General features: G+C 67.8%; 53 protein-coding genes and 2 tRNA genes (2 of these 55 only partly in view). 32 read left to right on the top strand and 23 right to left on the bottom strand.

The window, feature by feature from the left end:
• The 5 genes from FHW78_RS01200 to FHW78_RS01180 all read right to left on the bottom strand — a co-directional run.
• A protein-coding gene (locus tag FHW78_RS01200) for an ATP-binding protein (protein ID WP_183636674.1) crosses the window boundary here: on the bottom strand, positions 1-196 show its beginning. Its footprint begins 860 nt before the window's first position; only the first 196 of its 1056 coding nucleotides appear in the window; the start codon lies at positions 194-196; its stop codon lies off the left edge, out of view.
• 91 nt (positions 197-287) lie between these two features.
• Complete coding sequence (locus FHW78_RS01195; protein ID WP_183636671.1) at positions 288-1025, bottom strand: MgtC/SapB family protein; 738 nt, start codon at positions 1023-1025, stop codon at positions 288-290.
• A gap of 34 nt (positions 1026-1059) precedes the next feature.
• Positions 1060-3819 (bottom strand): magnesium-translocating P-type ATPase, encoded by a 2760-nt coding sequence (gene mgtA / locus FHW78_RS01190; protein WP_183636668.1) that lies wholly within the window; start codon positions 3817-3819, stop codon positions 1060-1062.
• A gap of 57 nt (positions 3820-3876) precedes the next feature.
• On the bottom strand, positions 3877-4179 hold the full coding sequence (locus FHW78_RS01185; RefSeq protein WP_183636665.1) for a hypothetical protein: 303 nt from the start codon (positions 4177-4179) through the stop codon (positions 3877-3879).
• Positions 4176-4472 (bottom strand): hypothetical protein, encoded by a 297-nt coding sequence (locus FHW78_RS01180; RefSeq protein WP_183636662.1) that lies wholly within the window; start codon positions 4470-4472, stop codon positions 4176-4178. The genes FHW78_RS01185 and FHW78_RS01180 overlap by 4 nt, the downstream gene beginning before the upstream one ends.
• Before the next feature lie 390 nt (positions 4473-4862).
• Here FHW78_RS01180 and tadA point away from each other — a divergent pair, with 390 nt between their 5' ends.
• The gene (gene tadA, locus FHW78_RS01175; protein WP_183636658.1) at positions 4863-5342 is read left to right on the top strand and encodes a tRNA adenosine(34) deaminase TadA; all 480 of its coding nucleotides are present in this window, start codon (positions 4863-4865) and stop codon (positions 5340-5342) included.
• A gap of 75 nt (positions 5343-5417) precedes the next feature.
• Here tadA and FHW78_RS01170 read toward each other — a convergent pair whose 3' ends face one another.
• Positions 5418-5870: a DUF2721 domain-containing protein gene (locus FHW78_RS01170; RefSeq protein ID WP_183636655.1), complete on the bottom strand. Its 453-nt coding sequence runs from the start codon at positions 5868-5870 to the stop codon at positions 5418-5420.
• A gap of 95 nt (positions 5871-5965) precedes the next feature.
• On the opposite strand from FHW78_RS01170, the gene orn reads away from it, so the two are divergent.
• Positions 5966-6526, top strand: coding sequence for an oligoribonuclease (orn, locus tag FHW78_RS01165; RefSeq protein ID WP_183636651.1), 561 nt, complete (start codon positions 5966-5968; stop codon positions 6524-6526).
• Positions 6527-6965: 439 nt separating this feature from the next.
• Here orn and FHW78_RS01160 read toward each other — a convergent pair whose 3' ends face one another.
• Both FHW78_RS01160 and ppsA read right to left on the bottom strand, forming a co-directional pair.
• Positions 6966-7913: a mechanosensitive ion channel domain-containing protein gene (locus tag FHW78_RS01160; protein WP_183636648.1), complete on the bottom strand. Its 948-nt coding sequence runs from the start codon at positions 7911-7913 to the stop codon at positions 6966-6968.
• A 10-nt stretch (positions 7914-7923) separates the two neighbouring features.
• A complete protein-coding gene (gene ppsA / locus FHW78_RS01155) occupies positions 7924-10314 on the bottom strand; it encodes a phosphoenolpyruvate synthase (RefSeq protein WP_183636645.1) in 2391 nt (796 codons plus the stop codon).
• 150 nt (positions 10315-10464) lie between these two features.
• Here ppsA and FHW78_RS01150 point away from each other — a divergent pair, with 150 nt between their 5' ends.
• The gene (locus FHW78_RS01150) at positions 10465-11283 is read left to right on the top strand and encodes a pyruvate, water dikinase regulatory protein (protein WP_183641052.1); all 819 of its coding nucleotides are present in this window, start codon (positions 10465-10467) and stop codon (positions 11281-11283) included.
• 130 nt (positions 11284-11413) lie between these two features.
• Positions 11414-11902, top strand: a complete 489-nt coding sequence (locus tag FHW78_RS01145) for a DUF1249 domain-containing protein (RefSeq protein ID WP_141452711.1) — start codon at positions 11414-11416, stop codon at positions 11900-11902.
• Between the two features lie 244 nt (positions 11903-12146).
• Here FHW78_RS01145 and FHW78_RS01140 read toward each other — a convergent pair.
• Positions 12147-12222, bottom strand: a tRNA-Glu gene (locus FHW78_RS01140).
• Between the two features lie 58 nt (positions 12223-12280).
• A tRNA-Ala gene (locus tag FHW78_RS01135) sits at positions 12281-12356 on the bottom strand.
• A gap of 138 nt (positions 12357-12494) precedes the next feature.
• Between FHW78_RS01135 and FHW78_RS01130 the strand changes: the two genes are divergently transcribed.
• From FHW78_RS01130 to FHW78_RS01040, 20 genes are all read left to right on the top strand, one after another.
• A complete protein-coding gene (locus FHW78_RS01130; protein WP_343205522.1) occupies positions 12495-13241 on the top strand; it encodes a beta-ketoacyl synthase chain length factor in 747 nt (248 codons plus the stop codon).
• On the top strand, positions 13207-14022 hold the full coding sequence (locus FHW78_RS01125; protein ID WP_183636643.1) for a lysophospholipid acyltransferase family protein: 816 nt from the start codon (positions 13207-13209) through the stop codon (positions 14020-14022). Before FHW78_RS01130 ends, FHW78_RS01125 begins: the two co-directional genes overlap by 35 nt.
• A complete protein-coding gene (locus FHW78_RS01120) occupies positions 14009-14269 on the top strand; it encodes a phosphopantetheine-binding protein (RefSeq protein WP_141452712.1) in 261 nt (86 codons plus the stop codon). Before FHW78_RS01125 ends, FHW78_RS01120 begins: the two co-directional genes overlap by 14 nt.
• Positions 14270-14291: 22 nt before the next feature.
• A complete protein-coding gene (locus FHW78_RS01115) occupies positions 14292-14546 on the top strand; it encodes an acyl carrier protein (protein ID WP_141452713.1) in 255 nt (84 codons plus the stop codon).
• An 18-nt stretch (positions 14547-14564) separates the two neighbouring features.
• On the top strand, positions 14565-15119 hold the full coding sequence (locus FHW78_RS01110; protein ID WP_183636640.1) for a hypothetical protein: 555 nt from the start codon (positions 14565-14567) through the stop codon (positions 15117-15119).
• A complete protein-coding gene (locus tag FHW78_RS01105) occupies positions 15112-16785 on the top strand; it encodes an AMP-binding protein (RefSeq protein ID WP_183636637.1) in 1674 nt (557 codons plus the stop codon). The genes FHW78_RS01110 and FHW78_RS01105 overlap by 8 nt, the downstream gene beginning before the upstream one ends.
• A 3-nt stretch (positions 16786-16788) precedes the next feature.
• Positions 16789-17541 (top strand): glycosyltransferase family 2 protein, encoded by a 753-nt coding sequence (locus FHW78_RS01100; RefSeq protein ID WP_183636634.1) that lies wholly within the window; start codon positions 16789-16791, stop codon positions 17539-17541.
• A complete protein-coding gene (locus tag FHW78_RS01095; RefSeq protein ID WP_183636631.1) occupies positions 17538-18491 on the top strand; it encodes an acyltransferase in 954 nt (317 codons plus the stop codon). The genes FHW78_RS01100 and FHW78_RS01095 overlap by 4 nt, the downstream gene beginning before the upstream one ends.
• The gene (locus tag FHW78_RS01090) at positions 18469-20028 is read left to right on the top strand and encodes an aromatic amino acid ammonia-lyase (RefSeq protein WP_183636628.1); all 1560 of its coding nucleotides are present in this window, start codon (positions 18469-18471) and stop codon (positions 20026-20028) included. The genes FHW78_RS01095 and FHW78_RS01090 overlap by 23 nt, the downstream gene beginning before the upstream one ends.
• Complete coding sequence (locus tag FHW78_RS01085; RefSeq protein ID WP_183636625.1) at positions 20015-20437, top strand: acyl-CoA thioesterase; 423 nt, start codon at positions 20015-20017, stop codon at positions 20435-20437. Before FHW78_RS01090 ends, FHW78_RS01085 begins: the two co-directional genes overlap by 14 nt.
• On the top strand, positions 20434-21066 hold the full coding sequence (locus FHW78_RS01080) for an outer membrane lipoprotein carrier protein LolA (RefSeq protein WP_183636622.1): 633 nt from the start codon (positions 20434-20436) through the stop codon (positions 21064-21066). Before FHW78_RS01085 ends, FHW78_RS01080 begins: the two co-directional genes overlap by 4 nt.
• Positions 21059-23419 carry a hypothetical protein gene (locus FHW78_RS01075; RefSeq protein WP_183636620.1) on the top strand — a complete coding sequence of 787 codons (2361 nt, stop codon included), beginning with the start codon at positions 21059-21061 and terminating at the stop codon, positions 23417-23419. The genes FHW78_RS01080 and FHW78_RS01075 overlap by 8 nt, the downstream gene beginning before the upstream one ends.
• Positions 23420-23425: 6 nt before the next feature.
• Positions 23426-24658: an NAD(P)/FAD-dependent oxidoreductase gene (locus tag FHW78_RS01070; protein ID WP_183636616.1), complete on the top strand. Its 1233-nt coding sequence runs from the start codon at positions 23426-23428 to the stop codon at positions 24656-24658.
• Entirely contained in the window at positions 24646-25191 is a 546-nt protein-coding gene (locus FHW78_RS19795; protein WP_192198680.1) for a DUF3261 domain-containing protein, read from the top strand. The genes FHW78_RS01070 and FHW78_RS19795 overlap by 13 nt, the downstream gene beginning before the upstream one ends.
• Positions 25188-26378 carry a beta-ketoacyl-[acyl-carrier-protein] synthase family protein gene (locus FHW78_RS01065; protein WP_192198679.1) on the top strand — a complete coding sequence of 397 codons (1191 nt, stop codon included), beginning with the start codon at positions 25188-25190 and terminating at the stop codon, positions 26376-26378. The genes FHW78_RS19795 and FHW78_RS01065 overlap by 4 nt, the downstream gene beginning before the upstream one ends.
• Positions 26378-26875: a hotdog family protein gene (locus tag FHW78_RS01060; protein WP_183636610.1), complete on the top strand. Its 498-nt coding sequence runs from the start codon at positions 26378-26380 to the stop codon at positions 26873-26875. Before FHW78_RS01065 ends, FHW78_RS01060 begins: the two co-directional genes overlap by 1 nt.
• A complete protein-coding gene (locus tag FHW78_RS01055) occupies positions 26872-27606 on the top strand; it encodes a 3-ketoacyl-ACP reductase FabG2 (RefSeq protein ID WP_183636608.1) in 735 nt (244 codons plus the stop codon). The genes FHW78_RS01060 and FHW78_RS01055 overlap by 4 nt, the downstream gene beginning before the upstream one ends.
• Positions 27603-28847, top strand: coding sequence for a beta-ketoacyl-ACP synthase (locus FHW78_RS01050; protein ID WP_183636605.1), 1245 nt, complete (start codon positions 27603-27605; stop codon positions 28845-28847). Before FHW78_RS01055 ends, FHW78_RS01050 begins: the two co-directional genes overlap by 4 nt.
• A 31-nt stretch (positions 28848-28878) precedes the next feature.
• Complete coding sequence (locus tag FHW78_RS01045) at positions 28879-29319, top strand: excinuclease ATPase subunit (RefSeq protein ID WP_183636602.1); 441 nt, start codon at positions 28879-28881, stop codon at positions 29317-29319.
• A gap of 317 nt (positions 29320-29636) precedes the next feature.
• Positions 29637-30122 (top strand): hypothetical protein, encoded by a 486-nt coding sequence (locus tag FHW78_RS01040; protein WP_183636599.1) that lies wholly within the window; start codon positions 29637-29639, stop codon positions 30120-30122.
• Between the two features lie 86 nt (positions 30123-30208).
• On the opposite strand, the gene FHW78_RS01035 is transcribed toward FHW78_RS01040, so the two are convergent.
• From FHW78_RS01035 to hutC, 8 genes are all read right to left on the bottom strand, one after another.
• The gene (locus FHW78_RS01035) at positions 30209-30466 is read right to left on the bottom strand and encodes a hypothetical protein (RefSeq protein ID WP_141452729.1); all 258 of its coding nucleotides are present in this window, start codon (positions 30464-30466) and stop codon (positions 30209-30211) included.
• A 1049-nt stretch (positions 30467-31515) separates the two neighbouring features.
• Positions 31516-32895, bottom strand: a complete 1380-nt coding sequence (locus tag FHW78_RS01030) for a cation:proton antiporter (RefSeq protein ID WP_183636596.1) — start codon at positions 32893-32895, stop codon at positions 31516-31518.
• A 72-nt stretch (positions 32896-32967) separates the two neighbouring features.
• Positions 32968-35682 (bottom strand): heavy metal translocating P-type ATPase, encoded by a 2715-nt coding sequence (locus tag FHW78_RS01025; protein ID WP_221188908.1) that lies wholly within the window; start codon positions 35680-35682, stop codon positions 32968-32970.
• Entirely contained in the window at positions 35679-36074 is a 396-nt protein-coding gene (locus FHW78_RS01020) for a heavy metal-responsive transcriptional regulator (RefSeq protein WP_183636593.1), read from the bottom strand. Before FHW78_RS01020 ends, FHW78_RS01025 begins: the two co-directional genes overlap by 4 nt.
• An 80-nt stretch (positions 36075-36154) precedes the next feature.
• Positions 36155-37084, bottom strand: coding sequence for a formimidoylglutamase (hutG, locus tag FHW78_RS01015; protein WP_218533744.1), 930 nt, complete (start codon positions 37082-37084; stop codon positions 36155-36157).
• A complete protein-coding gene (gene hutH, locus FHW78_RS01010; protein WP_183636589.1) occupies positions 37081-38607 on the bottom strand; it encodes a histidine ammonia-lyase in 1527 nt (508 codons plus the stop codon). The genes hutG and hutH overlap by 4 nt, the downstream gene beginning before the upstream one ends.
• Positions 38608-38613: 6 nt before the next feature.
• Entirely contained in the window at positions 38614-40308 is a 1695-nt protein-coding gene (hutU, locus tag FHW78_RS01005; RefSeq protein ID WP_183636586.1) for a urocanate hydratase, read from the bottom strand.
• A gap of 2 nt (positions 40309-40310) precedes the next feature.
• Complete coding sequence (hutC, locus tag FHW78_RS01000) at positions 40311-41042, bottom strand: histidine utilization repressor (RefSeq protein ID WP_183636583.1); 732 nt, start codon at positions 41040-41042, stop codon at positions 40311-40313.
• Positions 41043-41170: 128 nt separating this feature from the next.
• On the opposite strand from hutC, the gene FHW78_RS00995 reads away from it, so the two are divergent.
• The 4 genes from FHW78_RS00995 (at position 41171) to FHW78_RS00980 (ending at position 47028) form a co-directional block, all read left to right on the top strand.
• Positions 41171-41593, top strand: coding sequence for a CopL family metal-binding regulatory protein (locus tag FHW78_RS00995; RefSeq protein ID WP_183636580.1), 423 nt, complete (start codon positions 41171-41173; stop codon positions 41591-41593).
• A gap of 98 nt (positions 41594-41691) precedes the next feature.
• A complete protein-coding gene (locus tag FHW78_RS00990; RefSeq protein ID WP_183636578.1) occupies positions 41692-44436 on the top strand; it encodes a TonB-dependent receptor in 2745 nt (914 codons plus the stop codon).
• A gap of 73 nt (positions 44437-44509) precedes the next feature.
• The gene (locus FHW78_RS00985) at positions 44510-45202 is read left to right on the top strand and encodes a PepSY domain-containing protein (protein ID WP_183636575.1); all 693 of its coding nucleotides are present in this window, start codon (positions 44510-44512) and stop codon (positions 45200-45202) included.
• Positions 45199-47028 (top strand): 2Fe-2S iron-sulfur cluster-binding protein, encoded by a 1830-nt coding sequence (locus FHW78_RS00980; protein WP_183636572.1) that lies wholly within the window; start codon positions 45199-45201, stop codon positions 47026-47028. Before FHW78_RS00985 ends, FHW78_RS00980 begins: the two co-directional genes overlap by 4 nt.
• Positions 47029-47083: 55 nt before the next feature.
• Here the strand turns inward: FHW78_RS00980 and FHW78_RS20120 are convergent, their stop codons facing one another.
• The 5 genes from FHW78_RS20120 to FHW78_RS00955 form a co-directional block, all read right to left on the bottom strand.
• Positions 47084-47677, bottom strand: coding sequence for a DUF411 domain-containing protein (locus FHW78_RS20120; RefSeq protein ID WP_183636569.1), 594 nt, complete (start codon positions 47675-47677; stop codon positions 47084-47086).
• A gap of 55 nt (positions 47678-47732) precedes the next feature.
• Positions 47733-48041 carry a hypothetical protein gene (locus FHW78_RS00970; protein WP_183636567.1) on the bottom strand — a complete coding sequence of 103 codons (309 nt, stop codon included), beginning with the start codon at positions 48039-48041 and terminating at the stop codon, positions 47733-47735.
• A 59-nt stretch (positions 48042-48100) separates the two neighbouring features.
• Positions 48101-48955, bottom strand: coding sequence for a copper resistance protein B (locus FHW78_RS00965; RefSeq protein ID WP_255443224.1), 855 nt, complete (start codon positions 48953-48955; stop codon positions 48101-48103).
• Positions 48956-49155: 200 nt separating this feature from the next.
• A complete protein-coding gene (locus tag FHW78_RS00960; RefSeq protein ID WP_183636561.1) occupies positions 49156-50988 on the bottom strand; it encodes a copper resistance system multicopper oxidase in 1833 nt (610 codons plus the stop codon).
• A gap of 112 nt (positions 50989-51100) precedes the next feature.
• Positions 51101-51520, bottom strand: a complete 420-nt coding sequence (locus FHW78_RS00955; RefSeq protein ID WP_183636558.1) for a CopL family metal-binding regulatory protein — start codon at positions 51518-51520, stop codon at positions 51101-51103.
• A gap of 295 nt (positions 51521-51815) precedes the next feature.
• On the opposite strand from FHW78_RS00955, the gene FHW78_RS00950 reads away from it, so the two are divergent.
• The 4 genes from FHW78_RS00950 to FHW78_RS00935 form a co-directional block, all read left to right on the top strand.
• On the top strand, positions 51816-52805 hold the full coding sequence (locus tag FHW78_RS00950; protein WP_183636555.1) for a glucokinase: 990 nt from the start codon (positions 51816-51818) through the stop codon (positions 52803-52805).
• A gap of 42 nt (positions 52806-52847) precedes the next feature.
• On the top strand, positions 52848-53852 hold the full coding sequence (locus tag FHW78_RS00945; RefSeq protein ID WP_183636551.1) for a N(4)-(beta-N-acetylglucosaminyl)-L-asparaginase: 1005 nt from the start codon (positions 52848-52850) through the stop codon (positions 53850-53852).
• Positions 53849-54592 carry a copper homeostasis protein CutC gene (locus FHW78_RS00940; RefSeq protein ID WP_183636548.1) on the top strand — a complete coding sequence of 248 codons (744 nt, stop codon included), beginning with the start codon at positions 53849-53851 and terminating at the stop codon, positions 54590-54592. The genes FHW78_RS00945 and FHW78_RS00940 overlap by 4 nt, the downstream gene beginning before the upstream one ends.
• Positions 54593-55005: 413 nt before the next feature.
• A protein-coding gene (locus tag FHW78_RS00935) for a TonB-dependent receptor (protein ID WP_183641044.1) crosses the window boundary here: on the top strand, positions 55006-56544 show its 5' portion. Its footprint extends 1323 nt past the window's final position; the window shows 1539 of its 2862 coding nt (coding positions 1-1539); it begins with the start codon at positions 55006-55008; the stop codon falls past the right edge of the window.

The following is a 56544-nucleotide window of genomic DNA, read 5'->3' as shown; positions in this document are numbered from 1 at the left end:
TCAGCAGGATGCAGGCGCAGGCCAGGATCGTCAGCTGGCGCGCCGACAGCCGTCGCGCGGCCGCCAGGATCACCACCGTATAGAAACCCGCCGCCGCGACCGCATAGTCGGTGGAGGTATCGGCGACGAAGATGGCGGCCATGACCGCCAGCGCGACGGCGACGCCCAGGCCCAGGCGGGAAGAGTTGACGCGCATGATCCCGGTGTCCGTGTCCCCGTGGCGATGCTCAGGCCGGCGCAGGATAGCATCGGCGCCTTTGCCGGGACGGGCGCATCGCTTCGCCCGGTCATTCCTCGGCGCTGGCGTTCCAGAACGCCTGCGTCACGCCCGGCAGGCGCGAGATGGCCGTCATCACCGCGTCCAATTCATCGGCATCGACGGCCGTCGCATACAGGACCGCTTCGAGCTCGATTTCCTCGCTGCCGAAGGGCTGCTGCTCGATTGAACGGATCGGATAGTGCGCGGCCTCCAGCAGGTCGGTGGTCCGCTGCAGCACGCCGATCTGGGCGGCGCGCCGGCAGACCACGCGCACGACGTAGGTCGCCTCGCTGAACTCCTCCTGCACCGGCTGGCGATTGATGCGATTGACGACCGGGCGCAGGACGGTGTTCGCGGTGAGCACGAACAGCGCCGCCATCGCCGCCTCCGGCAACAGTTTGGCGCCGGCGCAGGCGCCGACCGCGGCCGAGCCCCACAGCGTCGCCGCCGTGTTCAGGCCGGAGACCTGCGCGCCTTCCTTCATGATCGCGCCGGCACCGAGGAAGCCGATGCCGGAGATGACGTAGGCCACCACCTGCAAGGGTGTGGGTGTGCCCCCGTGCAGGGCGTGGAAACGCACCGCCAGATCGACGAACACGGCCGCGCCCACCGCGACCAGGGTATTGGTGCGCAGGCCCGCCGTGCGCTGGCGGACCTGCCGTTCGAAGCCGATCAGCGAGCCGAGCAGGAAGGCCGTGCCCAGGCTGATCAGCGAACTCAGGGTCGCTCCCGCGTCGAACGGGGGCAGATGGGGATCCAGGTTCATGTCGTACTCGCTCGCGGACGGCGTGGCCGCCCGCTCATTGCCAGCCGAAGCGGCGGATGTAGAAACGCTTCAGCAACGTGGTCAGGACCGCGTAGCCCAGCAGGATGGCCACCAGGAACGGCCAATAACCGATCGGCAGGGCCTGCAATCCGAAATAGCCGGCCAACGGACTCATGGGCAGCAGCACGCCGATGAGCATGATCACGCCGGTCATCGCCAGCAGCGCGGGTGCGGCCAGGCTCTGCACGAACGGCAGCCGCGGCGTGCGGATCATGTGCACGATCAGGGTCTGGGTGAGCAGGCCGACCACGAACCAGCCGGACTGGAACAGGCCCTGTTCGGCCACGGTGTCGGCGGCGAACACATGCCACATCACCACGAAGCAGGTGATGTCGAAGATTGAGCTGATCGGGCCGAAGAACACCATGAAGCGGCCGATGTCACCTGGATTCCACTTCAGCGGCCGGCGCACCAGTTCCTCGTCCACGTGGTCGAACGGGATGGCGATCTGCGACACGTCGTACAGCAGGTTCTGCACCAGCAGTTGCAGCGGCAGCATCGGCAGGAACGGCAGGAACGCCGACGCCACCAGTACCGAGAACACGTTGCCGAAGTTGGAACTGGCGGTCATGCGGATGTACTTGAGCATGTTGCAGAAGGTGCGGCGGCCCTGGATCACGCCTTCCTCCAGCACCATCAGGCTCTTTTCCAGCAGGATGATGTCGGCGGCCTCCTTGGCGATGTCCACCGCGCCGTCCACGCTGATGCCGATGTCGGCCGCGCGCAGCGCCGGCGCGTCGTTGATGCCGTCGCCGAGGAAGCCGACCACCTTGCCCTGGCCACGCAGGGCGCGCACCAGGCGCTCCTTGTGCAGCGGGGTGAGCCGGGCGAACACGCGGTAGCGCTGGACCGCGGCGATCAGGGCGGCGTCGTTCATCCGATCCAGTTGCGGACCGGTGATCACCGCGTCGCCTTCCAGGCCGACCTGCGAGCACACCCGGGCGGCGACCAGTTCGTTGTCACCGGTCAGCACCTTCACCTCCACGCCATGGTCGGCCAGGGCGCGCAGAGCGGGTGCCGCCGATTCCTTGGGCGGGTCGAGAAAGGCCACGTAGCCCACCAGGATCAGATCGTGCTCGTCGGCGACGGAGTAGGCATCGCGGGCGGGCGGGGTTTCCTTCATCGCCACCGCGACTACCCGCAGGCCTTCCTCGTTGAGCTCCTGGGTGACCCGCCGGACCCGCGCGAGCATCCGGGAGTCCAGCGGCACCACGGTGCCGCCGTCGCGGACCTGCGTGCAGACCGCCAGCATTTCCTCGACCGCGCCCTTGCAGATCAGTTCATGGTGATCCTCGCGTTCGGACACCACCACCGACATCCGGCGGCGTTCGAAGTCGAACGGGATTTCGTCGACCTTGCGGTAGTCCTGGGCGAGCCGCAGTTCGGTCTGCAGTTCGACGTGTTCCAGCACCGCGCGATCCAGCAGATTCTTCAATCCGGTCTGGTAGTGGCTGTTGAGGTAGGCAAACTTGAGCACGTCCTCCGAATCGTTCCCGAACACGTCGGTGTGGCGTTCCAGCGCGATCCGGTCCTGGGTCAGGGTGCCGGTCTTGTCGGTGCACAGCACCTCCATCGCGCCGAAATTCTGGATCGCGTCCAGCCGCTTGACGATGACTTTCCGCCGCGCCAGCAATACCGCACCCTTGGCCAGGGTGGAGGTGACGATCATCGGCAGCATTTCCGGGGTCAGCCCGACCGCAACCGACAGGGCGAACAGGAACGCCTCCATCCAGTCGCCCTTGGTGAAGCCGTTGATCAGCAGCACGAACGGGACCATCACCAGGGCGAAACGGATCAGCAGCCAGCTGACGCTGTTGACGCCGGCCTGGAACGCGGTGGGCGCATGGTCGCTGGCGGTGACCCGATGCGCGACGGCGCCGAAGCAGGTTTCCGCACCGGTCGCCACCACCAGTGCGGTGGCAGTGCCGGAAACGACGTTCGTGCCCATGAACAACAGGTTGTTCTGTTCGAGCGCGCCGCCTTCGTCCCTGCTGGCCTCGGCGAATTTTTCCACCGGCAGCGATTCGCCGGTCATCGCCGCCTGGGCGACAAACAGATCCTTGGCGACCAGCACCCGGCAGTCGGCGGGAATCATGTCGCCGGCCGACAGCACGATGTGATCCCCGGGCACCAGATCGCGGATCGGGACTTCCTGCCGGCTGGGCGGACGGCGCGAATGCAGTCGGGTGCCGAAGTAGCGCTCGGCGACATCGGCCGCTTCGGTGCCCAGGTCGCGCCGGATCACGGTGGCGGTGTTGCCGACCAGCGCCTTGAGTCGCTCGGCCGCGCGGTTGGAGCGCCCTTCCTGGAAGAACCGGATCAGGGTGGACAGCAGCACCATGATGCCGATGACAACGGTCGCCTTGGCGTCCTCGGTGAGGTAGGAAACGACCGCCAGCACGGTCAGCAGCAGGTTGAAGGGATTGCGGTAGCACTGCCACAGGTGTCGCCACCACGGCAGCGGCTTTTCGTGATCGACCTCGTTGGGACCGAAGCGCGCGCGGCGCTCCGCGGCTTCGGCCAGGCTCAGGCCGTCCTCGTGGGAGGCCAGCCGCGACAGCGCGGCTGGCAGATCGTCCCGCGCCACCTGTGACAGGGTCCGGGACGGAAGCAGGGGAGCCGTGCGTGCATCGGCCCGGCCGAAGCCGGCCTCGGGCATCGCGCGACGGCCGAACAGGCCGGCGGCGCGGCGGCTGCGCAGAAAGGCATCGAACCAGGTCTTGAGCAGGTTCATGTGAAACTCCTGGAAGGGAAGGGCAACCGCACGACGACGCGATGTCGGCCGGACGATTCAGGCGAGGGGTTCGAACGCATCGGCGGTGGTGGGTACGACTTCCCAGCGCACGGCGCGCACGCCGGGATGGCAGGACATGAGCCGCACCAGCCGGGCCAGTTCGCGGCGTCCTTCCCCGGGCGCGTCGATGCCGAGGACGATGGCCTGTTCGCGCCGGTGCATGAATCTGAGATGCAGGCCGCGCGCGCGTCGGATGCGGGCTTCGACCGTGTCGCTCCAGCCGGTGCGCAGGCGCAGGCTGACACGGAAGAAATGGAAGTTCGGCGGGGCGACGGACGCCTGCGAGGGGCGCGTCTTCATGGGCCATATCCACCGGACAGCGGGATGGACGCGTTTGGCAATGCGGTGGCGCGCGCGGGACGGCACAGCGATTCCAACTGCGCGCGGGCTGGCGGCGGCAGATGCGGCAGGACGCGGATCCGGCCCCGCAACGGCAGCAACGACAACGCATCGGCCGATACGCGCGAGGAACAGGTGGAAAGCGCGCCGGCGAATGCGGCGGCGCCGTGTTCTGCATAGAGGCGGCGCAAGGCGACGACATCGCGTGCGCAAAGGGCGCCGCGCAGCGCGGGATAGAGGAACGTGCGATTCATGGTGACCTCCGGGACGACGCCCGCGGGGTCACCGGCGATCAGGCGCGAAGGGACCCCGGCAGCGGCGCCGGTTGTGTGCGGAACGATGTGGTTGGGGACGCGGCGAAGCGCCCGTCAGGGTCGGGGTCCATGGGAAATCTCCGGGAAGCGCACCTGTGCGCGGAAGCGGGAGACGCATCGGCGCGGTCATCGACCGCCGTTGCGTGATGGTGGAATTATCCGCGCGCCATCGCGGCACGCCTAGGCTGCGGTGGTTTGGCCGGGATATACCTGCGTATATAGGGGGAGGCATGGCGCGCGCGCCATGGGCTGCGTACCGGCCATCACATTGACGTTCGTGGCCCGCTTCGACCACGATGGCGCACTTCTCGCCGAAATCCACCCCGCAAGATGGCCACGCCCGACGACGATATCCGCTGGATGCAGCATGCGCTGGCGCTGGCCGAGCGTGCCGAACGCGAGGATGACGAGATTCCGGTTGGCGCGGTGCTGGTGGATGCCGACGGGCAGGTGCTGGGCGAGGGCTGGAACCGCAACCTGGCTGAACACGACCCCACCGCGCACGCGGAGATCGTCGCCATGCGTCGCGCCGGGCAGGCGCTGGGCAACCATCGGCTGATCGGCACGACCCTGTACGTCACCCTGGAGCCTTGCGCGATGTGCGCGATGGCGCTGGTGCACGCGCGGGTGGCGCGGGTGGTCTACGGCGCGGCCGATCCGAAGACCGGCGCCTGTGGCAGCGTGTTCGATCTGCTGACCGACCCGCGCCACAACCATCGCGTTGAAGTGCAGGGCGGCGTGCTGGGAGAAGAAGCCAGCCGTCGCTTGACCAACTATTTCCGCGCCAAGCGCGGCCGCCCGCTCCTGTAGAGCGGAGCTTGCTCCGCTGCTTTCCGCAGCTTGTCCGGGAGGAAAGAGCACCGCGTCAGCGGAGCAAGCTCCGCTCTACCGGCGCTTGACGTGGCGGTGGTCCATTTCCTCGTTGATGGCGGTCACCGCCAGGGTGGATTCACGCGCCAGCAACAGGCTGGCGGCGAGCATCGCCAGGACCCCGACCGCCGCCAGCCAGGTGGGCAGGCTACCCAGCCGGTGTTCGAGGAAGGTGTCGACGGCCACGGCCAGGCTGGTGCCGACGAAGCAGCTGATCGCGGCGTACAGGAGCTGGCCGGCGCGCAGGATGATCAGGCTGCGGCGGCGCTGCAGGCGGATGCGCATCTCATAGAGCTGGCGTTCGTGCTCGTCCTCGACGTCGACCAGCTCGCGCAGCAGGGTGCGGGCGCGGTCGATGATGCGGGCCAGGCGGTTGTTGGCCGACAGCAGCAGGGAGGCGGTGGCGGTCAGGAAGAACGCGGGCGCCAGCATCGCGGTCAGGACGGCATAGTGCGCGAAATTGTTCATGGGCCGGTCGTGGTGGGCGTCTGCGTTATGATGACATCACGCGGATTTCCCGCAACGCGCCGGATTCCCGGCCTCATTCCCCGACGGACAGGTGCATGGCAGCCAGCAACGCGAACAACGACCGACTCATCTGGATCGACCTGGAAATGACCGGGTTGGACACGGGCGGAGACTCCATCCTGGAGATCGCCACGGTGGTCACCGATTCGCAGTTGAACGTGCTGGCCGAGGGGCCGGAACTGGCCATCGCCCATCCGCTGGAGGCGCTGGAAGCCATGGACGACTGGAACCGCAACCAGCATCGCAAGTCCGGGCTGTGGCAGCGGGTCCTGGACAGCCAAGTCAGCCTGGGCCAGGCCGAGGCCCTGACCGTGGCCTTCCTCAACGAATGGGTGCCGGCCAACGCGTCGCCGATGTGCGGCAATTCCATCTGCCAGGATCGGCGCTTCCTGCACCGCCTGATGCCGCGGCTGGAGAAATATTTCCATTACCGCAACCTCGACGTCAGCACCTTGAAGGAACTGGCGCGCCGCTGGGCCCCGCCGGTGCTGGAGGGCGTGCGCAAGCAGGCCGCGCACACCGCGCTCAGCGACGTGCGCGATTCCATCGAGGAACTGCGCCACTATCGCAAGCACCTGGCCGAACTGGCCGGCTGAGGCCGCGCTTTCCCGTCCCTGTGGGAGCGACGCCAGTCGCGATGGCCGCCCCGTTCGGAGAGTATCCGGTCGCGACTCACGTCGCTCCTACATGGGGTAGTTGGCTGTAGGAGCGACGTAAGTCGCGACCCGATAGATCATCGGCAGCGAACCGCCTTGACCCGGCAAGGCAACCGCGACGGACGGGGACGACGCTCCTACCGCAAGTATCTGGCCGAATTGCCGGCTGAGGCCGCGCTTTTCCCGTCCCTGTGGGAGCGACGTAAGTCGCGATGGTCGCCCCATTCGGAGAGTATCCGGTCGCGACTTACGTCGCTCCTACAGGAAGTAGTTGGCGGTAGGAGCGACGTCAGTCGCGACCCGATGGTTCGTCAACACCGGACCGTCGTCGCCCGCTGAGGTAATCGCGACTTACGTCGCTCCCACAGGAACGGGCGGGTCAGGGCGCGGGCGTCACCGGCGGCGCCACGTCGCCGTCATCGGCGACGGCGCGGGTGATGAGGTGGGTGAGCGGGGTACCGTCGGCGTTGTGGTGGTACACGTGCAGGTCGCGTTGCGGATACGGGATGTTGAGGCCGTGGCCGATGATGTCCGTGCGCACCGCTTCGGTCAGCTGGCTGCGGGCATCGCCGAAATCCTTGGTCTTCACCCACGCCTGCAGGGTCAGGTCGACACTGCTTTCGCTCAGCCTGCTCACCAGCACCAGCGGCGCGGGATCGGCCAGCACCAGCGGATTGGCATGCGCCAGCGCCAACAACACGTCCTTGGCTTGTTTCAGATCGTCGTCGTAGCCCACGCCCACCAGGATGTCGACGCGGCGACGCGGCTTGGCGGTGAAATTGATGATCGGCGCGGTGGTGATCATGCTGTTGGGCAATACGATCAGGCGGTTGTCGAAGGTGCGCAGCCGTGTCTGGAAGATGCGTACTTCCTCGATCACGCCCTCCAGTCCGGCGGCCTGCACGTGGTCGCCGTCGCGGAACGGACGCAGCACGATCAGCATCACCCCGGAGGCGATGTTGGACAGCGAGTCCTTGAGCGCCAGGCCAACCGCCAGGCCGGCCGCGCCGACCACCGCCAGCACCGAGGTGGTGGGTACGCCGATCTTCTGCAGCGCGGCGATCAGCACCACCACCATCATCACCGCGTAGCAGACATTGCGCAGGAAGCCGGCGAGGGTCGCCTCGACCCCGCCGCGGGTCAGCGCCCGGTACACGATCCGGCTGATCCATTTGGACAGCCAGTAGCCGAGCAGCACGATGGCCGCGGCAATCGCCCAGTTGGTGAGCACCGCCATCCAGTCGATCGAACTCCAGTCGAACGCACGGGTGGCGGTGGGCGTGGACGCCGCGGCGGGCGTCTTGGTGGGAAGGGTGATCAGGGCCATGCGGCCCGGATTATGCCGCTTTTCGCTTCGCCAGACGCAGCCAGGTATCGACCACGGTGTCCGGGTTCAGCGACACCGACTCGATGCCTTCCTGCATCAGCCATTCGGCCAGATCCGGATGGTCGGACGGACCCTGGCCGCAGATGCCCACGTACTTGCCCTTGGCGCGCGCGGCCTGGATGGCCATCGACAGCAGCTTCTTGACCGCCGGGTTCCGTTCGTCGAACAGGTTGGCGACGATGCTGGAGTCGCGATCCAGGCCCAGGGTCAGCTGGGTCAGGTCGTTGGATCCGATCGAGAAGCCGTCGAAGATGTCCAGGAACTCGTCGGCCAGCAGGGCGTTCGAGGGCACCTCGCACATCATGATGATCTTCAGGCCCGGCTTGTCGCCAGTAGCGCCATCGCCCTGCCTGAGGCCGTGGCGGGCCAGCACTTCGACCACCTTGCGGCCTTCCTCCAGGGTACGCACGAACGGGATCATCACCCACAGGTTGTCCAGGCCCATCTCGTCGCGGACCTTGCGCACCGCGCGGCACTCCAGCGCGAAGGCCGGCTCGAACGAGGCATCGACGTAGCGACTGGCACCGCGGAAGCCGATCATCGGGTTTTCTTCATGCGGTTCGTAGCGGGTGCCGCCGATCAGGTTGGCGTATTCGTTGGACTTGAAGTCCGACAGGCGCACGATGACCGGGTTCGGCGCGACCGAAGCGGTGATGGTAGCGATACCCTCGGCCAGGCGATCCACGTAGAAGCTCACCGGGTCCGCGTAGCCGGCCATCTTGGCGTCGATCTTGCGACGGGTTTCCAGGTCCTGGCGGTCGTATTCCAGCAGCGCCAGCGGATGCACGCCGATGTGGCTGGCGATGATCATTTCCAGCCGGGCCAGGCCGATGCCGGCGTTCGGCAACTGGCCGAAATCGAACGCGCGCTCGGGGTTGGCCACGTTCATCATGATCTTCAGCGGCGCCGGCGGCATGTTGTCCAGATCGGTCGTCGTGCGCTCGAAGGGCAGGGCGCCGTCGTAGATGAAACCGGTGTCGCCCTCGGCGCAGCTGACCGTCACTTCCACGCCGTCGGCGATGCTGTCCAGCGCGTTGCCGGTGCCGACCACCGCCGGCACGCCCAGTTCACGGGCGATGATCGCCGCGTGGCAGGTGCGGCCGCCGCGGTTGGTGACGATGGCCGAAGCGCGCTTCATCACCGGCTCCCAATCGGGGTCGGTCATGTCGGCGACCAGCACGTCGCCGGCCTGCACGCGGTTCATGTCATCCAGCGAGCGCACCACGCGGGCCACGCCGCTGCCGATTTTCTGGCCGATCGCGCGGCCCTCGGCGATGACCGTGCCGCGCTTTTCCAGCGCGTAGCGTTCGATCTGGGTGGCCTTGGCGCGCGACTTCACCGTCTCCGGACGGGCCTGCACGATGAACAGCTTGCCGCTGACGCCGTCCTTCGCCCATTCGATGTCCATCGGGCGGCCGTAGTGTTTTTCGATGACCAGCGCCTGCTTCGACAGCTCCTGCACGTCGGCATCGGAAATGGAGAACTTGCTCCGCAGTTCCGCCGGGGTGTCCTCGTTGCGCACGCGCTCGCCGGGCTTGTCCGAGTAGACCATCCGGATCTGCTTGCTGCCCAGGGCGCGGCGCAGGATCGCCGGCTTGCCCTGCGCCAGTGTGGGCTTGTAGACGTAGAACTCGTCCGGATTCACCGCACCCTGCACGACGTTCTCGCCCAGGCCGTAGCTGGCGGTGACGAACACCACCTCGCGGAAACCGGATTCGGTGTCCAGGGTGAACAGCACGCCGGAAGATCCCACGTCCGATCGCACCATCAGCTGCACGCCGGCGGACAGGAACACGTCCTCGTGCTTGAAGCCGTGGTGCACGCGGTAGGCGATGGCGCGATCGTTGTACAGCGAGGCGAAGACTTCCTTCACCTTGTGGACCACGTCATCGGCGCCGGTGACGTTGAGGAAGGTTTCCTGCTGGCCGGCGAAGCTGGCGTCGGGCAGGTCCTCGGCGGTGGCGGAGGAGCGCACCGCGACCGCCACTTCGCCGCCGCCGTTTTCCGCGCACAGCTGCGCGTAGGCGGTGCGGATGTCCTGATCCAGGTCCGGTTGCAGCGGGGCGTCGATGACCCAGCCGCGAATCTCGCGACCGGCGGCGGTCAGCGCCGGCACGTCCTCGACATCCAGCGTGGCCAGCTTGTCGAAAATCCGCTTGGACAGGTCGTTGTGGGCGATGAACGCCTTGAACGCCTCGGCCGTGGTCGCGTAGCCGCCCGGCACGGACACGCCCAGGCCGGCCAGGTGGCCGATCATTTCGCCAAGCGAGGAATTCTTGCCGCCGACACGGGCAAGATCGGACAGGCGCAACGCATGCAGCCAGAGGATGTTCTCGTTCAAGCGTTAAGCTCCAAAGCTGACCGTGCGCCGCGCCGAGACCATCGGCCGGGCCGTGTCCGTGGGGAAAGAGGCGCTATGATGCTATGCAATACCAATTGCAGACAAGCTTGATCTGAAGGGGGTTTCGTGGTGAATCCGGACCAGGGCGGCCTGGTGACCAGGCCGGTGTTCTACGTCTCCGATGGTACCGGCATCACCGCCGAAACCATTGGTCACAGTCTGTTGACGCAGTTCACCGGTTTCCGCTTCCAGACCGACCGGATCTCCTTCGTGGACGACGAGGAAAAGGCCCGGGACGCGGCCGACCGCATCCGCCGGGCCGGGATCGCGCTAGGGGCCCGGCCGATCGTGGTCAATTCCTGCGTGGATCCGGCCCTGAGCGGGGTGCTGGCCGAGAGTGGCGCCTTGATGCTGGACGTGTTCGCGCCGTTCATCGAACCGCTGGAGCGCGAGCTGGGGACCCCCCGGCAGTCGCGGGTGGGCCAGGCGCACGGCCTGGTCGATTTCGAGACCTACCATCGCCGCATCAACGCGATGAACTTCGCCCTGACCCACGACGACGGCATCGCGCTGGAATACGAGGAGGCCGACGTCATCCTGGTGGCGGTGTCGCGCGCCGGCAAGACGCCCACCTGCGTGTACCTGGCGCTGCACTATGGCGTGCGCGCGGCCAATTATCCGCTGACCGATCAGGATCTGGAAACCGATCGCCTGCCACCGCGGCTGCGTCCTTACCGGCGCAAGCTGTTCGGCCTGACCATCGATCCGGATCGCCTGCACCAGATCCGGCAGGAGCGGCGTCCCAATTCCCGCTATGCGCAGATGGATACCTGCAAGCGCGAGGTCGCCGCGGCCGAGGCGATGTTCCAGGTGGAGCGCATTCCCACCCTGAGCACCACCAACAAGTCGATCGAGGAAATCTCCAGCAAGGTGCTGTCCACGCTGGGGCTGCAGCGCGAGATGTTCTGAGGCGGGGAGGCGGGCCGGAAGGGGCCGGGACGCGCCGCGGAATTCCGGCGGCGGGAAACCTTAACTTAGGCTTCCCGGGCGATGCCGTCAATGCTGCCGCCGGCGCCGGCCAGCGTGTAGCATCGGCCCCATGCAACCTCCCGCCACCGACCGCCAGGCACGCATTCCCAAGCTCAGCCGCTTCGGCTGGCTGATGGCGCTCTATGCGGAAAACCACGTGCGGTTGATGCGGTTGTTCGCCCCGGACCACCTGACCGCGGGAACCTACATTTCCTCGGTCGGCGACGGCCTGGACGTGCGCCTGGAAGTGATCGAGACCCACCGCTACACGGTCGAACTCAGGCTCACCTACGATCTGCGCGATCCGCTGACCGGCGAACCGGATCCTTCCGCCTTCGTGCGCCTGTACCGCGACGCCCACCAGGCCGAGGCCACGCATTGCTACGTCGGCCGCCGCTGGCAAGACGTGATCGGCCTGTATCCGCCGCCGGCGGAAGTGATCAGCCATCGCATGCGCATGAATACCTTCCTGGGCAAATGGCTGGAATACCTGGCCGACCAGGGACATGGCGTGGCGACGTTGAAGGCGGTGGAAACCGCTGCGCTCGACGCGGCCTAGTTCGACTCGGATTGGCCTGCACGTCGAAACCGATTCCTGCGCAGGCGGGCAATGCGGACAAGGCAGCGTGCAACGCGTGCGCGCGTAACGAACCACCAGTCGTACGGCATTCCATTCGCACAGTAAGAACCAGGCGGGTTTCGTCAGCCCGTGCAGAATCTTTCCTTAGCCAGTTTCCCGTTATTCCGGCAACGCAAAAACAATCAGGGCCCGGTTTCCCGGGCCCTGATTGTTTCTTCAAAATTGGCGTCCCCACGGGGATTCGAACCCCGGTCGCCACCGTGAAAGGGTGATGTCCTAGGCCTCTAGACGATGGGGACGCGTTTGAAACTTTGCCGCTTAAATTTTTCTTTCCAGACGGCCTAATGCCTGGAAAGTTGGTGGAGCCAGCCGGGATCGAACCGGCGACCTCTTGCATGCCATGCAAGCGCTCTCCCAGCTGAGCTATGGCCCCACGCGGCGGGAGAAGCGAAATTGTAGGGGGGGCTTTGCCGACTTGCAAGCATCCGTGAAAAAAAAATTTCACGGTGGCGGATTCGGGGCACATCCGGTGGAATAGGGCGCTCGCAGAAACCGGGCGGATCGCAGCATCGTGAGGATTCAGTTCACCATCGCCGAATGGGCCGCCTGGGCGCCCGGGCTCGAAACCGCCGAGGCGTGGCGCGAATGGGCGCGCCAGCCGTTTCCGCCCCACGGCGAGGGCACGCCGGCGCTGGGGGAGGTACCGGCGATGCAGCGGCGGCGAATCGATCGCCTGGGGCGGATGGCGATCCAGACCGCCTATTGGTGCCAGCGCGCGGAGGCGGAAGGCATTCCGTTCGTGTTCGCCTCGCGGCACGGCGACGTGGCCTGCTCGGTGGAACTGCTGGAATCGCTGAGCCGTCGCGAAACCCTGTCGCCGACCAGCTTCGGACTCTCCGTGCACAACGCGATCGCCGCGCTGTATTCGATTGTGCGCGGCGAGCGTGGCAACTATCTGGCGCTCGCCGCCGGACACGCCACGCCGGAAGCGGCGCTGGTGGAGACGGCGGGACTGCTCGGGGATGGTTCGCCCGAAGTACTGGTGGTGGTTTACGACGCCGCGCTGCCAGAGGTGTATGCCGATTTCAGGGACGAACCGGATCCTTTCCACGCCTGGTGCTGGCGGGTGGCGCCGGCGGATCGCGGCGACGGCATCGCCGTGGGACTGGGCTGCGGCGCGGTGCCGGCGGAGGCGGGCGTGCCGGAAGCCGCGGTCCTGCCGCACAGTCTGGAGGTATTGCGATTCGTGCTGGCCGGTTCCGGCACCCTGCGGTATGTGGCCGATGGGCGGCAATGGGAGTGGCGCCACGGTGGGTGACCGCCTGGACCATCTTTGGCGGGTGTTCGGCACCGGCCTGAGTTTCCTGGCCTTCGGTGTCGGCGGGCTGGTGCTGAGGGTGCTGGTGTTCCCGCCGATGCAATGGTTCGTGCGTGACCCGTCGCGCCGGCGGAGGCTGGTCCGGCGCGCCGTGCAGCGCAGTTTCGCCGCGCACGTGGAGCTGATGCGCCGGTTGGGCCTGCTGACCTATGAAATCCGCCATCGCGAGCGCCTGCAACGCGACGGCCTGCTGATCCTGGCCAACCATCCGACCCTGATCGACGTGGTGTTCCTGGTCTCGCTGCTGCCCAACGCCGATTGCGTGGTGAAATCGGCGGTGGCGCGCAATCCGTTCATGCGCGGGCCGGTCCGGGCCGCGGGTTACGTATCCAACGACGATGGCGCCGGACTGGTGGACGATTGCATCGCGGCGGTGAAGGCGGGCGGCAACCTGGTGATTTTTCCGGAGGGGACCCGGACCGTGCGCGGGCAGCCGCCGAAGCTGCAGCGCGGGGCCGCCAACATCGCCGTCCGCGGCCGCCTGGACATCACGCCGGTCAGGCTGAGCTGCACGCCGATGACGCTGGGGAAAGGGGAGAAATGGTATCGTGTGCCCACGCGCCGGTTCCATGTGGTGGTGGACGTTCAGGAAGACCTGCCGATCGCACGGTTCCTGAACGCCGCCGAGTCCGGAACCGGAGGGGACGCGGCAGCCGCCAGGCGGCTCACCGACTATTTGACGCATTATTTTTCTGGAGAGGAAACGCGTGCAGGCACTTGAGCACGAGATCAAGGAATTGATCATCGCCGCCCTGTCCCTCGAGGACATCGGTCCCGATGACATCGATACGGCGGCGCCGCTGTTCGTCGAAGGATTGGGGCTGGATTCGATCGACGCGCTGGAACTGGGCCTGGCCCTGCAGAAGCGCTACGGCGTCAGCCTGTCGGCGGACTCGCAGGAAACCCGCAAGCATTTTTCCAGCGTGCGCGCGCTGGCCGAGTTCGTCGCGTCGCAGCGGGCGGCGTGAAGGGCGCGGCGAGGGGACTGAAATGACCAAGAACGAACTATTCGACCGGATCGCCACGATCCTGCACGACACCTTCGAAATCGATCCGGCGAAGATCACGCCGGAATCGCGCCTGTACGACGACCTGGACATCGACAGCATCGACGCGGTCGATCTGATCGTCCAGCTCAAGCCGCTGCTGGGCCGCAACCTGCAACCGGACGCGTTCAAGACCGTCCGCACGGTGCAGGACGTCGTCGACGTGCTGTATGGCCTGATCCGCGACCAAGCCGCCTGATCAAGGCGCGGCGCGCTCATGGCGAACCGGGTCCGCGCGGCATTGTTCATTGCCCTGTCGCTGGCCTATCCGCTGGTCGTCTACCTGGCGCTGGGCCGGTTCGAGCCGCGCTGGCTGGCGCTCCTGCTGATGGCGCTGGCGCTGCTGCGCGCGCTGGCGACCCGCCAGCCGGTATGGCTGGCGGCGGCGGGCGGGGCGGCGGTCCTGGCCGTGCTTACCACGGTGTTCAACGATGCGCTGCCGCTGAAGCTGTACCCGGCGCTGGTCAACGCGGTGATGCTGGTGGTGTTCGCGGTGAGCCTGCGCTTCCCGCCCACGGTGGTGGAGCGGATCGCCCGCGTGAGCGAGCCGGATCTGCCGGCGCGCGCGGTCGCCTATACCCGCCGGGTCACCCAGGTGTGGTGCGTGTTCTTCATCTTCAATGGCGCGCTGGCGCTGGCAACGGCTCTATGGACCACGGATCGCGTCTGGGCGCTCTACAACGGCGGTATCGCCTACCTGCTGATGGGCGCCTTGTTCGCGGGCGAGTGGCTGGTGCGGCAGCGCGTGCGGGCGGCGCGCCGGCATGAGTGAGTGGCTGCCGCTGGACCGCGTCGCCGTCGATGCCCGGACCGGACGGTGGGTCGGTCCGGATTGGGATCACCCGGCGTTCCGGACCCGGGTACTGGCCTGGCAGGCGGCATTCGCCGGCGCCGGGGGCCGTGACTGGGCGCTGTACTTCGAGGACGCGACCGCCTTCGCCGCGGCCCTGTTCGGCGCCTGGCACGCCGGCAAGCGGGTATTCCTGTGCGCCGACAACCTGCCGGCCACCCGTGAACGGCTGGCCGGGCAGGTCGATGGCTTCGCCGGCGACTTCGCGGATGGTGGCGTGATGCCCGCCGACGTGGTTCCGGACACGGTCCTGGCGCCGCTGGACGAGGCCGCGACCCGGTTGCTGGTGTTCACTTCCGGCAGCACCGGCGAGCCGGTCGCCATCGAGAAGCGGCTGGATCAGCTGGCGCGGGAGGTGGGAGCGCTGGAAGCCGCTTTCGGCGCGGACCTCGGCGCGGCGACGGTGCATGGCACGGTGTCCCACCAGCACATCTACGGACTGCTGTTCCGGGTGCTGTGGCCGCTGGCGGCCGGCCGGCCGATCGCGCCGCGTACCTTCTTCCACGAGGACCTGCTGGCCGCCCTGGCCGGGCAACCGGCGTTGCTGGTGGCCAGCCCGGCGCACCTGAAGCGGCTGCCGCAGCAACTGGACTGGGCCTCGCTGGGCGGGCAATTGCGGGCGGTGTTCTCCTCCGGCGGCGCCTTGCCGGCCGAGGCCGCGCTGGAAGCCCGCCGCTGGTTGGGGGTGGCCCCCACCGAAATCTACGGCAGCAGCGAGACCGGCGGCATCGCGTGGCGGCGCTGGGACGACGAGCAACCGGCCTGGCGCGCGCTGCCCGGGGTGGCCTGGCGGGTCCAGGACGGACGCCTGCAGGTGCGCTCGCCGCACCTGGCCCAGGCGCGGGAGTGGTGGACCAGCGAGGACCGGGTACACGCCGACGGAGACGGGTTCCGCCTGCTCGGGCGGGCGGATCGCATCGTCAAGGTCGAGGAGCGCCGGGTGTCACTGGATGGACTGGAGCGCGACATCGCCGGTCATCCGCGGGTGGCCGAAGCCCGCGTCTGCGTGCTGCCCGGCGCGCGCGACGCGCTGGTGGCGGTGGTGGTGCCCAACGAGGCCGGCTGGGAGTACCTGCGCGAACACGGCCGCCGCGCGCTCTCCCAACAGCTGTCGCAACATCTGGCCGGCCGCCACGACGCGGTCGCGCGTCCGCGCCGCTGGCGTTACGCGGTGGCCCTGCCGGTCAACGCGCAGGGCAAGGTCACCGAGCGGGCGCTGACCGCGCTGTTCCGGCCCGAGCGTCCGGAACCGCACTGGCGCGTGCGCGAACCGCTGGCCGCCGAACTGGAACTGGATCTGGACGCGGATCTGGCGGTGTTCGACGGTCATTTTCCGCAGGCGACGATCCTGCCCGGGGTGGCGCAACTGGACTGGGCGATCCGGTTCGGCCGCGAAGCCTTCCCGCTGCCGCCGCGGTTCCTGCGCATGGAGGCGCTGAAGTTCCAGCGCGTCGCGCGTCCGGGCGACCGCATCCGCCTGCACCTGCAATGGGCGGCGGAAAAATCGACGCTGGCATTCCAGTACACCTCCGCGCATGGTCCGCACGCCAGTGGCCGGGTCGTGTTCGCGGCGCAGGAAGGACACTGAACCATGTCGGTCGATCGCTTGATGGTGATCATTCCGGTGTTCGACCACGAGCACGCGATTGGCGCGATGGTCACCGGCGTGCTCGCCTCCGGTTTGGACTGCCTGCTGGTGGACGACGGATCCGGTCCGGCCTGCGCCCGGGTGCTGGATGCCTTGGCCCACGCGCATGCGCCGCGCGTGCGGCTGCTGCGGCTGGCGCACAACCAGGGCAAGGGCGGGGCGGTGATGGCGGGTTTCCGCGAAGCCGCGCGGCTGGGCGCCAGCCACGCGTTGCAGATCGACGCCGACGGCCAGCACGATCCCGCCGACATTCCGCGTTTCGCCGAGGCGTCGCGGCAGCGACCGCAGGCGATCATCTGCGGTGTGCCCGAATACGACGAAAGCGTGCCCAAAGGGCGCCTGTATGGCCGCTACCTGACCCACGTATGGGTCTGGATCAACACGCTGTCGTTCGCCATCCGCGATTCGATGTGCGGCTTCCGCGTCTATCCGCTGGCGCCGGTGCTGGCGCTGATGGCGCAGGAACCGATTGGCCGGCGGATGGATTTCGACATCGAAATCATCGTGCGGCTGTTCTGGCGCGGCGTGGCGGTGATCAACCTGCCGACCCGGGTGACCTATCCCAGCGACGGCGTGTCGCATTTCGATGTCTGGCGCGACAACGTGCGGATCAGCCGCATGCACGCGCGCCTGTTCTTCGGCATGCTGCGGCGCCTGCCACGCTGGCTGCTGCGTGGACGGACGGTGCCCGCGTGAGCGCCACCGGACAACCGCACTGGGCGGACATCGCCGAGTCCACCTCGGTGGCCGGTGTGCGCTTCCTGTGCGGCGTGCATCGCTGGCTGGGACGCTGGCCGTTCCGGCTGTGCGCCTATCCGGTGGTGTTCTTCCACTGGCTGGGCAACGCCACCGCGCGCGCGGCGTCGCTGCAGTACCTGCGCCGGCTGCATGCGCACGATCGCGGAGTGTTCGGTGGCGAGCCGGGGGGCTGGCAGAGCCTGCGCCATTTCTTCATGTTCGCCGAGACCCTGCTGGACAAGATCCTGGCGATGGGCCACCGCTATCCCGAACAGCGGGTGATCACCCATCGCGACGTGATGATGGCGATGGTCGCGCAGCGGCGCGGCGGGCTGATCATCACCGCGCACATCGGTTGCCTGGAGCTGTGCCAGGCGCTGGCCGACCGGGTGCCGGGTTTCCGCCTGACCGCGCTGGTGCACACCGCGCACGCGGCGCGCTTCAACCGCCTGCTGGACCGGCTGGACCCGGCCAACGGCGTGCGCCTGATGCAGGTGACCGAGCTGGGGCCGGCCACCGCCACGGTGCTGGCCGAACGCATCGCCGCCGGCGAGTTCGTCGCCATCGCCGGCGATCGCGTGCCCTTGCAGGGCGGGCGCAGCGTGCGGGTGCCGTTCCTGGGCCATCCGGCGCCGTTTCCGATTGGCGCCTATGCGCTGGCCTCGGCGCTGGGCTGCCCGGTGTTCACGATGGCTTGCACCCACGCCGGCGATGGTTACGAAGTGCGCTTCGAACCCTTTGCCGAAAACATCCGCCTGCCACGCGGTTCGCGCGACGCGGCGCTGGCCGAACACGCCGGGCGGTTCGCACAATGGCTGGAGCGCCAGTTGGTCGGCGCGCCTTACGACTGGTTCAATTTCTTTCCCTTCTGGGATCAGGTTACGCATGACGCTTCCCCCCGAGAGTGACACCGGCGCGGTCCGGTTCGGCGATGCCCCGTTGCGCATCGAGGACGTGACGGCGCTGGCGCGCCGGCGGCGCGAGGCCCGGCTGTCCGACGACGCCGGTTTCCGCGCGCGCATCGCCCGCGGCGCCGACTTCCTGGATCGCGTGCTGCGCGAGGACGGCGTCATCTACGGCGTGACCACCGGCTATGGCGATTCCTGCACGGTCAACATTCCGCCGGAGCTGGTCGCCGAACTGCCGCACCACCTCTACACCTACCATGGCTGTGGACTCGGCAGGTTCCTTGACGCCGAGGAGACCCGCGCGGTCCTCGCGGCGCGGCTGGCATCGCTGGCGCGCGGCATGTCCGGCGTCAGCCAGGGACTGCTCGACGGGCTGGAGAACCTGCTCCGGCACGACGTGCTGCCGCTGATTCCGGCCGAAGGCTCGGTGGGGGCTAGCGGTGATCTGACCCCGCTGTCCTACGTGGCGGCGGTACTGTGCGGCGAACGCGAGGTCATCCACGCCGGCGTGCGCCGGCCCGCGGCCGAAGCGCTGGCGGAGATCGGCATGACCCCGCTCAAGCTGCGGCCGAAGGAAGGCCTGGCCATCATGAATGGCACCGCGGTGATGACCGCGCTGGCCTGCCTGGCCTGGGAACGCGCCGACTACCTGGACCGGCTGGCGACCCGGCTGACCGCGTTCAACGTGCTCGCCAGCGACGGCAACGCGCACCATTTCGACGAGGTGCTGTTCGACGCCAAGCCGCATCCGGGCCAGTCGCGGACCGCCGCGCGCCTGCGCCAGGACCTGCACAGCGATCGTCCGCCGCGTAACGAGCAGCGCCTGCAGGATCGTTATTCACTGCGCTGCGCGCCGCACGTGATCGGCGTGCTGGAAGACGCGCTGCCGTTCTTCCGCCAGTTGATTGAAACCGAACTCAACAGTGCCAACGACAATCCGCTGATCGATCCCGAGCGCGGCCAGATCCTGCATGGCGGGCATTTCTACGGCGGCCACATCGCCTTCGCGATGGACGCGATGAAGAACGCGGTCGCCAACCTGGCCGATCTGCTGGACCGCCAGTTGGCGCTGCTGGTGGACACCCGCTTCAACCACGGCCTGCCGTCCAACCTGTCCGCCGCGACCGGCCCGCGCGCGGCCATCAACCACGGCCTGAAGGCGTTGCAGATCAGCGTGTCGGCGTGGACCGCCGAAGCGCTCAAGCTGACCATGCCGGCCTCGGTGTTCTCGCGCTCGACCGAATGCCACAACCAGGACAAGGTCAGCATGGGCACGATCGCCGCCCGCGACTGCCTGCGCGTGATCACCCTGACCGAACAGGTGGTCGCGGCGATGCTGATCGCCGCCCGCCAGGCGGTGGAACTGCGCGCGCGCGCCGGCGGTTCGGCCGTGTTCGGCGAGCAGGCGGCGGCGATGTACGCGGATCTGCGCGACCGCATCGCCCTGGTCGTGGAGGACCGCGCGCTGGACAACGAATTGCGCGCGCTGTGCGAGGACGTGCGCGCGCGGCGCTGGGGCCTGTATGCCGACGCCTGATCTGTCCTGCGAAATCGCGCTGTCGCCAGCCTTCCACGACTGCGATCCGATGCAGGTGGTCTGGCACGGCAACTACTTCAAGTACCTGGAAATCGCCCGCTGCACGCTGCTGCAACGGTTCGACTACGACTATCCGCAGATGCAGGCCTCGGGTTTCCTGTGGCCGGTGGTGGATGCGCGCATCAAGTACATCCGTCCCCTGCGCTATGCGCAGCCGCTGGTGGTGCGCGCCGAAATCGTGGAGTGGGAAAACCGGCTGAAGCTGGAATACGTCATCCGCGACGCCGAATCCCAACAGGTCCTGACCCGCGCCCACACCCTCCAGGTGGCGGTCGAGGCGGCTTCAGGCGAGATGCTCTATGTGTGTCCGCCGGTGCTGTGGGAACGGCTGGGAGTGCAGGTCGAATGAAGCGGTGGTCCGGTTTCCTGTTGTCGTCGGTGCTGCTGGTGGCGGCGGGCGCGTGGCCGCCGTCCGCGCGCGCGGCGGACGATCTGGCGGTGATCCAGCAGCGCGTCGCCCAGGTCGAAGTGTTGCGCGGCCAGTTCGAACAGGAAAAGCGCATCACCGGCTTCAAGAACCCGCTGCGTTCGCAGGGCCGGTTCGTGGTCGCTCGGCAGAAGGGGGTGATCTGGACGACGGAAAAGCCGTTCCCGTCCGAGATGGTGATCACCCGCGATCGCATCCTCAGCCGCCAGCGCGACGGCAGCCAGCGGGTCGAGGTGGACGGTCGCGAACAGCCGGCCCTGCGCTCGGTCAACGCGATGATGTTCGCGCTGGTCAGCGGCGATGTCGCCGCGCTGTCCTCGCGTTTCGAAACCCGGGTGCAGGCGTTGCCGGACAACGGCTGGCGGCTGGGCCTGAAACCGCGTTCGGCGGCACTGGCCAAGGTGTTCGCCAGAATCGAGCTGAGTGGTGATCGCTACGTGCGCGAGGTGCGGATCGAGGAAGCCAACGGCGACAGCACGCTGCTGCGGTTTTCGGCGCTGAAGGACACGCCGGCCACGCTGGCCGCGGACGAGGCGCGCCGCTTTGACTGAAGGCCTGGACGCGCGGGATCGCCGCTGGCGTTCCGGCTGGCGCTGGCTGGCCCTGCTGTGGCTGCTCGCGGTGGCCGCGGTCGCGGCGCATCAGTGGCGGTTCTGGCAGCACCCGCCGATCGACAGCGACATCCTGGCGCTGTTGCCGCGCGATGCCGACGATCGCGTGCTGGCCGATGCCACCGAGCGCATCGCCGATGCCGGTGCGCGCCAGATCGTGGTGGTGCTGGGCGCGGCCACGCCGGAGCAGGCGCATCGGGCCGAAACGGCGTTCCGCCGTTCGCTGGCCGGCGAGGACGCGGCGCGATTGCCGTTCACCGCGGCCGACAATGCCGCCGACTGGTTTCCGCAGGCGCAGGCTTTCTACGCGCCGTATCGCGATCGTCTGCTGACGCCCGGACAGCGCGTCGGCATCGCCACGGCCGACACCGCCGTGCTGGCGGAACAGGCGCTGGCCGCGCTGTACGGTCCCATGGGCGCGCCCCGGTTGACCGAATGGCGGCAGGACCCGCTCGGCCTGTGGCCGCAATGGTGGCAGGCGCGCGCGCGGGCGTCGGGCCTGCGCGTGGGCGAGGACGGCCTGCTGGAAAAGGATGGCCTGCACTGGAGCGTGCTGGCGTTCCAGACCCGCGCCTCGGCGTTCCGGCTCGATGGCGAACGCGTCATCCAGGACGCGCTGGACCGCGCCGGCGCCGCCGCGCGCGCGGCCGAGCCCTCGGTGCGCGTGCTGCGCGCGGGCGTGCCGCTGCACGCCGAGGCGGCGGCGGTGCAGGCCAACCGCGAAATCAACACTATCGGCTGGGGCTCGCTGGCGGCGGTGTTGCTGCTGGTGTGGCTGGCGTTTCGTTCGCTGCGTCCGATCCTGCTGGTGGCCGCTTCGCTGATCATCGGCTGCGCGACCGCGCTGTCGGTGACCGCGCTGGTGTTCGGCCAGGTCCATCTGCTGACCCTGATTTTCGGCGCCAGCCTGGTCGGCGTGGCCGAGGACTACGGCATCCACTGGTTCGCCTCGCGCCAGGGCGTGGCGGCGGAACGGCGCTGGGCTTTGTTGCGCCACCTGTTGCCGGGCCTGTGGCTGGCGCTGGCGACCAGCGCGCTGGCCTATCTGGCGCTGGGGCTGGCGCCGTTTCCTGGCCTGCGCCAGATGGCGCTGTTTTCGGTGGTCGGGTTGGCCGGCGCGTTCCTCACCGTGATCTGCCTGTTCCCGTGGCTCGATGGCGGCCAGGTGCGCGATACCCGTTTCTCGCGGGCGATTGGCCGTTCGCTGGACCGTTGGCCGCGCGCGGTTCGCAGCCGCGGCGGGATCGTGGTGGGCGTGCTGGTGGCCGTGGTGCTGGTCGCCGGCCTGCTGCGCGTGCATGGCGATGACGACCTTCGCAGCCTGCAATCCTCGCCACCGACGGTGATGGCCCAGCAGATCGAAGTGGGGCGGCTGCTGGGGATGCCGAGTCCCGCGCAGTTCTTCCTGATCCGCGCCGACAACGCCGAAACCCTGCTGCAACGCGAAGAGGCGTTGACCGAACGCCTGCGCAAGCTGGAGACCGATGACCGCATCGGCGGCCATCGCGCGATCAGCGACTGGTTGCCGTCGTTGCGCCGGCAACAGGCCGACGCCGTATTGACCGGGCGGGTGGAAAGCGCGGTGATGGCGCAGGTCGGACAGGCGCTGGGCGAATCGCTTGCGCGTCCGGATTTCAGCGCCGGCCCCCTGCGGCCCGAGGCGTGGCTGGCTTCGCCGGTGTCCGCGCCGTTCCGCCATCAATGGCTGGGGCAGGTGGGCGGACAACTGGCCAGCGTGGTGCTGATCGATGACCTGGGACGCGACGGCGCGCTGGCGTTGCTGGAACAACAGGCCGCGCAACTGCCCGGGGTGCGCTGGGTCGATCGCACCGCCGACTTCTCGCGCCTGCTGCGCCATTACCGCCACCTGATGAGTGGGCTGCTGCTGGCCGGCGCGGTGCTGGTGTATGCATTGCTGTGGTGGCGCTATCGCGCCGGCGCCTGGCGGGTGATGGTGCCGACCCTGCTGGCCGGCGCGTTGACCGTCGCGCTGCTGGGCTTGGCCGGGCAGCCGCTGCAACTGTTCAACGTGCTGGCCCTGCTGCTGCTGCTGGGGATGGGCATCGACTACGGCATTTTCCTGACCGAACACCGCGGCGACGCCCGCGCCTGGATGGCGGTATGCATCGGCGCGGCCAGCACCTGGCTGTCGTTCGGGCTGCTGGCGCTGTCGGCGACACCGGCATTGCGCGCCTTCGGTCTCACCCTGCTGCTGGGCATCGGCCTGGTCTGGCTGGTTTCACCGTTGTTCCGCCCACTGGCGGCTTCCCCGTCACCTCAAGAGCACGAGTAGCAAGGAATGAAAATCGAACAGACGGAAATCCTGATCATCGGCGCGGGCCCGGCGGGCTCGGTGGCGGCGGCGATGCTGCGCCAGCAGGGACGCCGCGTGCTGATCCTGGAACGCGAGCAGTTCCCGCGCTTCTCCATCGGCGAGAGCCTGCTGCCGCAGAGCATGGAATACATCGAGGCCGCCGGGCTGCTGCAGGACGTGGTGGAAGCCGGCTTCCAGTACAAGAACGGTGCCGCGTTCGTGCGCGGCGAGCGCACCACCCAGTTCGATTTCCGCGACAAGTTCTCGCCGGGCTGGGGCACCACCTACCAGGTGCAGCGCGCCGACTTCGACCACGTGCTGGCCAGGGGCGCGGAGCGGATGGGCGCGGAGGTCCGTTATCGCCACGAGGTGCTGGCCGCCGAACCGGGCGAGCGCCCGCGGGTGACCGTGCGCTCGCCGGAGGGCGAGACCTACCAGGTCGAGGCGGACTTCATGCTCGACGCCAGCGGCTTCGGACGGCTGCTGCCCAAGCTGCTGAAACTGGAATCGCCGTCGAATTTCCCGGTGCGCGGCGCCATCTTCACGCACGTTCGCGACCACATCGCGCAGGATGCCGGCTTTGATCGCAACAAGATCCTGATCACCACCCACCCCGAGCACGTCGACGTATGGTACTGGACCATCCCGTTTTCCAATGGCTGCTGCTCGCTGGGCGTGGTCGCGGAAATGGAATTCCTCAACCGCTATCCGGGCACGGAGCTGGAGCGCCTGCAGGCGATCGTCGGCGAGGATCCCAACCTGACCCGGCTGCTGAAGGACGCGGAGTGGGCGGTGCTGCCGGTGCGCCAGATCACCGGCTACTCGGCCAACGTGAACTCGCTGTGGGGGCCGGGCTACGCACTGCTGGGCAACGCCGGCGAATTCCTGGATCCGGTGTTCTCCTCGGGCGTGACCATCGCCTTCAAGTCGGCGCAACTGGCGGCCGACTGCCTGCGGCGCCGCTACGCGGGCGAAACGGTGGACTGGGAAACCGACTACTCGATACCGCTGCGCGCGGGCGTGCAGACCTTCCGCCGTTTCGTGGAGGCGTGGTATGCGGGCGGCTTCCAGAAGATCATTTTCCATCCTGACCAGCAGCCGGAGATCCGCCGCATGATCTGCTCGATCCTGGCCGGCTACGCCTGGGATACCCGCAACCCGTACGTCGCCGACACCGGCCGCCGCCTGCGCGTGCTGGAGGAACTGTGCGACGCCTGATCGCCCTGTTGGGCATGCTGTGCCTGCTGGCGGCCTGCGCGCACCGCGCGCCGGCACCGGCGGTCGCGTTGCCGCCGCTGCGGCTGGCGCCGGCCGCGCTGGGCAAACCGCTGGCGGTGCAGCAGCGCCTGCATTTCCAGTTCGGCGCCCGGCAACGTGATCTGGATGCGTTGCTGGAAGTGGACGCGCAGGAAGTGCGGCTGGCGGTGCAGGCACTCGGCCAGTCCGGCGTGCGCCTGCAATGGGATGGCCGCGAATTGCACCAGCAACGCGCGCCCTGGCTGCCGCCGGCGGTGCGCGGCGAGCGCGTGCTGGACGATCTCCAGTTCGCGCTATGGCCGCTGGAAGCCGTGCGTGGCGCCTTGCCCGCCGGGTGGCGGGTGGAGGACGATGGCCACGAGCGTCGGCTGCTGCGCGACGGCACCGCCTGGCTGGTGCTGACCCGCGACGCGCCGGACAACCTGCGGCTGCGCAACCTGGCCGAAGGCTACGCGCTGGACATCCAGACCGTGGGCGGAGAGGCCAACCCGTGAACACCGCGCCGGTCTTCCTCAACGAACTCGGCATCACCTGCGCGCTGGGCACCGGCCGCGACGCGGTGGCGACCGCGCTGTTCGCCGGCGATGCGCCCGGCGGCGTGCGCCTCAGCGAAGCGCTCACCCCCGGGCGACCGCTCATGCTGGGCGCGGTGACCGGCGTCCTGCCGGATCTGTCCGACTGCCCGCTGCCGTTGCGCGGACGCAACAACGCGCTGTTGCGCGGCGCATTCACCCAGATCGCACCGGCCGTGGCCGCCGCCATTGACCGATATGGCGCCGACCGGGTGGCGGTGGTGCTGGGAACCAGCACCTCCGGCATCGGCGAATCCGAACAGGCCTTGCCGTTCAAGCACGAACACGGCAGTTGGCCGGCGGGCTTCCACTACGCCCAGCAGGAGATCGGCACGCCGGCGCGGTTCGTCGCCGCCGAAGCGGGCGTGCACGGTCCGGCCTGGACGATATCGACCGCCTGTTCCTCCAGTGCCAAGGCCCTGGCTTCGGGGGCGCGCCTGCTGCGCGCGGGCATCGTCGACGCGGTGATCGTCGGCGGCGCGGATTCGTTGTGCCGCTTCACCATCGACGGCTTCAGCGCGCTGGAATCGGTATCGGCCGCCCGCTGCAATCCGTTCTCGCGTCACCGCAACGGCATCAACATCGGCGAGGGTGCCGCGCTGTTCCTGATGACCCGCGAACCCGGACCGGTGCGGCTGGCGGGGTGGGGCGAAACCGCCGATGCCCACCATATCTCCGCGCCCGAGCCGCAGGGTGTCGGCGCCATCGCCGCGATCGGGCAGGCATTGGCGCGCGCGGGTGTGCAGGCCGACGACATCGACTACGTCAACCTGCACGGCACCGCCACGCCGCAGAACGACGCGATGGAAAGCCGCGCGGTCGCCGCGACGATGCGGCCCGGCACGCCGGTGAGTTCGACCAAGCCGTTGACCGGACACACCCTGGGCGCGGCGGGCGCGATCGAGGCCGGGCTGTCCTGGCTCGCGCTGGCGGCCAATCCCGAGCACCGCCTGCCGCCGCACTGGTGGGATGGCGAAGCGGATCCGGATTTGGCGCCACTGCACTTCGCCGCCCCCGGCGAGCGCGCCGCGCGTCCGCTGCGGCATGTGCTCAGCCATTCCTTCGCTTTTGGCGGCAGCAACGCGGTCCTGCTGCTGGGAGCCGGATGATGAACCTGGACAATGCGCGCCCGTTGCCGGCGGCCGATGCGGCGCATCCGCTGTACGACATCGAACGGGTCATCCCGCATCGCGGCACCCTGCGCCTGATCGACCGCCTGCTGGGCTGGGACGAGGACCGGGTGGCGGTCGAGGTGCGGGTGCCGGCCGACGGGCCGTTCAGCGAGGAGGCCGGCGTGCCGGCCTGGGTCGGGGTGGAGTACATGGCCCAGGCCATTGCCGCCTGGGCCGGCTGTCGCGCCCGCCAGGCCGGCGGCGAGCCGAGTATCGGCTTCCTGCTGGGCACCCGCCGCTATCAGTCGGCCTGGACCCATTTCCCGGCCGGCACCCTGCTGCGGGTGGAGGCGATCCGCGAGCTGTTGGGCGACAATGGCCTGGGGATGTTCGCCTGCCGCATCGAGGCGAACGGGGACGAAATCGCAAGCGCCAACGTGTCGGTGTTCGAACCACCGGACGCGATGGCCTATCTGGAGAACGAGCAAGCATGAGTGGAGACTCGACGGTCCTGGTCACCGGGGCCAGCCGCGGCATCGGGCGCGCGATCGCGCTGCGTGCCGCGCAGGACGGGTTCGACGTGGTGGTGCATTACCGCAGCCGGGTGGAGGAAGCCGAGGCCGTGGCCGCGGAGCTCCGCGCGCTTGGCCGGCAGGCGCGGGTGATGGGTTTCGACGTGGGCGATCGCGCCGCCGCCGCGCAGGCGCTGGAAGCCGATGTGGCCGCGCACGGCGCGTACTACGGGGTGGTCTGCAATGCGGGCATCGCCCGCGACAACGCGTTCCCGGCGATGAGCGGGGAGGACTGGGACGCGGTAATCCATACCAACCTGGATGCGTTCTACAACGTGCTCAACCCGCTGACCATGCCGATGGTGCGTCGGCGCAAGCCCGGGCGCATCGTCACCCTGTCGTCGGTGTCGGGCCTGGTCGGCAACCGCGGACAGGCCAACTACAGCGCCGCCAAGGCCGGCATCATCGGCGCGACCAAGGCGCTGGCGCTGGAACTGGCCAGCCGCGAAATCACCGTCAACTGCGTCGCCCCTGGCCTGATCAACACCGAGATGGTGGCCGGCGAGGTCGCCGAGGAAGCGCTCAAGCTGATTCCGATGCGGCGCATGGGACAACCGGAGGAAGTCGCCGCGGTGGTGGCGTTCCTGCTGTCGCCGGCGGCGGCTTACGTGACCCGCCAGGTCATCTCCGTCAACGGAGGTCTGATCGGATGAGCGACGCCCAACAGAAACGCGTGGTGGTCACCGGCGCGGGCACGATCAGCCCGCTCGGCAACGACTGGCCCAGCGTGCACCTGCGCTTGCGCGAGTGCCGCAACGCCGTGCGGCACATGCACGAATGGGACATCTACGAAGGCCTGAACACCAAACTGGCGGCGCCAGCCGCCGAGTTCGAATTGCCGCCGCACTACAACCGCAAGACCACCCGCAGCATGGGCCGGGTTGCGTTGATGGCCGTGCGCGCCACCGAACTGGCGCTGGAGCAGGCTGGTTTGCTGGGCGATCCGCTGCTGGGCAGCGGCAAGGTTGGCGTGTCCTACGGTTCGTCCGCCGGTACCCACAGCGCCATCGGCGACTTCGGCCGGATGCTCAACGAGCACACCACCGAAGGCATCAACGCCACCACCTACCTGAAGATGATGAGCCACACCGCGCCGGTCAACATCGGCGTGTTCTTCGGCCTGACCGGCCGGGTCATCACCACCTCCAGCGCCTGCACCTCGGGCAGCCAGGGCATCGGTTCGGCCTACGAGGCGATTCGCTTCGGCAAGCAGGTCGCGATGGTCGCCGGCGGCGCCGAACAGCTCGACGCCACCGCCGCGGCGGTGTTCGACACCCTGTTCGCCACCAGCGTGCGCAACGACGATCCGCAAAGCACGCCGCGCCCGTTCGACGCCGGCCGCGACGGGCTGGTGCTGGGCGAGGGCGCCTGCACGCTGATCCTGGAAGAACTGGAACATGCGCGCGCGCGTGGTGCCCACATCCTGGCCGAGGTCGTGGGCTACGGTACCAACAGCGACGGCCAGCACGTCACCCAGCCCAGCGCCGACACCATGGCCGAGGCGATGCGCCTGGCCCTGGCCGACGCCGGCCTGACCCCCGACGCCATCGACTATCTCAACGCGCACGGCACCGCCACCGATCACGGCGACATCGCCGAGACCGCCGCGACCGCGCAGGTATTCGGTCCGCGCATTCCGATCAGCTCGCTGAAGAGCTACGTCGGCCACACCCTGGGCGCCTGCGGGGCCTACGAGGCCTGGGCGACCATCCAGATGATGCGCGAGGGCTGGTTCGCCCCCACGCTCAATCTGGAAGCGCGCGATCCGCGCTGCGCCGAGCTGGACTACATTACCGGCGAGGGCCGCGAACTGCGGGCCGAACACGTGATGAGCAACAACTTCGCCTTCGGCGGCATCAACACCTCGCTGATTTTCCGCCGCTGGCAGGAATGACGACCGCCTTTTCCACTACAAGGAGTACCCGATGAAACGCCTTCTCACCGCCGCCCTGCTGACCCTGTCCATCGCCGCGCCGAACGCCTTCGCCGGCGACACCCGCCTGGAACTGCCGCTGCAGGAACTGATCGACTCGCCGCAGGCCAAGGAAGCCGGCATCGACGGCAGCGTGCGTTTCTACCTGGCCGGCCAGGCCCACCCCGCGGTGGTCTCGCGCATGGGTGAGGACGTCTCCAACAAGAAGACCAACGGCGTCGGCAAGAACGATGTCGAATCCTGCCGCTGGGTCGCCCTGTCGGTGCTCAAGGCCTTCCAGGAAAGCGCCAAGGCGCGCGGCGCCAACGCGGTGGTCGACATCACCAGCTACTTCAAGAAGAACGAATTCAAGAGCCCCACCAACTACGAATGCTACGCCGGCAACATCATGTCGGGCGTGGCGCTGAAGGGGACTTACGCGAAGGTGAAGTGAGGGTTGCCCGAACCCGATAGTTAAGAGAAGCCCGGTAGATGCCGGGCTTGCTCTGTCGCGACGCGAATGGTTTGTCGATGATGCATTTGGAGGCAATCATGCGGAAGACGGCGACCTTTCTCATATTCTTGCTGTGCCCGATGATCTCGTTATGCATTGGAGCGAGTCGGATCTGGGAGCAGTGCGGGTATGACTGCGGAGATTCCCGGATTGGTTTCCTGTCCGTCTGACAGCGATCGGTGGAGTATTCCTGGGTGCGGCGGGGATGGCGCTGTTGGCTGCGACCGCTTTGTTCATTTTCGTGCGCAAGAGAAATGATGGCGCGTAGAAGCGTTGCTCAATGGACGGCGGGAAGCGTTTTTCTCTTGCCTCTAATGGACGAAACGGCCTGCATCGGTCAAGTGATTGATCGGGAGCCGGATGCTCTCAATAGTGTTGCGGTCGCACTGTTTGACATCAAAGGAAACTGGTCCAAGGAGAACGAGGTTCCTGCGCTTGCGGGAGATGCTGTGTTTTCCGTGATTCTCGCCACCAAGGACTATCTGGACTCAGGACGTTGGCTCGTCCTCGGGGAAAGAGTGAGCACAGTCCCGAACGAGATGAAGTTCTATGACCGCCTGCGTTCGACTGGCTTTGTCGGCGCAAAGATCAGGGGTTCTGGCCTCGTAGAGGACTTTGCAAACGCGTTTTACGGTCTGGCGCCTTGGGACGACTGGTATGTTCCGGACTATCTGGATGGCTTTCTGATCTCGCCGGACAAGAAGCCGGTCGGGCGCCTGATCTTCTGCGGTCGCCACAAATAGTCACCGCCGCGGCGGCTGCAGTGAATGCCAGGTTTCTTGTTGGATGATGCGTTCAGAACGCGGGCGCTAGCAGCCCGCGTTTTTTGTTACGCGTTGCTGGCGGCTTCGTCCGCTTCGGGTTCGCCGTAGTGGTAGCGCAGGGCGTCCAGCATGTCGTTGATGTCCTGGGCGATATAGGCGAAGCAGTCGCTCAGGGCCTGCAACGGAATCGGCAGGCAGTGGTGCTCGTCCTTGCGGAAGCGCGGGCTGGACAGCGTGGACAGCAGTTTGACGTGATCACGCAGCTGGATCATGTTGAGCTGCGTTTGTTCTTCCAACAGATAGACCATACGTGGGTTGGTCATTGGGACCTCCATTTCTTCGTTGAAGTATCCCGGCACGCGAAAGCGCGGCCGGGAGCCGGGAGTCGAAAAACCGCACACAGGTCGGATGGGCTGATTTCCCTTTCGGGTCTTGTATTCGCCCCCTCCCGGCGAAGACGAAGGCCGCCGGCTGTCACTCAGTGATAAGAAAACCACCGGAATGACGGAGGTAGTACTACTGTGTGGGAGTTTTTCGAACTCCTGATGCCGGAGTCTGCTGATGCGCTTGCGCGATGTCGACTAACTTTGAACGTTTTCGATTCAATGTTTCCGTTGTCACGGAAGTGGCGAAGCCACATTGTGTATCGGATGGCCCTGGATAGGGCGGAATGAAGATACGAGCGGTGAGCTCGTACAACGATGGCGACCGAAGGGGAAGGCGCTGAAGAAAGCACTCACGCTCGCCAGCGCGGTGTTCTGCCCCTTCCCCCGCGTGCGGGGGAAGGCTGGGATGGGGGCGCCTTTCAGCAGTCGCTATCCATCCATCGTGGTCGGTGTGCTGGTGTGTTTGCGACGCTGGTTGTCATGGCTCGGGATCCTTCCGCTTGCCCCCACCCCAACCCTCCCCCGCAGGCGGGGGAGGGGCCAGCGTGTGTCGCTGGTCGGTTTTTTGCCCCTTCTCCCGCGTGCGGGGGAAGGCTGGGATGGGGGCGCTTTTCAGAAGTCGCTTTCCATCCTTCGCAGTCGGTGCAGTGGTGTATTTCCGACGTTGGTTGTCATGGCTCGGGATTCTTCCGCTTGCCCCCACCCCAACCCTCCCCCGCAGGCGGGGGAGGGGGCCAGTGTGTGTGCCGTCGCGAGGTTTTTGCCCCTTCCCCCGCGTGCGGGGGAAGGCTGGGATGGGGGCGCTTTTCAGCGATCGTTATCCATCCTTCGCAGTCGCTGCAGTGGTGCATTTCCGACGTTGGTTGTCATGGCTCGGGATCCTTCCGCTCGCCCCCACCCCAGCCCTCCCCCGCAGGCGGGGGAGGGGGCCAGTGTGCGTGCCGTCGCGAGGTTTTTGCTCCTTCCCCCGCGCGCGGGGGAGGGGGCTATGTGCGCTGCGCCGAACGCGCGCGGCGCTCGATGATGTTGAGCAGCGGGCCGGTCATCGCGGTGGTGACCAGCGCCATGATCACCAGCACCGCGAACAGGCGGTCGCCGATCAGGCCCATTTCGTAGCCCAGATTCAGCACGATCAGTTCCATCAGGCCGCGCGTGTTCATCAGCGCCCCCAGGCGCAGCGCGTCGGTTCGCGGCATGCCCGCGCTGCGCGCGGCCAGCCAGGTGCCCAGGCCCTTGCCGAGGCTGGCGACGAGGATCACGACCACGCATAGAAGCAGGTCGCCGGCCTGCCAGCCGTCCACGCGCAGGCGCAGCCCGGTCATGGCGAAGAACAGCGGCAGCAGCAGCGAGATGGCGAAAGGTTCGACCTTCTGGATCAGCAGTTCGCGCAGGCGCGCATTGCCGGATACCGCGATGCCGGCCAGGAAGGCGCCGAACAAGGCGTGGATGCCCAGCAGTTCGGTGACCAGTGCGGCGGCCAGCGCCATCAACAACAGTCCGATCAGGTGGCGGCCTTCGCGTTCGGGAGCCACTTCCTGGCGGGATAGCCACGGCCGCACCAGCGCGATCATCGCGGCGGCGAACGCCAGCGTGCCCAGCAGGCTGATCAGCGCCGCGCTCCAGCCGTTGGCCTGCACCGAGGCGACGATAGCCGCCAGCAGGCACCAAGCGCTGGCGTCGCCCAGCGCGGCGCAGGCGATCGCGATGCGGCCGAGCGGGCTGTGGGTGATGCCGCGATCGGACAGGATGCGCAGCAGCACCGGGAAGGCGGTGATGCTGAGCGACACGCCCATGAACAGAGCGAAGTTGGGGAAACCGACGCCGGCCGGCGCATGCGCATCGAACAGCGCGAACGCCAGCAGCACGCCGCACAGGAACGGCAAGGCGATGCCGCTGTGGCTGACCAGCACGGCGAAGGCGCGGCGGCCGTGCAGGGTGGACAGTTCCAGTTCCGCGCCGGCGACGAACAGGAACATCAGCACGCCCAGCTGGCTGATCAGCCCAAGCGCGCCGAGCGAGCCGGGCGCGAACAACCAGGCCTGGGTGTCCGGCATCACTGCGCCGAACAGCAGCGGCCCCAGCAGCAGGCCGGCGGCCATTTCGCCGATGACGGCCGGTTGGCCGAAGCGGCGCAGCAGCCAGCCCGCGCCCTTGGCCACGGACAGCACCACCAGCAGTTGCAGCAGGAACAGCGACAGCGGCGTGCCGGTGCCCGCATGCGCGGTGTCGGCGACGGGTGCCGCGGAGGGCGCGGACACCGGCACCGGCCAGCGCGAGAGCAGCAGCGCCGCCAGCAGCGGCACGGCGACCAGCAGCAGATAGCGCCAAGGGGCGGCGGCGCCGGGCCGGGTTTGCGAATCTTCCATGTGCCGCCGGACTCCGCGCCTGAAGGATGCGCCGCATTCTAGCGGCGCATCCGTTCCGCGGGATCGACGGGATCAGGCGCTCGTGGGCAGCGACTGGTGGCGCAGGCGCAGCGCGTTGGCGACCACCGAGGCCGAGCTCAGGCTCATCGCCAGCGCAGCCAGCATGGGTGACAGCAACGGGCCACCGAACAGGAACAGCAGGCCGGCGGCGACCGGCACGCCCAACGCGTTGTAGAAGAACGCGAAGCCCAGGTTCTGGCGCATGTTGCGCACGGTTGCTTCCGACAATGCCTTGGCGCGGACGATGCCGCCCAGATCTCCCTTGACCAGGGTGACCTGCGCGCTGGACATCGCCACGTCGGTGCCGGTACCCATGGCGATGCCGACATCGGCGGAGGCGAGGGCGGGGGCGTCGTTGATGCCGTCGCCGGCCATCGCCACCACCCGGCCTTCGGCCTTCAGGCGGGCGACCAGCGCGGCCTTGTCGGCCGGACGCACTTCGCCGTGGACCTCGTCGATGCCGACCTGCGACGCCACCGCCTGCGCGGTGCGTTCGCCGTCGCCGGTGGCCATCACGATGCGCACGCCGATTGCCTGCAACGCGCGCAGCGCCGAGGGCGTGGTGATCTTGATCGGATCGGCCACCGCGATCAGGCCGGCGGCGCGGCCGTCCACGGCCAGGAACATCACGCTGGCACCCTCCGCGCGCAGCCGGCGGGCGTCGGCATCCAGCGCCGATACGTCCACGCCGGTTTCCTGCATCAGCGCGGTGTTGCCCAGCGCGAGCGCGTGGCCGTCCACGTGGCCACGCACGCCGATGCCGCTGGAGGATTCGAAATCCTGTGCCGGCGCCAGCGCGATGCCGCGCTCGCGCGCTTCGGCGACGATGGCGTGCGCCAGCGGATGCTCGCTGCCGGCGTCCAGGCTGGCGGCCAGCCGCAGCGCTTCGTTTTCCTCGAGTCCGCTGGCCGGTATCAGGACGCGGAACGCCGGACGGCCCTCGGTGAGCGTGCCGGTCTTGTCGACGATGAGGGTATCGACCTTGCGCAGGGTCTCGATGGCCTCGGCGTCGCGGAACAGCACGCCCAGCTGGGCGGCACGGCCGGTCGAGACCATGATCGACATCGGCGTGGCCAGGCCCAGCGCACAGGGGCAGGCGATGATCAGCACCGAGACCGCGTTGAGCACGGCATAGGTCCACGAAGGTTCCGGACCGAACAGGCCCCAGCCCAGGAAGGTCAGCACGGCCGCGGCCAGCACCGCCAGCACGAACCAGAACGACACCTGGTCGGCCAGCCGCTGCATCGGCGCGCGCGAGCGTTGCGCCTGCGCCACCAGTTGCACGATCTGGGCGAGCACGCTGTCGCTGCCGACCCGCTCGGCGCGGATGATCAGGCTGCCGGAGCCGTTGATGGTGGCGCCGATGACGCTGTCGCCGTTTTCCTTGGACACCGGTACTGGTTCGCCGGTCAGCATCGACTCGTCGATGTGCGAACGGCCTTCGATCACCACGCCGTCCACCGGCACCTTTTCGCCGGGGCGCACGCGCAGGCGATCGCCTACGTGGACGTGCGAGAGTTCGATGTCCTCTTCCTGCCCATCCTCGCGCAGGCGGCGGGCGGTCTTGGGGGCGAGTCCGAGCAGCGCCTTGATCGCCGCCGAGGTCTGCGAGCGCGCTTTCAGTTCCAGCAACTGGCCCAGCAGGGTCAACGAGACGATGATCGCGGCGGCCTCGAAGTACACGCCGACACGGCCGTGCTCGTGGAACGAGGCGGGAAACAGATCCGGCGCCACCGTCGCCACCACGCTGTAGCCGTAGGCGGCGCCGACACCGGTGCCGATCAGCGTCCACATGTTGGGACTGCGGTTGCGGATGGACTGCGCCCAGCGCTGGAAGAACGGCCAGGCCGCCCACAGCACCACCGGCGTGCTGAGTACCAGTTCGATCCAGGTGCGCGTCGTCGGCGACAAGCCGTGGAAGTACTGGCCGAACATCGCCAGCACCAGGGTCGCCACGCTCAGCGGCAGGGTCCACCAGAAGCGGCGGCGGAAGTCGGTGAGTTCCGGATTCTCGCCGTCATCCAGCGACGGCATCATCGGCTCCAGCGCCATGCCGCAGATCGGGCAGGTGCCGGGGCCGTCGCGGACGATTTCCGGATGCATGGGGCAGGTGTACTGCGCGCCGGGCACGGCCGGTTCGGGCTCGCGCTTCGGCGCCAGCCAGCGGGGTGGATCGGCGATGAATTTTGCGCGGCAGCCGGCCGAACAGAAGTGGTAGGCCTGGCCGGCGTGTTCGGCGTGGTGAGCGGTGGTGGTCGGATCCACGCTCATGCCGCAGACCGGATCGATCACTGTGCCCGCTGCGTGTGCGGCGTGATGGCGTGCGTGATCATGACCGGCATGGGAAAGCGTGGCCGCGTGATGGTGGGTGTGCGCGTGCGAGTGGCCTGCATCACCACCGTGGCGGCACGCGTCATCCGCCTTCGCCGCGCGGGTGGTTTCGGCTTTTTCGGTGCCGCAGCACGCCGATGCCTTCTCTTCGGCGGCATGCGCGGTGAGGAACCGCGCCGGCTCGGTGACGAACTTGTCGCGGCAGCCGGCCGAGCAGAAGTAATAGGTCTGGCCGTCGTGTTCGACGTGATGCGGCGCGGTCGCCGGATCCACGCTCATGCCGCAGACCGGATCACGAACAGCGGCGGTCGGGGAGGATGAGGAACCACCACCGCAGCATCCGCCTTGCGCCTTGTTGGCATCCGGCTTGTCGTGCGAATGGCAGGACCCGCTCATTTCGGTTCCTCGGCGAGGGCGGCCACGATCGGGCACTCGCTCAGATCGCCATGGCCCGGACAGGCCTCGACCAGGCTGCGCAGCGCGTCGCGCATGCGGGTCATCTCGGCCAGGCGCTCCTCGACGACGGCCAGTTTGCTGGCGGCGGCGGCCTTCATCTGGCCCATGTCCTCGCGGCCGGCGCTGATGTCCAGCAGATCGCGGACCTCGTCCAGGGTGAAGCCGAGCGCCTTGGCGCGGCGGATGAAGGTCAGGCGGGTGACGTCCGAGCCTTCATAGCGACGGTAGCCGGCGGGACTGCGGCTGGGCGGCGGCAGCAGTTGCTGGCGCTCGTAGTAGCGGACGGTATCGATGGGCACGCCCGCCAGGCGTGCCAATTGGCCGATGTTCATGGCGTTCTCCGGTTCGGAATGGCGCCATTCTGCACCCTTGACCTTGGTCAAGGGTCAAGGGTTTTGTTGCGCTGGCGGGCTCAGCCGCGGATGGCGTGCGCCGCGCGGTGGATCAGGCGGGCGGCGACCCGGGCGGTGCCGTTGTCGCGGTCGAACGGTGGCGACAGCTCCGCCACGTCCATCAGCGCGATCTTGCCGGTGGCCGCGATGGTTTCCAGCAGCGGCTCCAGCACCTCCAGCGGCACGCCGCGGGCGCTGGGTGCGCTGACGCCGGGCGCCATCGCGTGCGGCAGCACGTCCAGGCAGATGGTCAGGTAGATCAGGTCGACATCGCGCAGCCAGTCGGCCACGCGCTGCTGGCACAGGTCCAGCCGCCGCATGTCCATCTCGTCGTCGAGCAGATAGCGCACGCCCCGCTGGCGCGCGGTCTCGAACAACTGGCGGGTATTGGCCGACGCGCTGATGCCCAGGCACAGGTACTGCGCGTCCAGGCCGATGCCGGCGGCGTGATCCAGCGCCTGCAGGAACGGCGTGCCGGAACTGCCGACCGGTTGCTGGCGCAGATCGAAATGCGCGTCGAAGTTGACGATGCCCACGCGCGGGCGGCGCTCGCGCAGGTGGCCGACCAAGCCCTGGTAGCTGGCGAAGGCGATCTCGTGCCCGCCCCCCAGGCCGATCGGCAGGTGGCCGGCGTCGAGCAGGGCGGCGACGCGGGCGCCGAACGCCGCCTGCGCGCCTTCCAGATCCTCGCCTTCGCAGATCACGTCGCCCGCGTCGTACAGCGGGGCGTCGTCGCGCACCGGCAGGTTCGACAGTGCCGCGCGCAGGACCATCGGGCCCTGCGCCGCGCCGGTGCGGCCGTTGTTGCGGCGGATACCTTCATCGCAGGCGAACCCCACCAGCGCCACGCCGGCGGGCGCGCCCGCCTCGGGCGTGGCGACGATCTGGTGCCAGCGGCGGGTGTCGCCGTCGCCGGACGGGTCGATGCGGCCTTTCCAGCCTGGAATCACGCGGATACCCCGAGCGGCATGTCGACGAAGGCGGTCAATGTACCGCTGGCGACCAGCGCTTCCAATGCCTGCATTTCCGGCGCCAGGTAGCGGTCCTCGCCGTAGTGCGGGACTTCCGCGCGGATGCGGGCGTGGGCGGCTTCCAGCAGCTCGGAGGACTTCAGCGGACGGCGGAAGTCGATGCCCTGGGCGGCGGCCAGCAGTTCGATGGCGACGATGCGGCGCACGTTGGTCGCCACGTCGCCGGCCTTGCGCGCGGCGAAGGTCGCCATGCTGACGTGATCCTCCTGGTTGGCCGAGGTCGGCAGCGAATCGACGCTGGCCGGATGGGCGAGGGTCTTGTTCTCGCTGGCGAGCGCGGCGGCGGTGACGTGGGCGATCATGAAGCCGGAGTTGATGCCCGGCTCGGCCACCAGGAAGGCCGGCAGGCCGGAGATGCTGGCGTCGATCAACAGGGCGATGCGGCGTTCGGACAGCGCGCCGACTTCGGAGACGGCAATCGTGATCTGGTCGGCGGCGAACGCCACCGGCTCGGCGTGGAAGTTGCCGCCGGAGATCACGTCGCCGGTGTCGGTGAATACCAGCGGGTTGTCGGACACCGCGTTGGCTTCGATCCACAGCGTGCGCGCGGCCTGCTGCAACTGGTCGCGGCAGGCGCCCATGACCTGCGGTTGGCAGCGCAGGCTGTAGGGATCCTGCACGCGGGTGTCGTTGTGGCGGTGCGATTCGCGGATGGCGCTGCCGTGCAGCAGGCGCAGGTATTCGGCGGCGACCTCGATCTGGCCGGGCTGGCCGCGCACGGCGTGGATGCGCGGATCGAACGGTGCGTCGGATCCACAGGCCGCGTCCACGCTCAGCGCGCCGGCCAGCACCGCGGCCGAGTAGACCTGTTCGGCCGCGAACAGCGCGCGCAGGGCGATGCCGGTGGAAACCTGGGTGCCGTTGAGCAGGGCCAGGCCTTCCTTGGCGGCGAGCTTGATCGGGGTGATGCCCGCGGCGCGCAGCGCTTCGCCGGCATCGCGCAGTTCACCGTTGACGCGGACCTGGCCTTCACCCATCGCGGCCAGGCTCAGGTGCGACAGCGGCGCCAGATCGCCGGAGGCGCCGACCGAGCCCTGCGAGGGAATGCACGGCCAGATCTGCGCGTTGTACATCGCGATCAGTGCTTGCAGGGTCTGCTCCCGCACGCCGGAAAAACCGCGCGCCAGCGAAGCGATCTTCAGCGCCAGGATCAGGCGCACCGTGTCGTCGTCCAGCAGCGGGCCCATGCCGACCGCGTGCGAGCGCACCAGGTTGGTCTGCAGCTGTTCCAACTGGTCGACCGGGATGTGCACCTTGGCGAGCTTGCCGAAGCCGGTGTTGATGCCGTAGGCGGGCGCACCGGCGGCGACGATCGACTGCACTGTCTCCGCGGAGGCGCGCACTGCCGGCAGGCAGGCCGGATCCAGCTGGATCGGCTCGAAAGTGTTGGCGATGGTGCGGATCTGGGCCAGCGACAGCTGGCCGGGAACGAGATTCAACATGGAGGCTTATCCGGTGATGGCGGGCAGGTGCAGGTGGTGTTCGCGGGCACAGGCGAGGGCGTCCTCGTAGCCGGCGTCGGCGTGGCGCATCACGCCCATCGCCGGATCGTTGAACAGGACGCGCGACAGGCGTTGGTCGGCGGCCTCGCTGCCGTCGCAGACGATGACCACGCCCGAATGCTGGGAGAAGCCCATGCCGACGCCGCCGCCGTGGTGCAGGCTGACCCAGGTGGCGCCGCCGGAGGTCGCCAGCATCGCGTTCAGCAGCGGCCAGTCGGAGACCGCGTCGGAACCGTCGCGCATGCCTTCGGTCTCGCGGTTGGGGCTGGCGACCGAACCGCAGTCGAGGTGATCGCGGCCGATCACGATCGGCGCCTTGAGTTCGCCGTTACGGACCATTTCGTTGAACGCCAGCGCGGCGCGATGGCGCTCGCCCAGGCCCAGCCAGCAGATGCGCGCGGGCAGGCCCTGGAAGGCGATGCGCTCGCGCGCCTGGTCCAGCCAGCGGTGCAGGTGGGCGTTGTCGGGGAACAGTTCCTTGATCTTGGCGTCGGTCTTGTAGATGTCCTCCGGATCGCCGCTCAGCGCGACCCAGCGGAACGGGCCCATGCCACGGCAGAACAGCGGGCGGATGCAGGCGGGGACGAAGCCGGGGAAATCGAAGGCGTTGGCGACGCCGCGATCCTTGGCGACCTGGCGGATGTTGTTGCCGTAGTCGATCGTCGGCACGCCCATGTGGTGGAAATCGAGCATCGCCTTGACGTGGACGGCGCAGGACTCGGCGGCGGCGTTGGTCAGCGCGGCGCGCTCGGCGTCGCCGCCGTTGCGCGCGGCGACCCACTGCTCGACTGTCCAGCCGGCCGGCAGATAGCCGTTGATCAGGTCATGCGCGGAGGTCTGGTCGGTGACCGCGTCCGGCCTGGCCACGCCCTGGCGCGCCAGCTCGACGAACTTCGGCAGCAGCTCGGCCGCGTTGCCGAGCAGGCCGACCGAGACCGGGCGATCGGTGGTGCGGATGATCTCCAGCGCCTCCTCGATGCTCCGGGCCTTGAAGTCCACATAGCGGGTGCGCATGCGGAAGTCGATGCGCGATTCCTGGCATTCGATGACGATGCTGCTGGCGCCGGCCAGCGTCGCCGCCAGCGCCTGCGCGCCACCCATGCCGCCGAGGCCGGCGGTGAGGATCCACTTGCCGGACCAGTCGCCGCCGTAGTGCTGGCGGCCGAGTTCGACGAAGGTTTCGTAGGTACCCTGGACGATGCCCTGGCTGCCGATGTAGATCCAGCTGCCGGCGGTCATCTGCCCGTACATCATCAGGCCCTTCTTATCGAGCTCGTTGAAGTGGTCCCAGGTGGCCCAGTGCGGGACCAGGTTGGAATTGGCGAGCAGCACGCGCGGCGCGTCGGCGTGGGTGCGGAACACGCCGACCGGCTTGCCGGACTGGATCAGCAGGGTCTCGTCGTCGCCCAGCGTGCGCAGGGTTTCCAGGATCTTGTCGAAGCAGGCCCAGTTGCGCGCGGCGCGACCGATGCCGCCGTACACGACCAGTTCGTCCGGGCGCTCGGCCACGTCCGGATCCAGGTTGTTCTGCAGCATGCGGTAGGCCGCTTCGGTCAGCCAGCTGCGGCAATGCAGGTCGGTGCCGCGCGGCGCGCGGACGGGACGGGCACCGGCGGTGCGCGAGGGATCGGTGGCGGTCATGGTTATCCTCCGGGAGTGATGTTGGCGCCGACCTGGAAGGTGCCGACGAACCGATAGCGGGAAGCGGGGTAGGTGAGGCGGACCCAGGTGACGACCTGGCCGCGCGACCAGGTGCGGCGGGTCAGCACCAATACGGGATCGCCCTCGGCGATCTCCAGTTGCGCGGCCAGCCGCTTGTTGGCGGTCTCGGCCTCGATGACGTGTTCGGTGCGCTCCAGCGGCGCCACGCGCATCAGGTACTGGTGCGGAATCTCGGTCTGGAAATCGATGCCCAGGTAATCCGGCGCGCTGGCCGGATTGACGAAGCGGTCCTCCAGCTGCAGCGGCTTGCCGTTGGCCTTGTGCAGCAGGCGGGTGTGGAACAGTTCGGCACCGGATTCCAGGCCGAACTGGTTGGTGACGGTGGGGCGCGCGACCACCGCCTCGCCGATCAGCACCTGCACGCTGTGGACCTGTCCGCGCGCGACGATTTCCTCGCGGATGCTGCGCACCTCGAACATGGCGGACTCGGCCTTCGGGCCGGCGACGAAGGTGCCGACACCCTGCACGCGGGTGAGCACGCCGGAGTCGCTGAGTTCGCGCAGCGCGCGGTTGACGGTCATCCGCGAGACGCCGAACTTGACCACCAGATCGTTCTCGCTGGGCACCCGGCTCAACGGCGGCCAATCGCCATTGGTGATGTGGCGGAGGATGTACTGCTTCAGCTTGAGGTAGTGCGGCTTGGGCGTCTCCATGGAAAAAGCATGTCATGTCTATACAACTGCCGCCAGCGATTTCGATGCCGCAGCGCACAAACGGTTGACACCCGTTTTCGATAAGTGTTAAGTCTCTCGTATAGACAACCTGGTGCCCGTTTTTCCCGATGTCGATTCGCCTGCTCCTGCGACTGGTCCTGATCACCGTCCTTTGCCTGGACGGCGCGGCCAGTGCGTGGGCGGCGACGCGGATGGCGGTCGCTGATCTGGCCGCGGTCGACGACGGCGAAAGCGGGCAGGGCGGCCATCGCCAGCATGATGAACAGGCAAAGCCGGACCGCGGCGCAGCCGCTTGCACCGCCGACGCGGGCTGGTTGACCGGCGATCCGACGAACGGCAATCACCACGATGATTGCGATTGCGGCAGCACGACCAGTTGCGCGTGCAGTTGCGTGCTCACCTTCTATCCGGGACGCACAGCGCCGTTGTTCGCCGCCCAGCATGTCCTCGATGCGCCCTATCTGAATCCCCCGCTGTTGCCGGAAGTGCGCAGCGGCGTCTCGCGCGTGTTCCGACCTCCGATCGGCTGAGCTTGTCATGGCCGCGAGCGCGGCCCGTTCGTCCTGCCGGGCATTTCCCGCGGGACACCATCCGAACAGACAAGACACCCGAAACGGGGAGAGAGCCCATGTTTTTCAAACCCAATCCGCTGGCCGCGGCCGTCGGCGCACTGCTGTGCGCAGGCTTCGTCCACACCCTGCACGCGCAGGACACCGCCACCGCCGACACTGCATCGGCCCCGCAAGAGCAGGCGACCACGCTGGACACCGTCCAGGTCACCGGCAGCCACATCAAGCGCCTGCAGATTTCGGGCGTCGGTCCGGTGAGCGTCGTCGACGCCGAAACCATCGAACGTTCCGGCGCCACTTCGGTGGAAACCCTGCTGCAACGCCTGCCGGCATCCGCCGGTTTCGCAGGCAGCCAGACCAATGCCTACTGGGCCGAGAACGGTTACGGCACCACCCAGGTGAACCTGCGTGGCCTGGGCATCAACCGCACCCTGGTGCTGCTCAATGGCCGTCGCGTGGTCAACGGCGGCACCGGTGCCAACAGTTCGGTCGACCTGAACATGATCCCGGTGGCGCTGATCGAACGCATCGAGGTGCTGAAGGATGGCGCGTCGGCGATCTACGGCGCCGATGCCGTGGCCGGCGTGGTCAACATCATCACCAAGAAGAACTTCGAAGGCGCCGAACTGGCGATGCGCTACGGCCAGACCTTCGAGAGCGACGGCGAAGACGGATCCTTCGATCTGGTCTGGGGCACCACCAGCGATCGCGGCTCGCTGATGGCCGGGCTGAGCTATTCCGAAAGCGGCAGCGTCAACATGGCCACGCGCGCGCCTTGCGGGCTGGCGGTGGATGAGGACACCGGCGGCCTGGTCTGCTCCGGCAGCTCCACCACCATCGGCGGTCGCGCCTTGCTGGCGGACGGCAGCCGGGTCAACTTCAACCAGGATCCGAACGGCGACGGCGACTTCTACGAGCCGTATTCGGCGGCCAAGCACAACTACAACGGCAACCCGACCCTCAACGCGGTCAATCCGATCAAGCGCCTGAGCTTCAGCCTGTTCGGCGATACCCAGCTCAGTGATACCACGCGCCTGTTCACCGAACTGATGTATACCAATCGCCAGTCGCACCAGCTCGCGACGCCCGGCGGCCTGGGCGTGTACCGGCCGATCAACATCGCCGCGGATCATCCGACCAACCCGACCGGGCAGGACCTGCTGTTGCAGCGTCGCCGCCTTGAGGAAGCCGGTACCCGCCGGTTTTTCCAGGACACCAACACTTTCCGCGCGGTGGTCGGGCTGGAAGGCCAACTGGGCATGAACTGGGACTGGTCGGCCGCGTTGAACTGGGGCCGCAACACCGGCCTGGATGGCTCTACCAAGGTGGCCAACCTGGACCGCGTGGACCAGACCCTCGACACCGCGATCTGCAGCAACGCGCCGGGGGCGGCGATCCCCTGCGCCGACTACCTGGGCTACGGCAATGTCACCCAGGAAGTGCTGGACTACATCCTGTTCACCACCCGCGACCATGGCGGCAATGAACAGAAGAGCTTCACCGCCAACATCAGCGGCCAGTTGTTCGAAATGCCGGCGGGCTGGGTGGGCTTCGCCTCCGGCATCGAAGTCCGCAAGGAACGCGGCTGGCGCGATCCGGATCCGCTGACCGTGATGGGCATCGCCAACACCAACCAGCAGGATCCGATTGCCGGCGAGTACACCGCCAAGGAAGCCTTCGTCGAGTTCGCCGTGCCGCTGTTGATGGACAGCGCCATCGCCGATTCGCTGATCCTCAACGCCGCCGTCCGCTATTCGGACTACGACCTGTTCGGCGAGGACATCAACTACAAGGTCGGCCTGGACTGGCAGGTGATGCCGTCGCTCAAGATCCGCGCCAACTACGCCACCGCCTTCCGCATCCCGAACATCCCCGAGCTGTTCGGCGGCGTCGCCGAGGGCAATCTGACCACGACCGATCCGTGCAGCGGCTGGAGCACCAGCACCACCATCGATCCGACCGTGCGCCAGAACTGCCAGGCCTACGGCGTGCCGGCCGGCTACGTGCAGCCGGGCAACACCATCCTGACCACCTCCGGCGGCAATCCGGATCTGGAGCCGGAGGACGCCAAGTCGCTGACGGTGGGCGCGGTGTGGACGCCGGGCTTCCTGCCGGGCCTGACCCTGACCGTGGACTACTTCAACATCCGCATCGACAACGCGATCCAGCGTATCGACGGGTCGACCAAGCTGTCCATCTGCTACAACACCCCCGGCCTGGCGCATCCGTTCTGCGGCAGCGAGAACTTCACCCGCAACCCGGTCACCGGCGAAGTGGACTTCCTGTCCTCGCAGCCGGTCAACGCGGCCAACGAGCGGATCTCCGGCATCGATCTGGGCGGCCTGTACGAGTTCGAGGCGATGGGTTTCGACTCGACCTTCAGCATGGATGTCTCCTACCTGGATCGCTATGACGTGCGGCCGTTCCCGGGCGCGGACCTGATCGAGTATGCCGGCAAGATCACCGGTGGACGCGGCAGCTACGCGCACTGGCGGGCGTTCACCTCGCTGACGGCCAAGCGCGATGCCTGGTCCGGTTCCTACAGCGTGCAGTACATCGGCAAGACCGACGACATCACCGCCACGAAGGGGTTCACCGGCGATCACGCGCCGAGCCTGACCTATCACAACGTGCAGGTGAAGTTCGCGCCGGTGGGGCAGTCGTTCGATGTCTCGTTCGGCATCGACAACCTGTGGGACAAGCAGGCGCCGTTCATCCAGAGCTACACGGACGGCAACACCGACACGATGACCTACGACCTGCTGGGCCGGCGCTGGTACGCGCGTTTCGGCTACCGCTGGTGAACCGTGACCCGTCCGCCGGCCAGCCGGCGGACGGGCAGATCGCGGCGACGCCGCAACCAACAGGAACATTCGAATGAAACCCGCTTTCTGGGCGCGCCGCGCCCATAAATGGATCGGGCTGATCGTCGGAGTACAGGCGCTGCTGTGGATGATCAGCGGCGTCTACATGACCGTCGTGCCGCTCGACATCATCCATGGCGATCACCTGGCGCACAGCCACACTGATCCGCTGGTCGCCGCCGCGCCGCGCGTGGCGCAGGCGGATCTGGCCACGCGCTATCCCGATATCACCGCACTGAAGATAAAGCGCCTGCTGGATCGCGAGGTCTACGAAATTCGCCAGGGCGATCGCGCCTCCCTGGTCGATGCCGGCACCGGCGAGCGCATCACTCCGCTGGAACGCACGACCGTGGTCGCCTTGGCCAAGGCGGTCTACCAGGGCGAGGCGGACGTGACCGGCGCCGAATGGATCACCCGCGCGCCCCGCGAAGTGCAGACCCGGCCGGTGCCGATGTGGGCGGTGCGGTTCGACGACCGCGGCCAGACCACGCTGTATTTCTCGCCCGACACCGGCGAATTGCTGGCGCGCCGGCACAGCCTGTGGCGCTGGTTCGATTTCCTGTGGATGTTCCACATCATGGATTACGAGAAGCGCACGGACGTCAACAACACCCTGCTGCGGGTGGCGGCGGCGAGTGGTTTGCTGTTCGCGCTGAGCGGCGCCTGGCTGCTGTTCTACAGCTTCACCCGGAGGCGCAGCGCATGACGCCCTGGCTGAGGAAACTACACAAGTGGGTCGGGCTGATCATCGCCGTGCAGTTCGTGCTGTGGATGGCGAGTGGATTGATGATGGCCTGGCTGGAGCACGACAAGGTGCAGGGCCACGAATTCCGCGCGCATGCGGCGGAACCGCGGGCATGGCCGACCGACGCGCGGCCGGCGTCCACGGCGCTGGCGGCGGTGGGCGGGGACGCGTTCACGGTCGCTTCGGGCTGGTTGCTCGAACGTCCCGTCTACCAGGTATTCGATGGCGCCCGCACGCATCTGGTCGATGCGCGGACGGGAACACGCCTGTCCATCGACGCCGCGCTGGCGGGACAGCTGGCACGGGCGTCCTACACCGGACCCGGGCAGGCGGCGCCGGCGCGCCTGCTGGAACGCACGCTGGAAGTGCGCGATCACCCCGGCCGGTTGTGGCGGGTGGATTTCGACGACGCCGAGGAGACGACGGTCTATCTGGCCGCGGACACCGGCCAGGTGCTGCAGCACCGCAACCGCACCTGGCGGCTGTTCGATGTGTTCTGGATGCTGCACATCATGGACTACAGCGGACGGGTGGACTTCAACAATCCATTGGTGGTGTCGGCGGGCATCGGCGGGCTGTGGATGGCGCTGACCGGCGTCTGGCTGCTGTTCGCAAGCTTCCGACTGAGCGAGTTCGTGCCGCGTCGCTGGCGCGGCGGCCATGAGCTGGCCGTGCACGATCCCGATGGCACCTGCCTGCGCACCGTGACCGCGGCCGATGGCGACAACGTCTATCTGGCGCTGGCGCGCAATGGTCTGCAATTGCCTTCGAACTGTGGCGGCGGGCAGAGCTGCGGCCTGTGCGAGGTGCGCTTCCGCGGCACGCCGCCGCCGGCGACCGCGGCCGACCGCGCGCACCTGCCCGAATCACGCCTGAAACTCGGCTACCGGCTGGCCTGCAACCTGCACGTCGACAAGGACACCCACGTCGAGGTGTCGGGCGGCAGCCGCCTGTGGACCGAGCACGAGGCGGTGGTCGAACGGGTGGAGGCAGTAACGCCGTTCCTGCGCGAGATCGTGCTGAAGACGGACACCGCGCTGGGCGAGGAATACCAGCCCGGCGCCTACCTGCAGGTCCATGTGCCGGATTACCGCCTGCGTCCGCACGATCTGGCGCATCCGGAACATCACCGCGACGACTGGCGAGCGCTGGAACTGCCGGCCGATCTGGTCAACAAGGAAGCGGTACGGCGTTCCTATTCGCTGTCGCTGCCGGTGGCGAACACGGAGGGACGGCTGAGCCTGTTGGCGCGCTTCAATCCGGGCGCGCAAGGCAAGAAGCGGGTGCCGACCGGCAAGGGTTCGACCTACCTGTACTCGCTGAAGGCCGGCGACAAGGTGCGCTTCAGCGGACCGTTCGGCGATTTCGCGATCAAGCCGGGCCATCGGGAGAAGGTGTTCATCGGCGGCGGTGCGGGCATGGCCCCGCTGCGGGCGATGATCCATGCCTGCCTCGACGGCGGGGCAGGCGAGCGCATGCACTTCTGGTACGGCGCACGCAGCCTGCGCGACGCGCCCTACATCGAGGAAATGGCGGCGCTGGCGCAACGGCACGCCAACTTCAGCTGGCACCTGGTGCTGTCGGACGAGGCCGAGTGCGGTGACGGGCTGCTGCGTGGCTTGGTGCACGAGGTGGCCGAGCACACCCTGCTGCGCGACCATCCGGATCTGCATGCCTGCGATTTCTATCTGTGCGGCCCGCCGGCCATGCTGATGGCGACGCGGCAACTGCTGAAGCGGCTGGGCGTGGACGAGGCACGAATCTCCTACGACGACTTCAAGATCTAGACGGAAACACCCCATTGCCCCGGCGGAAGTCTCTCCCGCCGGGGCTTTTCTTCTTTCAGGGATGGCGCGAGAAGGTCCCGGTCGTGCCGTCGCCGCCGACCAACGCCACTTCGTAAGGCTGGGTGCGGCCATCCGGCATTTCCATGCCGGGAGAGCCGAGCGGCATGCCGGGCACGGCGATGCCGCGAGCCTTCGGCTTCTCGGCGAGCAGGCGCTTGATGTCCTCGGCCGGAACATGGCCTTCGACGAAATAGCCATCCACCTCGGCGGTATGGCAGGACATCATCGGCTCGGGCACGCCGAGGCGATCCTTCACCGTCATCATGTCCTCGGTGTCGTGCACCTCGACCGGGAAACCGGCGGCGCGGACGTGGTCGACCCAGACGCCGCAGCAGCCGCAGCTGGGACTCTTGTGCACGCGGATCAGCGGCAGGTGGGCGGGCGTGGCGGCAGAGGACGTTGCAGCAGTCGTGGCGGTCGCGGAAGCGGCCGTGGTTTCCGCCGCGGCCTGGGCGGGCGAGGGGACGGCGGCGAGCGCGATGCGGTCACTGGCCGAAGCCGCGCCGGGCGCCGCGCCGCAGGCGACCAGCAGCACGCTGGAACCGGCCAGGAACGCGCTGGCGGTGAGGTGTTTCAGCAGGGAACTCATGGTGGTTTCTTCTCCGGAAAGCCGGCGGAATCCTTCCGGATTCCGCCGGACGGGGTCACAGCATCGCCATCGCGTCGGCGAATTCCTTGCGGTCCAGCTTGCCGTCGCCGTTCTTGTCGCCCATGCCGAAGTGCGGCAACAGCGGGTGGCGCTCGGGCAGTTCGGCCTTGCCGACGAAGCCGTCGCGGTTCTTGTCGAGGCTTTCGAACGATGCATTGCCGTTGCCGGCGGCGTTGGTTTTCTTCGCCGCGGCCTGCGCGCCATGGCCGGCGTGGCTGCCGTGGCCGGCATGATCCTGGGCGAATGCGGGGGCGGCCAGCAGGGCGAGTGCCATCAGGGTGGATGCGGAAACGTGTTTTTTCATCGGATCATTTTCCAATCGAATCGGGATGAGGCGGCGGCGCGCTCGCCGCCGCCGGTTTGTCAGAACCAGAAGCGGACACCGGCCACGAAGCGGGTATCGCGGGTGTCGCCGCCTTCGCCGCGCCGGTAGTCGGCGGTGTCGCCGAACAGCCGTTCGTGCACCACGCCCACGTAGGGCGCGAAACGCCGGTTGATTTCGTAGCGCAGGCGCAGGCCGGCTTCGACCTTGTTGAGGCCGGTACCTTCGCCGTACTCGGGCACGTCCTTGGACGAGAAGCTCGCTTCGACCAGCGGTTGCAGGATCAGGCGGTTGGTCAGCAGCAGTTCGTACTCGGCTTCCACCGTGGCCATGACCTGTCCGGATTCACCCACGTAAGCGGTGGCGGACATCTCGAACTTGTACGGCGCCAGCCCTTGCACGCCGAAGGCGGCCCAGGTGCGTGAATCGGCCGGGCGGAAATCCTGCTTCACGCCCACCACCACATCCCACCAGGGCGAGACGCTGCGGCCGTACAGGACTTCCAGTTCGGACGATTCGGTGCGCGAGCCTTCGCGTTCGCCCTCGCTGCGCAGCCACAACCGGTTGAGGTCGGTGCCGAACCAGGCGCTGCCTTCCCAGGCCTGTCCGGTGCCGTCATCCGCATCCCAGCCTTCCAGGCGGTTGATCATCACCAACGAATTGAACGTCGGCGCATGTTCCATCGCATGCGGTTTGAGGGACGGGAAAGCGGCAGCGCGGTCGGCGTCGGTGACGGCCGGAATGGGTTCGCGCGGATCGGTGGGAGCCTTGGCCGCCGTTCCGTGGTCCATCGTCGAATGGTCCATCGTCGAATGGTCCATCTGCGAGTGGTCCATCTTGGAATGGTCCATCTTGGAATGGTCCATCTGCGTTGGAGCCCTCTGCGAATGGTCCATCTTCGAATGATCCATTTGCGAGTGACCCGTCTTCGAATCATCCGTCTTCGGGGTTTCCTCGACGGGGACCGGCGGTTTCTGCCGTGCGGGCGCGGGGGGCGCATGCGCGGCATGGTCGTGCTGTTGTGCCTGGACCTGGCCGGAGAGCGCCAGGGTCAGCGCGGCGGCCAGCAGGCCGAGCGGGAGATGGGGGCGCATGATCATTCCTCCACCCGCACTTCCCGCATCATGCCGGCTTCCATGTGGTACAGCAGGTGGCAGTGGAACGCCCAGCGGCCAAGCGCGTCGGCGCGCACGCGATAGGTGCGGCGCGTGCCCGGTGGCATGTCGATGGTGTGCTTGCGCAGGTGGAAGTTACCCTGGTCATCCTCCAGATCGCTCCACAGGCCGTGCAGGTGGATCGGGTGCTGCATCATCGTGTCGTTGACCAGCACGATGCGCATGCGCTCGCCGTAGTTCAGGCGCAGCGGCTCGGCGCCGGCGAAGGGGATGCCGTTGAACGACCAGGCGAACTTCTCCATATGCCCGGTGAGATGCAGTTCGACCTCGCGGCCCGGATCGCGGCCGTCGGGATCGTCGAACAGGCTCTTCATGTCGCCATAGGTCAGCACCTTGCGGCCGTTGTCGCGCAGGCCGATGCCGGGATCGTCCAGCTTGGGCGAAGTGGCCGCCGTCTGCATGTCGATCAGCGGATTGCCGGCTTCGCTCGGCGCATGCACCGGCGCCTTGCCGCCACCGCCGCCGCCGCCGTGCGCGCCGTGGCCCATGCTGGCGCCGCAGCCGCCCTCCATGCCCTTCTGGCCGGACATGTTCGCGCCGCAACCGCCTTCCATGCCCTTGTGGCCGCCCATGTCATGGCCGCCGCCGCCCATGTCATGACCCATGTCCGACATGGTGAGCAGCGGGCGCGGATCACGCGCGGGCACCGGCGCTTCCAGGCCCTGGCGCACCGCCAGCGTGCCGCGCGCGTAGCCGGTGCGGCCCATGTCCTGGGCGAAGATGGTGAAGGCGTCCTGGCCGCCGGGTTCGACCAGCACGTCGAAGGTCTCGGCCACTGCGATGCGGAACTCGTCGACGGTGACCGGATGGATGTACAGGCCGTCGGCGGCGACGACCGTCATCTTCAGGCCGGGGATGCGCACGTCGAAGTAGGTCATCGCCGAGCCGTTGATGAAACGCAGCAGCACCTTTTCGCCGGAGCGGAACAGCCCGGTCCAGTTGCCGGCGGGCGCGTTGCCGTTCATCAGGTAGGTGTAGGTGTGCGCGTTGATGTCGGAGATGTCCGAGGGCGTCATCCGCATGCGTCCCCACATGCCACGATCGGACAGCGTCGCCGCCCAGCCGTCGCGGCGGACGTCGCGGGCGAAATCACCGACCGTGCGCTGGTAGGTGTTGTCGTGCATCGGCATCTTCTTCATCCGCCGGAACAACGCGGCAGGATCCAGATCGGTCCAGTCGGACAACAGCACGACGTGCTCGCGATCGAAGCGATAGGGCGGTGGCTCGGCCGGGTCGATGACCAGCGCGCCATACAGGCCGGCCTGTTCCTGGAACATCGAATGGCTGTGGTACCAGTAGGTGCCGGACTGCTTGAGCTGGAAGCGGTACTGGTAGGTTTCGCCCGGCGCGATGCCGTCGAAACTCAGGCCGGGGACGCCGTCCATGTTGGCCGGCAGCAGGATGCCGTGCCAGTGGATCGAACTGTGCGCGTCGGCCAGGCGGTTGGCTACCCGCAGGGTGACGGTGTCGCCTTCGCGCCAGCGCAGGATCGGCGCCGGTAGGCTGCCGTTGACGGTGATCGCGGGGCGGGTACGGCCGGTGAAGTTGACCGGCGAGGTGCCGATGGCGAGATCGAAATCGGTGCCGGTCAACACCGGCGCCTGGTACATCGAATGGGCGGTGTTCGCCCATGCGGGCAGGCGCGCGAGGCCGAAGCCGGCGGCAACGCCGCCCACGGCCAGGCCGGTGACGAAGCGGCGCCGGGAAAGCTGGAATCCGGAACCGGATCCCGCGCCGAAAGAATCGGAAGACATGAAAACTCCTGACGATATTCGAAGGCAGTCCCGGGGTCGGAACTGCGGGAAGACGCGCGGAGCGACGGCAACGTCGCGGCGGCGCGGAATATCCACGGCCCTGTGGCCGGATTCAGGCGATGGGAGGTCGCTGCGGGGAAGGAAGCGGCGGGGCGGGATGGCCGGCGGGAACAGGACCGACCGGATCGGCGCTGGTGCGCGGTCCGTTGCCGATCCACGCCGCCGGCATCGCCGCGGGCGCCTGCTGGGCGCAGAAGCCATCGCAGTGGCCGGTGGAACAGCAATCGGGCTGGCCATGGTCGTGGGCCGGCGCCGGTTCGGCAGCGGATGGGACGCCGTCCGCGTCGTGGCAGGTGGCGGACACCGCCGGGTCGGCCTTGGCCGTCATGGCGCAGTCGTCCATGGCGTGTCCCGCATGCGCCTGGCCGGCCTGGGCCACGTGCATCTGCAGCGCGGCCACGGCGTTGCCCGTCCCCGAGACCAGCAGGGTGACGCTCAACAGGATCCGCAGCAGCAGCGAGGGAAGCGACATGACGGCACGTACTTTAACCGCGCGGCCCGTGAATGTGCAGCGGCAGGCGGCGGCATACATCACCGGATAAGCATTGGACGCGGGTCCAGGCGGATCGCGCCGGGCGCCGGGGCGGCCTGTTAAAGTGAACGGGTTGCTTCCCTGTGCACCCGCGGAGTACGCCCCGGTATGGATTCGGCATCTTTCCAAACGTCCTGCGATGCCACAGAATCCAGGCGCTTGAATCGATCCAAACCAGGGCAAACGCGTGAATGCAGCAGCGGTACCGTACCCGGCCAATCCTGAAGTGCCGCAAATGAGTCAGGCCACGCACGCCTCGCCCGGCCGCGAACTGATCGTTGCCGATGTCGGCGGAACCTTCGCCCGGCTGGCCAAGGTCGCGGTGGCGGCGGGGCATGCGCCGCGCGTCCTCGCGTACCAGAAGTACGCCTGCGCCGAATACCCCGACCTGGCCGCGATCCTGCACAGGTTCGCCGTCGATGAGCACGCCACGGCCGATGCCGCGGTGGTGGCGATCGCCGGGCTGCTGGATGGCGACACCCTGGTCAATTCCAACCTGCCGTGGCCGGTGTCGCTGGAGCGCACCCGGCAGGCCTCCGGTCTGGCGACGCTCTCGCTGATCAACGACTTCGAGGCGGTCGCCTACGCGATTCCCTATCTGCACGCCGACGGCCTGTCGCCGCTGAGCGGCGAGCATCCGCATACCTTCCATTGGCCGGCATTGGTGCTTGGGCCCGGTACCGGGCTCGGGGCGGCGTTGCGTTTCGAGGGCGGCACGCGGCCGGTGCTGGCCAGCGAGTTCGGCCATGCGGCGCTGGCGCCGGGCAATGCGCTGGAAATGGAAGTGCTGGCGCTGCTGATGAAGCGCTGGCCGCACGTGGACAATGAGCGCGTGCTGTCGGGCAACGGCCTGATGAACCTGTATCCGTGCCTGTGCGAGATTCGCGGCAGGACCCCGCGCTGGCAGACGCCCGAGCAACTGATCGCCGCCGCGCAGGCGGGCGAGGATCCGCTGGCGGTGGAAACCGTCGAGGTGTTCTGCGGCTGGCTGGGCAGCCTGACCGGCGATCTGGCGATCGCGTTCGGCGCCAAGGCGGTCTATCTGGCGGGTGGCATCTCCGGCCATATCGAACAGTTCCTGCGCAATGGCAGATTCCGCGAGCGCTATCTCAACAAGGGCGTGCTCGGCCACGTGCTGCGGCACGTGCCGGTGTGGCGGGTCGATCACGGCCAACTTGGCGTGATGGGCGCGGCCGCGTGGTACGCCTCGCACCACCTGGATTGAATCGACACGGCGCCGCGCGCGCCCATCCCGAGGGAGGATCCGATGACTGATCGCAGGCAGTTCCTGCAGGCCGGCCTGTTGGCCGCCGGTGCCCTGTCGTTGCCCGCCATGCGCGCGGGCGCCGCTTCCGCTCCCGGTGCGCGGGTGGTGTCCACCTGGGATTTCGGCGTGCCCGCCAACCAGGCGGCCTGGCCGGTGCTGGCCCGCGGCGGCACCGCGCTGGACGCGGTGGAAACCGGGGCGCGCTGGGCCGAGAGCGAGCTGTGCAATCCCACCGTCGGCCATTGCGGCAATCCGGATCGCGACGGCGTGCTGACCCTGGACGCCAGCATCATGGACGGTGACGGCCGCTGCGGTTCGGTGGCCGCGCTGGAGGACATCCTGCATCCGATCTCGGTGGCGCGCCGCGTCATGGAGAAAACCCCGCACGTGATGCTGGTGGGCGAGGGCGCCCAGCAGTTCGCGGTCGCCGAAGGCTTCGAGAAGAAGCGCCTGCTCACGCCGCAGGCCGAGAAGGCGTGGCGCGACTGGCTGAAGACCGCCGAGTACAAGCCGGAGATCAACGCCGAGCGGCGCGGACAGCCCGGCAACAAGGACAACCACGACACCATCGGCATGCTCGCCATCGATGCGCAGGGCCGCCTGGCCGGCGCCTGCACCACCAGCGGCATGGCCTGGAAGATGCACGGCCGGGTCGGCGACAGTCCGATCATCGGCGCCGGCCTCTACGTCGACAACGAGGTCGGCGCCGCCACCGCTTCCGGGGTGGGCGAGGAGATGATCCGCAACGCCGCCAGTTTCCTGGTGGTCGAACTGATGCGCCAGGGTCGCTCGCCGATGGACGCCTGCCGCGAAGCCATCGACCGGGTGGTGCGCAAGCGTCCGGAGGCCAGCAAGAACCTGCAGGTGTGCTTCCTGGCGCTCAACAAGCATGGCGAGGTCGGGGCGTTCGCCCTGCATCGCGGTTTCGTCTACGCGGTGTGCGACGCCGGCAAGCGCGACGATCTGCGCGAATCCGGGTCGGTCTACACGACCACGCAGTCATGAACGAAAAGCCCGCCGGTTGCCTGCTGGAAATCGCCGCCAACTCGCACCTGTCCGCGCTCGCGGCGCAGGCCGGAGGCGCGGATCGGATCGAACTGTGCGAGAACCTGGGCGAGGGCGGCACCACGCCTTCCTACGGCACCCTGGCGAGGACCCGGGATCGGCTGTCGATTCCGATCTTCGTGCTGATCCGGCCGCGGGCCGGCGATTTCCTGTATGGCCCGGAAGAAACCGAGGTGATGCTGCATGACATCGCGGCCTGCCGGCAGCTAGGCTGCGACGGCGTGGTGATTGGCGCGCTTGACGCGGGCGGCGACATCGATCTGCCGCTCTGCCGCGAGTTGGTGTCGGCGGCATCGGGTATGGGTGTCACGTTCCATCGCGCCTTCGACGCGGTCCGCGATCCGGCCAGGGCGCTGGAAGCGGTCGTGGCGCTGGGTTGCGATCGGGTGCTGACCTCGGGTGGCCAGGCCGACGCGGTGCTGGGTGCCGCGGCGATCGCCGGCCATGTGCGGCAGGCGGCCGGTCGCATCGCGATCCTGGCCGGGGCCGGGCTGACGCCGGGCAATGTCGCGGGACTGGTGCAGGCGACCGGTGTGAACGAGGTGCATGCCTCGGCCAAGGCGCGGCGCGCCACGGCAATGGCGTTCCACAACCCGGCGCTGGCCGGGCTCGAGTACGACCGTCAGGAAACCGATCCGGCGATCGTCACCGCGTTCAGGCGGGCACTCGCCACGCTCTGAGCCGCGGGGCCAGGTGCGCCGCGGGCGGGCCTCGCGGGTGAGTTTGCGCACTTTGTTCATCCGCCTGTCATCGATGCATGGCAGGGGTCGGAAACCGCCACCCTCAAGCCATTGATTCGAAACATTTATCTCGATTCAAAATGCGAGCCTGGCTGATTTGCTGCGTTGCGGAATGCCATCCCGCATTTACGCATGCTTAATTTAGATCGATCCAGAGAGAGGTGCCTGAGCCATTAGAACGATTCAGGCGCGGGGTTAGATCGAGAGAAATCCTTCTGGACGCCGCCGTATCGCAAGTCAAACACCACACCAACTAACCACCCCGAGTACTTCGCAAAAATGGCTCAGTCCACCCGTTACGCCGCAACGTCCTGTCCAGCGCCCTGCTGCTGGCGATGCTGCCTTCGTTGTCCGTGGCCGCCCAGGAGGCCGCTTCTTCCGAATCCACCAAGGAACTCGATACCGTCACCGTCACCGGCTCGCGCATCAAGCGCGCCCAGGTGGAAGGTCCGGCGCCGGTCCAAGTCATCTCCGCCGACCAAATCAAGAAGGAAGGCTTCACCACCGTCTACGACATGCTGAGCACGCTCAACGAAGCGATCGGCACGGTCGAGGCCGATGTGGCTTGGGGTTCGCATACTCCCAATGCCAGCCCGTTGAACCTGCGCAACATGGGGCCGGGTCGCAGCCTGCTGTTGGTCAACGGCCGTCGCGTGGCCGATTACCCGCTGCCATATGGCGGGCAGAGCAACTTCGCCAACTACAGCAACATTCCGGCCGCCGCCGTCGAGCGCGTGGAAGTGCTGACCGGCGGCGCGTCGGCCATCTACGGCTCGGACGCGGTGGCCGGCGTGGTCAACATCATCCTGAAGAAGAACTACGAAGGCGACGAATTCCGCATCCGCGGCGGCTCCTCGACCGAGGGTGGCCGCGACACCTGGGACATCTCCTGGGCTGGCGGCAAGGTCGGCCAGAACTGGAGCGTGACCTATGCGGCTCAATACACCGAGCGCGACCCACTGTTCGGTCGTGATCGACCCGGCATGGACGATTCCGACGATGCGCCGTACAGCTCGTGGAATCCGGAACAACGCAAGGTCGGCTTCCGTCCGTTCAGCGGCCTGGCGTTGATCGATGCAAACACCGGCATGCGCCAAGCGCCGCCGACCGGCACCTGCGAGAAGTTCGGTGGCGAGTTCTATCTGGCTGATCGCCTCACCTACAACCGCAACAGCGACACCATCACCAACACCGGGCAGTTGTGCGGGCTGACCTCGGACTTCGGCAACTGGCTGATCCGTGGAGGCAGCAAGGATCTGTCGGGTTATGTGTACGGCACCTGGGATTTCGAGAACGGCATGCAGGCTTGGGCCAACGTGTCTGTATTCGATTCGGAAGCCGAGTGGGGCACCTCGCCTCCGGGCGTGCAGTTCCCGGCGGGCCTGGACGCGCCTGCGTTCTACGACGTCGGCAGCGGCATGTCGCTGATTGGCGTACGCAACTTCACCGCGCAGGAAGTGGGCGGTGACGCCAACCTGCGCAACCACAACCAGGAACGTTCCTGGGACATCAGTGCCGGCCTGCGTGGCACAGTAGGCCGGTTTGATTGGGATGCCTCGCTGGGCCGTTCCTACTATTCGGTGCGTGAAAGTATTTCCACGGTCGATTGGGACCTGGTCAACGCCTATTTCCTCGGCCCGCAGGTGGGCGTGGTCAACGGCTTGCCGGCGTACAACCTCAACCGCGAACGCTACTGGAATCCGGTCACCCCGGAACAGTACCGCCAGTTCGGCACCCATTCGATCAACCAGTCGGCATCCTGGGTCAACCAGGCGGCCTTCACGATCAGCGGTGATCTGTTCGAGGGTTGGGCGGGTCCGATCGGCTTCGCGGCGGTGGCGGAGGTCGCCCAGCAGGGCTACGAGCTGAACCCGGATCCGCGTGGCAACCTG

This window comes from Pseudoxanthomonas sp. OG2, assembly GCF_014192765.1.
GTDB lineage: Bacteria > Pseudomonadota > Gammaproteobacteria > Xanthomonadales > Xanthomonadaceae > Pseudoxanthomonas_A > Pseudoxanthomonas_A beigongshangi.
This window is presented reverse-complemented; position numbering and strand designations above follow the sequence as displayed.

Excerpts from the sequence above, each read along its gene's own strand:
- FHW78_RS01080 (WP_183636622.1), top strand. The coding sequence starts at position 20,434 with ATGAAGCGGTGGTCCGGTTTCCTGTTGTCGTCGGTGCTGCTGGTGGCG.
- FHW78_RS00965 (WP_255443224.1), bottom strand. The coding sequence starts at position 48,955 with ATGGACCATTCGCAGAGGGCTCCAACGCAGATGGACCATTCCAAGATG.
- FHW78_RS01145 (WP_141452711.1), top strand. The coding sequence starts at position 11,414 with ATGCAACCTCCCGCCACCGACCGCCAGGCACGCATTCCCAAGCTCAGC.
- FHW78_RS00945 (WP_183636551.1), top strand. The coding sequence starts at position 52,848 with ATGACTGATCGCAGGCAGTTCCTGCAGGCCGGCCTGTTGGCCGCCGGT.
- FHW78_RS01025 (WP_221188908.1), bottom strand. The coding sequence starts at position 35,682 with ATGAGCGGGTCCTGCCATTCGCACGACAAGCCGGATGCCAACAAGGCG.
- FHW78_RS01050 (WP_183636605.1), top strand. The coding sequence starts at position 27,603 with ATGAGCGACGCCCAACAGAAACGCGTGGTGGTCACCGGCGCGGGCACG.
- FHW78_RS01040 (WP_183636599.1), top strand. The coding sequence starts at position 29,637 with ATGGCGCGTAGAAGCGTTGCTCAATGGACGGCGGGAAGCGTTTTTCTC.
- FHW78_RS01090 (WP_183636628.1), top strand. The coding sequence starts at position 18,469 with ATGACGCTTCCCCCCGAGAGTGACACCGGCGCGGTCCGGTTCGGCGAT.
- orn (WP_183636651.1), top strand. The coding sequence starts at position 5,966 with ATGGCAGCCAGCAACGCGAACAACGACCGACTCATCTGGATCGACCTG.
- tadA (WP_183636658.1), top strand. The coding sequence starts at position 4,863 with ATGGCCACGCCCGACGACGATATCCGCTGGATGCAGCATGCGCTGGCG.
- hutC (WP_183636583.1), bottom strand. The coding sequence starts at position 41,042 with ATGGAGACGCCCAAGCCGCACTACCTCAAGCTGAAGCAGTACATCCTC.
- FHW78_RS01045 (WP_183636602.1), top strand. The coding sequence starts at position 28,879 with ATGAAACGCCTTCTCACCGCCGCCCTGCTGACCCTGTCCATCGCCGCG.
- FHW78_RS01160 (WP_183636648.1), bottom strand. The coding sequence starts at position 7,913 with ATGGCCCTGATCACCCTTCCCACCAAGACGCCCGCCGCGGCGTCCACG.
- FHW78_RS01035 (WP_141452729.1), bottom strand. The coding sequence starts at position 30,466 with ATGACCAACCCACGTATGGTCTATCTGTTGGAAGAACAAACGCAGCTC.
- FHW78_RS20120 (WP_183636569.1), bottom strand. The coding sequence starts at position 47,677 with ATGAGTTCCCTGCTGAAACACCTCACCGCCAGCGCGTTCCTGGCCGGT.
- FHW78_RS01170 (WP_183636655.1), bottom strand. The coding sequence starts at position 5,870 with ATGAACAATTTCGCGCACTATGCCGTCCTGACCGCGATGCTGGCGCCC.
- FHW78_RS01100 (WP_183636634.1), top strand. The coding sequence starts at position 16,789 with ATGTCGGTCGATCGCTTGATGGTGATCATTCCGGTGTTCGACCACGAG.
- FHW78_RS00950 (WP_183636555.1), top strand. The coding sequence starts at position 51,816 with ATGAGTCAGGCCACGCACGCCTCGCCCGGCCGCGAACTGATCGTTGCC.
- FHW78_RS01070 (WP_183636616.1), top strand. The coding sequence starts at position 23,426 with ATGAAAATCGAACAGACGGAAATCCTGATCATCGGCGCGGGCCCGGCG.
- FHW78_RS00990 (WP_183636578.1), top strand. The coding sequence starts at position 41,692 with ATGTTTTTCAAACCCAATCCGCTGGCCGCGGCCGTCGGCGCACTGCTG.
- FHW78_RS00940 (WP_183636548.1), top strand. The coding sequence starts at position 53,849 with ATGAACGAAAAGCCCGCCGGTTGCCTGCTGGAAATCGCCGCCAACTCG.
- FHW78_RS01195 (WP_183636671.1), bottom strand. The coding sequence starts at position 1,025 with ATGAACCTGGATCCCCATCTGCCCCCGTTCGACGCGGGAGCGACCCTG.
- FHW78_RS00995 (WP_183636580.1), top strand. The coding sequence starts at position 41,171 with ATGTCGATTCGCCTGCTCCTGCGACTGGTCCTGATCACCGTCCTTTGC.
- FHW78_RS00960 (WP_183636561.1), bottom strand. The coding sequence starts at position 50,988 with ATGTCTTCCGATTCTTTCGGCGCGGGATCCGGTTCCGGATTCCAGCTT.
- FHW78_RS00985 (WP_183636575.1), top strand. The coding sequence starts at position 44,510 with ATGAAACCCGCTTTCTGGGCGCGCCGCGCCCATAAATGGATCGGGCTG.
- FHW78_RS01105 (WP_183636637.1), top strand. The coding sequence starts at position 15,112 with ATGAGTGAGTGGCTGCCGCTGGACCGCGTCGCCGTCGATGCCCGGACC.
- FHW78_RS01085 (WP_183636625.1), top strand. The coding sequence starts at position 20,015 with ATGCCGACGCCTGATCTGTCCTGCGAAATCGCGCTGTCGCCAGCCTTC.
- FHW78_RS01055 (WP_183636608.1), top strand. The coding sequence starts at position 26,872 with ATGAGTGGAGACTCGACGGTCCTGGTCACCGGGGCCAGCCGCGGCATC.
- FHW78_RS01115 (WP_141452713.1), top strand. The coding sequence starts at position 14,292 with ATGACCAAGAACGAACTATTCGACCGGATCGCCACGATCCTGCACGAC.
- FHW78_RS01110 (WP_183636640.1), top strand. The coding sequence starts at position 14,565 with ATGGCGAACCGGGTCCGCGCGGCATTGTTCATTGCCCTGTCGCTGGCC.
- FHW78_RS01180 (WP_183636662.1), bottom strand. The coding sequence starts at position 4,472 with ATGAATCGCACGTTCCTCTATCCCGCGCTGCGCGGCGCCCTTTGCGCA.
- FHW78_RS00970 (WP_183636567.1), bottom strand. The coding sequence starts at position 48,041 with ATGAAAAAACACGTTTCCGCATCCACCCTGATGGCACTCGCCCTGCTG.
- FHW78_RS01060 (WP_183636610.1), top strand. The coding sequence starts at position 26,378 with ATGAACCTGGACAATGCGCGCCCGTTGCCGGCGGCCGATGCGGCGCAT.
- FHW78_RS01030 (WP_183636596.1), bottom strand. The coding sequence starts at position 32,895 with ATGGAAGATTCGCAAACCCGGCCCGGCGCCGCCGCCCCTTGGCGCTAT.
- hutH (WP_183636589.1), bottom strand. The coding sequence starts at position 38,607 with ATGTTGAATCTCGTTCCCGGCCAGCTGTCGCTGGCCCAGATCCGCACC.
- hutU (WP_183636586.1), bottom strand. The coding sequence starts at position 40,308 with ATGACCGCCACCGATCCCTCGCGCACCGCCGGTGCCCGTCCCGTCCGC.
- FHW78_RS00980 (WP_183636572.1), top strand. The coding sequence starts at position 45,199 with ATGACGCCCTGGCTGAGGAAACTACACAAGTGGGTCGGGCTGATCATC.
- FHW78_RS01020 (WP_183636593.1), bottom strand. The coding sequence starts at position 36,074 with ATGAACATCGGCCAATTGGCACGCCTGGCGGGCGTGCCCATCGATACC.
- FHW78_RS01185 (WP_183636665.1), bottom strand. The coding sequence starts at position 4,179 with ATGAAGACGCGCCCCTCGCAGGCGTCCGTCGCCCCGCCGAACTTCCAT.
- FHW78_RS00955 (WP_183636558.1), bottom strand. The coding sequence starts at position 51,520 with ATGTCGCTTCCCTCGCTGCTGCTGCGGATCCTGTTGAGCGTCACCCTG.
- FHW78_RS01125 (WP_183636643.1), top strand. The coding sequence starts at position 13,207 with ATGGGCGGCAATGGGAGTGGCGCCACGGTGGGTGACCGCCTGGACCAT.
- mgtA (WP_183636668.1), bottom strand. The coding sequence starts at position 3,819 with ATGAACCTGCTCAAGACCTGGTTCGATGCCTTTCTGCGCAGCCGCCGC.